Genomic DNA, 55771 nt, shown 5'->3' on the forward strand with positions numbered 1-55771 from the left:
AGGCTTGATCCACCCGACTTCGGCCGTTTGCGCGACGACAGACACCGCTCGGGGCGAAAAACGCTTGCCCAGCGAGCAAAATCAGGCGATCTTGAAGTCAAGCGGCAGGCCACTTGGGGAATGTCGGTTTAAACGCGGGCATCCATGCTCTCCCGATGACTGGAGATGCATCAATCCACCGGGGCTTTCGTTGGTTGCACCATCGCGCGCCTCGGGGCATCAGTGCGCCCGACCAAGGAGACAGGAACCCCATGAAGACCCGCGCCGCCGTCGCCTTCGAAGCGAAGAAGCCGCTCGAAATCGTCGAACTCGACCTGGAGGGCCCCCGGCCCGGCGAGGTGCTGGTCGAGATCATGGCGACCGGCATCTGCCACACCGACGCCTACACGCTCGACGGGCTGGACAGCGAGGGGCTGTTCCCCAGCGTCCTGGGCCATGAGGGTGCCGGCATCGTGCGCGAGGTCGGGGCGGGCGTGACGAGCGTGAAGCCCGGCGACCATGTCATCCCGCTCTACACCCCCGAATGCCGCCAGTGTAAGTCGTGCCTGTCGGGCAAGACCAACCTGTGCACGGCGATCCGCGCGACCCAGGGCAAGGGGTTGATGCCCGACGGCACGACCCGGTTCAGCTACAAGGGGCAGCCGATCTTCCATTATATGGGCTGCTCGACCTTCTCGAACTTCACCGTCCTCCCCGAGATCGCGGTCGCCAGGATCCGCGAGGACGCGCCCTTCCAGTCGAGCTGCTATATCGGCTGCGGCGTGACGACGGGCGTGGGCGCGGTGGTGAAGACCGCGAAGGTGACGCCGGGCTCCAACGTCATCGTCTTCGGCCTGGGCGGCATCGGCCTGAACGTCATCCAGGGCGCGCGGATGGTCGGCGCGGACATGATCGTCGGCGTCGACCTGAACGACGCCAAGGAGGAATGGGGTCGCCGTTTCGGCATGACCCATTTCGTCAACCCGTCCAAGGTCGAGGGCGACCTCGTCCAGCATCTGGTCGCGCTGACCGATGGCGGCGCGGATTATACGTTCGACTGCACCGGCAATACGCAGGTGATGCGCACCGCGTTGGAGGCCTGCCATCGCGGCTGGGGCGAATCGATCATCATCGGCGTGGCCGAGGCGGGCAAGGAAATCAGCACCCGTCCGTTCCAGCTCGTGACGGGCCGGGTCTGGAAGGGTTCGGCGTTCGGCGGCGCGAAGGGACGGACCGACGTGCCGAAGATCGTCGACTGGTATATGACCAACAAGATCGAGATCGATCCGATGATCACCCATGTCCTCGACCTGGAGGACATCAACAAGGGGTTCGACCTGATGCATGCCGGTGAAAGCATTCGCAGCGTGGTGGTGTTCTGATGTTCAGCCATGTGATGCTGGGGGCCGACGACCTCGACGCGGCCAAGCGCTTCTATGACGCCACGCTGGGCGTGCTGGGCGTTCCCGAGGGGGTGATCGATACGCTGGGCCGGCTGGTCTACAGCCATAATGGCGCGCGCTTCCTGATCTCCAGGCCGATCAATGGCGAGCCGGCGACCCATGCCAATGGCGGCACGCTGGGCTTTGCGATGGACTCGCCCGAACAGGCCGATGCCTGGCATGCGGCGGGCCTGGCGCATGGCGGCACCGCGATCGAGGCTCCGCCGGGCATCCGCAACGCGCCGGTGGGCAAGCTGTATCTGGCATATCTGCGCGACCCGGCCGGCAACAAATTGTGCGCACGACATCTGGTAGAGGCAGTGTAATGTATACCCATATCATGGTTGGATCGAACGACATCGCCCGGTCCAAGGTCTTTTACGACGCATTGTTCGCGGCACTTGGCGGCAAGCCCGGGATGCAGAAGGACGACCGCGTCCTGTATCTGCACAATCAGGCGGTGTTCATCGTCACCCGCCCGATCGACGGGCAGCCCGCCACCCATGCCAATGGCGGCACCATCGGCCTGGGCGCGGCCGATCCGGCGCAGGTTGCGGCCGCCCATGCGGCGGGCGTCGCGCATGGCGGCACGGCGATCGAAGCGCCGGTGGGCGAACGGGACACCGGGCTGGGACAGGCCTATCTCGGTTATCTGCGCGATCCCGACGGCAACAAGCTGTGCCTGGGCTGTCGCCTTCCGGCCGCATGAACGGTCCCGATTATATCCTGACGCTGGCGTGCCAGGACCGGGTCGGCATCGTCGCCGCCGTGTCTGGCGCGCTGGCGGGGATCGACGGGTTCATCCTGGACAGCCAGCAATATGCCGATCTGGAGACGGGGCGCTTCTTCCTGCGCATCGTCTTCACCGGCCAGGGCGAGGGCTTCCCGGCCTCGGTCGAGGGGGTCAGGGCGGCGCTGGCGGAACCGGCGGCGCGGTTCGGCTTCGACTGGCATGTCGCCCCCGCCGCCGAACGGCCCCGGATGCTGATCGCGGTGTCGAAGGGCTCGCACTGCCTCAACGACCTGCTTCATCGCTGGCGCACCAACGCGCTGCCGATCGAGATCGTCGGGGTCGTATCGAACCATGACTCGCTGCGCCCGCTGGTCGAATGGCACGGCCTGCCCTGGCATCACCTGCCGGTCAGCAACGCCAATCGGTCGGAGCAGGAATCGGCGATGCTGGCCCTGATGGAGCGCGGCCGCGCGGACTATCTGGTGCTGGCCCGCTACATGCAGGTCCTGGGAGAACGGCTCGTCGCCGCGCTGCCTGGGCGCTGCATCAACATCCATCACAGCTTCCTGCCCGGCTTCAAGGGCGCACAGCCCTATCACCGGGCGCACGCGCGCGGGGTGAAGCTGATCGGCGCGACCGCGCATTTCGTGACCGCCGACCTCGACGAAGGGCCGATCATCGAACAGGCGGTCGAGCGGGTGGATCATCGCGCCAGCGCCGACGACCTGATCCGCATCGGCCGCGACATCGAGGCGCAGGTGCTGGCCCGCGCGGTCGCCTGGGTGGGCGAGCGGCGCGTCTTCCTCAATGACAACCGGACGGTGGTGTTCCGATGACGATCGAGACGGTTTCGACATCCAGGGCGCATGGCGGCGTACAGGGCGTGTACGCGCATGACAGTGTCGCGACGGGCACGCGGATGACCTTCTCGGTCTTCGTGCCGGCGCATGACGAGGTGGAGGCACTGCCCGTCCTCTGGTATCTGTCCGGCCTGACCTGCACCCATGCCAATGTCACCGACAAGGGCGAGTTCCGCGGCCCGTGCGCCGAGCATCGCGTGATCTTCATCGCCCCCGACACCTCGCCGCGGGGCGAGGGCGTCGCGGATGACGATGCCTATGACATGGGCCAGGGCGCGGGCTTCTACGTCGATGCGACGCGGGCGCCCTGGGCCGCGCATTTCCAAATGCGCCGCTATATCGAGCAGGAATTGCCCGCGCTGATCGCCGAGCATTTCCCGGCGGCCGACATGGGCAAGCAGGCGATTACCGGCCATTCGATGGGCGGGCACGGCGCGCTCACCATCGGCCTGCGCAACCCGGAACGGTTCCGCAGCGTCTCGGCCTTCGCACCGATCGTCGCCCCGTCCCAGGTGCCATGGGGCGAAAAGGCGCTTGGCGGCTATCTGGGACCGGACCGTGCCGCATGGCGACAGGCGGACGCGGTCGCGCTGATCGAGGATGGCGCGCGGATACCCGATCTGCTGGTCGATCAGGGCGATGCGGATTCGTTCCTGGCCGAACAGCTCCGCCCCGAACTGCTGGCCGCCGCCTGCGCGCAGGCGGGCATCCCGCTGACGCTGCGGATGCAGCCGGGCTATGACCATAGCTATCATTTCATCTCGACCTTCATGGCCGATCATGTCGCCTGGGCGGCCGAGCGGCTCCGTCGCTGATCCACCGCACGAACCCGAGTACGAATCCCCTCCTTTGCCGGGGCGCAGGCAAAGAGCGGACCTGCCCCCGGAGCCATCACAAGGAAAGCGTCTGGCGGGCTGACGGCACCGTGTTCCATGCGGTTTCGCATGGCCCCGTGCAGGGGCGAACAAACGAAAGCGACATGACGGTGTCGAAGCGCGACTTCCACGGCCGACCGGAATCACCCGAGTCCCGAACCGACTCGATCCCCCGAATCTCAGCCGCCTGAAAGCAAAGCACCTTTCGGCCAGGACGGCATCCCAGACCAGACCCACCCTCTGTTCCTCGCGGAAACAGAGATATGCATCGTCTCATCTAAACGTCATTTGCGACATATTCATGCAGCAATCATGACATTCTCGTTTCGGTGTTGCGAAATTCTCGCATGAAGCGTCACATTTGTCGTCAAATTGTCACCCCGAACTGCGAACAGGGATCGCATCGTCGTTCAACGGGATGCCCCTTCGATGGCAACGCAGATGAGTACCGCCAGCGTCACCAAGGCTTATGATCGCTGGTCTCCTGTCTATGATCTGGTTTTCGGCCCTGTCTTCAAAAAGGGCCGCTCCGCCGCGATCGTCGCCGCCGAACGTGTCGGTGGCCGGATCATCGAGGTGGGCGTCGGCACCGGCATTTCGCTGCCCCAATATTCGCGCGACAGCCGCATCGTCGGCGTCGACCTGTCCGAGCCGATGCTGGACAAGGCGCGCGAGCGGGTGAAACGCTGCAACCTGACCCATGTCGAACAGATCGCCTATGGCGATGCCGAGGCGCTGCAATTCGCCGACAACAGCTTCGACGTGGTGGTCGCGCAATATGTCATCACCGCCGTGCCCAACCCGGAGCGCGCGCTGGACGAATTCGCCCGCATCTGCCGCCCCGGCGGCGAGATCGTCATCACCACGCGCGTCGGCGCGGGCGACGGTCTGCGCGGCACGATCGAAAAGACGCTGATGCCGATCACCAGCCGCCTGGGCTTCCGCACCGACTTTCCGTTCAGCCGCTATACCGACTGGGCCGCGACGCGCGGCGATGTGGAGCTGGTCGAAAGCCGCCCCCTGCCCCCGCTCGGTCATTTCTCGCTGGTCCGCTTCGCCAAGCGCCAGCCCCAGCCTGAATTTCAGCCCCAAGGACACGCCTGATGACTGGTTTTCGCGCGCAGCTCGCCGAACAGCGGTGGGACGATCATCGCTTCTATCACCACAGCCTGGTCAATCAGAGCCTGCACTTCGTCAGCGCCTGCACCTTCATGACCGCCTATGTGCTGTTGTTCATCGATCCCGCCGTGGCGAGCCTGCTCGCCTGGGGCGTGGCGATGACCAGCCGCCAGGCCGGGCACTTCTTCTTCGAGCCCAAGGGCTATGACCATGTGAACCAGGCGACACATGAGCATAAGGAAGAGATCAAGGTCGGCTATAATCTGGCCCGCAAATATGTGCTGATGGGTATCTGGGCCGCGATCCCGGTCGTCCTGCTGCTCCAGCCGACGCTGTTCGGCACGCTGGAAAATCCCGAAGGCTTCATGGGCTATCTGCGCCATGTCGGCATCGGCTGGCTGGGCCTGGGCATCTGTGCGATCTTCGTGCGGGTGATGCAGCTCTGGGTCCAGCGCGATCTGGAAACCGGGCTGGTCTGGGCGACCAAGATCGTCACCGACCCCTTTAACGACTTCAAGATGTACAAGAGCGCGCCCCGCCGCCTGATGCGTGGCGAGCGGATGGATGATCATGACGGCGACGATATGGATATCGAGGATCTGAAAGCGGCCTGATCGCCCGCTTGCCGGAGAAGGATGGAGCGGCGGTTCGACACGAACCGCCGCTTTTTTCATGCCCGCCGGTGATGGGGCAACCATAGGCCGGTTATGGCCGATGCGGCGATCGGCCTCTTCAAGGGGATCGGGAATCGGGCGCGTGGCGCCGGATGACAGCGCCACGCTCGCCATGACGTCGAGAGCGCTTACGCCCCCCGCCCGAGCCGGTGCGCCAGCGACTCCTTCAATATCCGCCGCCGGATCAGCTTGTTCGCCATCTTCAGGTCGCCCGGCGCGTCCGGCGAGGTCCACCACCAGCCATCGTCACGCATCTGTTGTCCCGCTGCAACGAAGCGGTCGCAAATCTCAGCGAACAGGGTGTCATCGATATCGAGGCTGAAGATCAGCCGCCCGGTCCCGACCCAGCTCAACGCCAAGCCTTCCGCCCGGAGATAATATTGCAGCATCCAGTTATAGGGCGAGGCGACCGAATAGAGGATGGTCCAGATCGTCTGGACATGTGCGACCGACAGGGGCAGCCCGGCCGCCGCCATCGCTGCGTTGAACATCGCGGCCCGCGCATTCCAGCGCTCGTCCAGCCCGTCATAAAGCGCGGCGATCTCCGGCGTGTCCAGCCGCTGGAGGAAGGCGTTCATCGCCCCCATCACCATCGGGTGCGAATTGAACGTGCCGCGCGCAAAGCAGATGTCGACCGGCCGATCCTCGCGCCAGCGCTTCATCAGATGCGCCGGCCCGCACAGTACGCCGACCGGCAATCCGCCACCCAGCGTCTTGCCATAGGTGATGAGGTCGGGCTTCACCCCGAAATATTCCGGCATTCCGCCCTTCGCGAGGCGGAAGCCCATGAACACCTCGTCAAAGATCAGGACGATGCCGTTCGCGCGGCACGTCTCGGCCAGCCGGTGCAGCCAGGCACGATAGGCCGGCATGTCGGCCCCCGCCTTGCGCCCACCATCGATCAACTGCCCGTCCGACGGCGCCGAGCCATTGGGGTGCATCGCCTGGAGCGGATTGACCAGGACGCAGGCGATGTCCTTGCGCGTCGCCAGCACCTTCAACGTCTTCTCCGACATGTCCGCCAGCGTCAGCGTGCGGTCGGCCGATACGGGGTTGCCGATGCCGGGCTGCACATCGCCCCACCAGCCATGATAGGCACCGGCGAACCGCACCAGACGCGGACGGCGGGTATGATAGCGCGCCAGCCGCACCGCCTGCATCACCGCTTCGGTGCCCGACATATGGAACGACACTTCGTCCATGCCCGACAATGCGGTGAGGCGGCGGACATTGTCGGCGACGACGGGATGGAACGAACCCAGCACCCCGCCCAGTTCGGCGACCGTCGCCGCACCCTCGGCCATGGTCTGCTTGTAGAATTCATTGCCGAACAGGTTGACGCCATAGGAGCCGGTCAGGTCGATCAGGCGATTGCCGTCCAGATCGACCAGGATCGGCCCTTCCGACCGCTGATAGAAAGCACCGGTGGCCAGCGTGGTGCGCACCTTCTCGCGGAACTGGAACGGCACGCGATACGCGCCGGTGAATTGCAGGTCGGACAGACCGGTGCGGGTTTCGCGGGTGAGCGCCAGCGTCTGCGCGAATCGCTCGGCGAACAGGCCGCCCAGCCGCTCGAACCCCGCGCGCCGCTGCGCCGCCACCGCGTCGGGCGCATCGTCGACCCGAAAGAAGCGATCCTCGCCATAGCTGTAGAACGGGATCTGCCCGGCGATGCGCTTGGCCAGGCGGACATGACCGCCCAGCCCGGGATGCTTGGCGCGCGACAGGGTCAGGCGGCGATGCCCTTTCTTCAGGGCGACGGCACCAGCGGAAACGGCCAGCAGGCCAGTGAGAATCGGGTTCATGCCGTCTTTGACCGCGTACCCATGACGGAGGCATGACAATGCGAGGGGCCATCCTGCGGTTCTTCCTCAATGAGGACATCAACTTTCTCGTCACCAACCGCCTGCCCCGGCGGTTCGCGACGCGGCTGGTCGGCCGGATCGCCCGGATCGAGCATCCGCTGATCGCGCGCCCCTGTATCGCGCTGTGGACGTTCTTTGCCGGCGTCGATCTGTCGGACGCCCGCACCACCCGGTTCAGGTCACTACGCGAGGGCTTTGTCCGGCCGTTGCGCGACGGCGCGCGGCCCTTTGACGCCGATCCCGAGGTACTGGCTTCCCCATGCGACGCGCTGGTCGGGGCGCATGGCCGGATCGAGGATGATCTGGTCTATCAGATCAAGGGGTTTCCCTATCGGCTGGGCGACCTGGTTCCCGATCCCGCGCTGGTCGAGCGGTTTCGCGACGGATCCTTCGTCACGCTGCGGCTGACGGCGGGCATGTATCACCGCTTCCACGCGCCGACCGACCTGGCGGTGGTGGGCGTGACCTATCTGTCCGGCGACTGCTGGAACGTGAACCCGATCGCGCTGAAGCGCGTCGAGCGGCTCTTCTGTCGCAACGAACGCGCGGTGATCGAGGCGCGGACCCTGGTGTCGGGCCTGCCTTTGTTGATCGTTCCGGTCGCGGCGATCCTGGTGGCGAGTATCCGGCTCCATTGCCTGGACACCGAACGGACGCTGCGCGAACGCGGGCCGGGTCGCACCGCCTGCTCCGCCCGCGTGGCGAAGGGCGAGGAAATGGGCTGGTTCGAGCATGGCTCGACCATCATCCTGTTCCTGCCCAAGGGTATGCGCCTGTCCGAAATGCTGACCGAGGGACAGGCGATCCGCGCGGGACAGGCGATCGGGCGATTGCGGTAGCGGGCCATCCCCGGCGCCCCGTGGCTGGGGAGACGGCCCGTGGGACACCCGGCCAAGCCGCCGCGCCCGGCCGTGATGTGCGTGGTGACCCCGACTGGATTCGAACCAGTGGCCCCCAGATTAGGAATCTGATGCTCTATCCTGCTGAGCTACGGGGCCACACGCGGTCCGGGTGATACAGGCACCGTTCGTTTCGGTCCAGAGTGGTTTCTGCCCGCCCCGCTCCTCAATTGGCGAGCTTGGGCGGCACCACCGGAAAGGGCAAGGGGGCGACCGGCACGCCCTCTTCGACCAGCGCCTTCGCCTCCGCCAGACTGGCCTGCCCGTGGATCTGCGCCACCGGCGCATCGCCCTCATGCATCGCCCGCGCCTTTTCCGCGAAGGCGGTGCCGACCCAGGTCGATGTCTGAAGCATCTGCGCCTGTGCGCTCGCCAAATGCTGGAGCGCGGCCTTGATCGCCTGTGGCGACGGCGCATCCGGCCTGCTGTTGGTCTTGGCCGCGATCTGCGGCGCCATCACCGCCTTTTCGATCGTGCGGTCGCCGCACAGCGGACATTCGACCTGCCCGGCGTCGCGCTGTTCACTATAGGCGGCGGAGGACGCGAACCACGCCTCGAACACATGGTCCTGCGCGCATCGCAGATCGAACACGATCATGCCCGCACCACCGCTGGCATCGCCCGGCGATGACGAATCGCGGGCAGGCGCGCGCGGACCGCCTCCACCTCGGCGGGATCGATGGTCGCCAGACCCAGCCCCGCGACCTCGCCCATGTCGAGCAGCACGTCGCCCCAGGGGCCGACGACCAGCGAATGGCCATAGGTGGCGCGCCCATCGGAATGCTCGCCGGTCTGCGCCGCGGCGACCAGATGCACCCCGGCCTCGATCGCGCGGGCCCGCAACAGGATATGCCAATGCGCCGCGCCGGTCGGCCGGGTAAAGGCGGCGGGGACCGCCAGGATCGTCGCTCCCGCCTGGGTCAGCGCGGCGAACAGCGCGGGGAAACGCAGGTCATAGCAGATGGCCAGCCCCAGCCGCCCGACCGGCGTATCGACGACCACCGGCGCCTCGCCCGGCGCATAGGATGCCGATTCGCGCCAGCTTTCGCCGCTCGGCAGGTCGACGTCGAACAGGTGCATCTTGTCATAGGTCGCGCGCACCCGCCCCGCATCGTCGATGACATAGGCGCGATTGGCCAGCCGTCCATCCGCGCGCCGGATCGCCAGCGAGCCGATATGGACCCAAAGCCGCTTGTCCGCCGCCGCCGCGCACACGCGCGCCAGCACGGGATCGTCCGCCTCGGCATGAAGATTCGCCGCCGCGCGCTGTCGATCACGGTCGATCAGCCCGGACATTTCGGGCGTGAACAGCATCGCGGCCCCCTGCGCGGCCGCATCGGCGATCGCCGTCTCCAGGGTCACGGCATTGACGGCGGGATCGACCCCCGCCGTCATCTGCAGGACCGCGATCCGGCTCATGCCGCCAGAAGCGGGTCGAGCCCTCCGCGCCTGTCCAGCGCCGCCAGATCGTCCGAACCGCCGATATGCTGTCCGTCGATAAAGACCTGCGGCACGGTGGTGCGGCCCTGCGCCCGCTCGATCATCTCGGCGCGCCGGGGACCGCCCATGGTGATGTCAAACTCCTCGGGCTCGACGCCCTTCGAGGCGAGCAGCGCCTTGGCCCGGGTGCAATAGGGGCAGAACGCCTTGGTGTAGATTTCGACCTTTGCCATGGTTGTCAGGTGTGGCGCGCGGCGGCGCTTGTCAATCATCGACCGTGTCGCCGATCACCCGCGCCCAACACAGAATGGCGACGGACGCCGCTCCGGCGGCCAGCAACGCGGCGACACAGGCCCCCGCCGTCGCCCCGGTCGTATAGACGTCGTCGACCAGCACGACGCGTCGCCCCGCCACCGCGTGCGCGTCCGCCACACGAAAGACCGACCGGACCGCCGCGCGCCGCTGCTGCGGCGACAGGCCACGCAACAGCGGCGTGGCGCGCGTCCGCTCCACCGCGTCGCGCGCCATCGGCACCCCCGTGCGTCGCGAGAGTGCCGCCGCGATCAGCACCGACTGGTTGAAGCCGCGCCGCCACAGCCGCCAGCGGTGCAGCGGCACCGGCACCAGCAGTTCCGCATCGGGGGGCATCCGCCGTGCCATGAGGCCCGCCATGGTGTCCGCCACACCGATTCGGCCGCCATGTTTCAGCCGGATCGGCAGTTCGCGCGCGATCGGCCCATAGGCGACCACCGCATGGATACCCGCATGGCACGGCGGCTGCGCGAGACACGCGCCGCACACCAGCCCGGCCCGAGGCTGTGGCACGCCGCAAGCGGAACAGCCGCTCGCATCATCCAGGAAGCGCAGGCTGTTCCAGCAGGCGGCGCAGAAGCGATGATCCGCCTCCACCGGCACGCCGCATCCCGGACATCGCGGCGGCAGCGCCCAGGCGACCGCGCCGTGCAGAACGGCACGCGCCATAGCCCATGATCTCGCCCCCGTCCGTCGGTCCATGCGCACCGCCCCCTCACCCGGCTTGTCCCCGATCGCCGCAGGGCGCACAAGCGCCGGCATGACCATGCCCGCCATCTTCGACCGCGAGGCGCGCCGCCGCCGCCGTGACCGTGCCCAGCCCGATTATGCCGAGCATGACTTTCTGCGCGCGGCGATGCTCGACGGCCTGAACGAACGGCTGGCGGCCGTCACCCGGCCGTTTCGCCATGTGCTGGACCTTGGCTGTTTCGACGGCAGCTTCCCCGCACCGCCGGGCGCGAAAATCGCCCGGCTCGATCCCGGATTCGCCTTTGCCCGGGCGGCGGGCAGCGTCCAGGGGGACGAGGACCGCCTGCCCTTTGCCGATCGCAGCTTCGACCTGGTGGTCAGCGCCGGCGTGCTGGACCAGATTGACGACCTGCCGGGGGCGCTGGCGCTGATCCGCCGGGTGCTGCGGCCCGACGGCATGTTCCTGGGCGCGTTCGTCGGCGGCGGATCGCTGCCCCGGCTACGCGCCAGCCTGCGACAGGCGGAGGCCGAGCGGCCGGCGGCGCGGCTGCACCCCCAGGTCGATGTGCGGTCGGCGGGCGATCTGCTGATGCGCGCAGGCTTCACGCTGCCGGTGGCGGACACCGAGACGCTGGACGTGCGCTATCGCGACTTCGGCCGCCTGGTCGGCGATCTGCGCGGCATGGCGGCCAGCAACATGCTCGCCGAGCGACGGCCGATCGGGCGCACGACATTGGGCGCCGCGGCGGCGGCCTTTGCCGGGATGGCCGATCCTGACGGGCGCACGACGGAGCAGTTCAATCTGGTCTTCCTGACCGGATGGGCCCCCGATCCGTCGCAGCCCGCCCCCGCCAGGCGGGGCAGCGCCACCGCCTCGCTGGCCGATGCGCTGCGTCCCAGGCCCACCGACTGACGCCCGTGGCGTAGCGCGGCGTGGATCGATCAGGTGAGGAGCGAGCCGCCACGATCGCCCGCCAGGATACGGCCCATCGTCTCGAACAACTGATCCATCGCGACCGGCTTGAGGATCACGTCATCGGCCCCCGCCGACAGGCAACGGTCGCGCAGATCGCCCCCGCTATCGGCGGTGACGACGATGATGGGCAATTGCGCCTTGGCATCCGGCCGCGCGCGGATGTGGCGGATCGCGGTGATCCCGTCCATGCCGGGCATCCGCAGATCGATCAGGATCATGTGATAGTCGTCGCGATCGATCATCTCCAGACCGGCTTCCGCGCTTTCGGCCTCGGCCATCTGCGCCCCTGCCACATCGAGCATATCGCGCACGACCCGACGGTTCATGCGGTCATCCTCGATGAAAAGGACGTTCATGACGGCCTTGCCCAGACGATGCGGGCCCAAACAGGTCGGCGCGGGATCATGACGACGGCTGTAGCGATCATGCCGCCTGCGTTACAAGCGGCGCGGCGGCGTTTTGCGGCATGGTGTCGAACATAGTTTCAACTACTTCGGCTGCCGCAACGGGCTTGGCAATAACCTGGATCGCATCCATCGCCGAAACATCGCTTTCGCCCAGCGGTTCCGCCTTCGGCCAAAGGAGTGAAACGGGCTCCGATCCGGGCCGCGCGGCGAGGATCGCGGTCAGCGACGGGCCGATCCCATCCTCGCGGATCGCACTGTCGTCGATCAGCACATGCGCGATCCCGCCCGCCTTCAGCATCGCGACCGTCTCGGCCACCGATCCCGCGAAGAGCGGCGCGGCACGGTTCGCGCACAGGCTGGTCCACATCGCGCGGCGGATCGGATTGCGGTCGACGATCAGCAATCGGGGCAAGGGCGGGGCCGGTACCGCGACGATCTCCTCCAGCGGCAGCGTCAGGGTGAAGCGGGTGCCATGCCCCACCTCGCTCTCCACCGTGACATCGCCGCCCATCGCGCGGGCCAGCTTGCGACAAATGGCCAGGCCCAGCCCGGTCCCCCCGAACTGGCGCGTGGTGCCGGCATCCGCCTGGCGAAACGCCTCGAAAATCTCGTCCCGCTTTTCGGGCGGGATGCCGATCCCGGTATCGCTGACGGTGATCCGCACGCCATCCTCCTGCCGCACCGCCACCAGCGTGACGCCCCCCAATTCGGTGAATTTGAGCGCGTTGGACAACAGGTTGAAGAGGATCTGGCGGATGCGTCCGGCATCGCCCGTCACCATGGCGGGGCAATTGGCCAGATCGACGGCAAAGCCCACGCCCTTGGCCACCGCCTGATCCTGCCACAGGCGCGATCCCTCGCGGATCGTCGCGGCCAGATCGAACGGCACCTGTTCCAGGGTCAACCCACCATGCTCGATCTTGGCCATGTCGAGCAGATCGTCGACCAGCGCGCGCATGGTCAGACCGGCCGCGTTCATCACCTCCACCCGCTCGCGCTGCGGCGCGGACAGCGCGGTGTCGGTCAGCATCACCTGGGTCATCCCCAATATACCGTTCAGGGGGGTGCGGATCTCATGGCTGGTGGTCGCCAGAAACTCGGTCCGGGCCTCGAGCGCCTTTTGCAGCTGCCGGTTGCTGATCGCCAGGTCGCCATGCGCCGCACGAATGCGGTTGCGGCTGCGGCCCAGCGTCACCAGCCAGATGGTCAGCAAAGCCAGCACGACGATGATGGCGAAGACCGATCCGATCAGGATCAGTCGCTGCATGCGCAGTTGCCGCCGCTCAAACGCGATGCCGCGTTGCAGTTCCGCCGCCTGCATCCGGGCGATGCGCAGTTCCTGATTGGCGAAATCGAACCGCGCGCCCATCAGCGCCAGGCCGGTGGTGGTCGCCAGCCGGGTGGTTTCGTCATCGATCCGCTTCAACGCCTGCAAATGCCGCAGCGCGTCCGCCGTCCGGCCGACGGCGCGATAGATGTCATAGGCCGTTTGATGCTCGTCGCGCTGCCCCACGATGGTCTGCGACAGGTCGCGACCGCGAAACGTCTGGTCGATCAGCCGCGTCGCATCGGCCATCCGCCCGCGTTGAAGGGCCGCCTGCGCCGCGATGCTGTGCAGCGCGCGCCGATCGTCATCGTCGGCGGCCGGATTCGCGGTCTGCGCCGCCTCGATCGCGGCCTCGGCGGCGCCGATCCGGTTCAGGCGCAGGTCCGCGCGCGCGATGTTGCGCCAGACCAGCGCCTGAAGCCCCGCGCTGCGCATCTTCTCGGCCAGCTTGCGCGCATCGTGCAACTGCGCCAGCGCATCGCCGGTGCGCGACAACTCGCCCAGCGTCAACGACCGGTTGTTCAGGATGGCGAGGCGCAGCGCGTCGTCGCCGCGATAAGTGGTGCGCGCCTGTTCGAGATAGCGCAGCGCCGAACCATAATCCTTGGCATTGTTGTAGAGGTCGGCGATCTGGACCAGCGCACGCGCCTGCCCGCGCGGATCGTTCAACGCTTGGAACACGCGATAGGCGGATTGATAGGATCGTAGCGCGGCAGCGATATCCCCCCGCCCGGCGTCCAGCCCCCCCTTCGACAGCAGGACATTGCCATAAAGCGCCGACCGGGGCTCCAGCCGGGCCGCCGTGTTCAGGGCGCTGGAAATCGCGGCATAGGCATCCGCCTGCCGCCCCATGCGGATCCCCGCCTCGCCGGTCAGCCAGTCGGCGGTGGCAAGGGCGATGGCCCGTTGTTTCGCCGGGGCGATGTGTGCCGCCGCGCGACGGGCATGGTCGGCATGGCCGATCGCCCCTGCCGGATCGCGCAGCATGTCCGCCTTTGCCGCCACCTCCCGATCGAAGGGCGTGTCCGTCTCTGCTCGCGCGCCTCGCGCCGCGATCAGCAGCGCGACCGCGACCAGTGCGATCCTAACCGCGCGCATGGACCGACAAATGGCCGAACGGCATCGTCCGGGCCTGCGCCACCACCGGGCGATGCGCCTGTTCGTCCAGGAAGCGGCGCAACGCCTCCCACCCGATCGGGCGGCTGATGAGATAGCCCTGCACCATGTCGCATCCCATCACGCTGAGCAGCGCCAGCGTCGCGGGGCTCTCCACCCCCTCGGCGACCACCTCCATCTCCAGCGCATGGGCCAGATCGATGGTCGAGCGCACGATCAGGGGATCGCGGTGCGAACTGGTCAACTGGGTGATGAACAGCTTGTCGATCTTCAATTCACAGGCTGGCAGTTGCTTGAGGTACGAAAGCGAGGACAGGCCCGCGCCATAATCGTCGATCGAGACGGCGATACCGATATCGACGAAGGTCTGAAGATTGGTGATCGCGGTATCGGGATCGCGGATGACCGAGGTTTCGGTGATCTCGAACCCGATCTGCGCACCGCTCTCGGTCACCAGCGCGCATGCCTCGCGCACGAAATCGCGGTCGGCCAGCAACATGCCCGAGATGTTGATGAAGATGCGCAGCGCATGGCCCGCCTCGACCAGACGCCGCTGGTCGGCGATCACCCGCCGCAGAATCCATAAGGTGAGCGGCGCGATGATCCGCGAATCCTCCGCCACCGCGATGAACTCGACCGGCGAGATCAGGCCATGAATCGGATGACGCCAGCGCAGCAGCGCCTCGATGCTCGCCACGCGTTGCTGGCGCACATGCACCTTGGGCTGATACTCGACGAACAGACCATCCTGTTCGACCGCCAGCGTCAGGTCGCGCGCGAGCACGCGCTTGTCGAACCGCTCGATCCGGTCGGCCATGTCACGCACGACCGCGCGGCCTTCGCGCTGCGCATCGGCCAGCGCGTGCTCGGCCTCTTCGAGCAGGCGCACCTCATCGTCATGCGACAGCGCCGCGCTGGCCGCGCCCAGGACCGGCTCGATCCGGCACGAATGGTCCTCCACCGCATAGGGCCCGGCCAGCACCGCGCCCAGTTCGGCCAATAACGGCTCCAGCGCCTCACGCACCGGCGCATGCAGCAGGATTTCGATCTCGGCCGCGCCGGTCGGCCGGACGACCGCGTCGCTCAACCGCGCCGCCGCGCGCTCGGCGAACAGGTCGACCAGCCGCGCCGCCGCATCACGCCCCAACCGCCGCCGCAGCAGCGTGAAATTGCCGATCGCCGCCAATATCAGAAATTGCCAGCGCACCGTCCCCGCCCCGTCAAGATCGGTTTCGGATGCGTCCCCGGCCTTGGGGTCGGTGGCGATTCTGGAGATGCGGTCGTTCACGGGCGTCAGCATAAAGCCATGCCCTTGAAGAAGGCGTTAACCGCGTTCGCGCCGTTGCGACCGACCGGGCGCGACCGGCTCCCGGGCCCCGTTGCGAAATGGTTAATTTCGGATTAACCAAAAAATTGCGTCCAAAAGGGCGCATTCGAGGGAGAATACCCATGCTGAAGTTCGTTCTTGCGCTGATCTACGGTGAGTCGATCCGCCCCTGGTAAATCCAGGTTAAGCTCGGGGGTCGGTCGAAGGGCGTTGCCGGCCGGTCGGCCCACGGGTTTCTTCCTATCCTGCGTTAGGTTTACGCCGTTTCGGGTCCGCTATCGGACCAGGTCTTCCGCCAGTCGGACCATGAACGCCGCACCGCGTTCCATCTGGGCGACCTCGATATATTCATCGGGCTGATGCGCCTGCGCGATCGAGCCCGGACCGCAGATGATGGTCGAGAAGCCCGCGCCCTGAAACTGACCCGCTTCGGCGGCATAGGGCACCGCGCGCGCCGGCCCGTTATCCCCTGCCCAGCCACGCGCCAGTCTTTCCGCCACGCCGTCCGCCTCGGGCGCGAAGCTCGGCGTGCGCGACCGGCGCTCGACCCGCACGCCGGCATCCGGGAAGCGCGCGCGGATCGCGGCATCCGCTTCCGCGCAGGTGGCGAAGAAGGGCGCGAGCAAGGCCTCGGGCTCCTGTCCCGGCAGCGTCCGCACATCGAAGACGAAGCGGCATTCGCGTGCCAGGATGTTGACCGCCGTGCCGCCATGGACCTGCCCGATGGTCAGCGTGGCATGATCGGGGCAGAAGGGGCCGTGCGGATCACCTTCCCCCGCCAGCCGGTCGGCCAGGTCGGCGAGCGCCTGCATCAGCCGTATCGCGACCATATTGGCGGACAGGCCCTTATGCGTCAGGCTGCTATGCGCCTCATGCCCCGTGACGGTGACGGTCCAGGTGGCGATGCCCTTATGCCCGCCGACCACCGTCATGTCGGTCGGCTCGCCCACCACGACGGCCAGCGGCGGGGGAACGTGCCGTGCGATCTCGGCGATCATCGACGGGGCGCCCAGGCATCCGACCTCCTCGTCATAGGAAAAGGCCAGATGGATCGGCCGCCCCGCGCCCCGCTCGGCGATCGGCGGGACCATGGCCAGCGACAGCGCCAGAAAGCCTTTCATGTCACAGCTGCCGCGCCCGTACAGCCGGTCGCCGCGCCGCGTCAGCCGCCACGGATCGCTGGTCCAGGGCTGGCCATCGACGGGGACGACATCGCTATGCCCCGACAGCACCACGCCCCCCGCCACGGCGGGCCCGATCGTGGCATAGAGATTGGCCTTCGTCCCATCGGCATTGGCGACCCGTCGCCCGGTCACGCCGACCGCCGCCAGCCGCTGCTCGACATAGCCGATCAACGCCAGGTTGGAATCGCGCGAGGTGGTGTCGAAGGCGACCAGATCCGCCAGGATCGCGGTCGCATCGGCGGCAAGGCGTTCGGGGGTCATGCCGTATCCTGCCTCATATGACAGTTCGGCGAAACCCCGGTCGGCGGGTGGGAGCCCCGTCCGCTCCCGCCCGCGCCCGCATCAGAAATCGCGCGAATAGCGCAGGCTGCCCGCCGATCCGCCGAACGATCCCGTCTCCGTCAACAGGCTGAGCGTGCGGGTCAGCGCGATCTGCAACTGGGTGGCGGTGAAGCCCCGCGCATCGGTGACGATCTCGATATAGACATTGTCGGTCAGATATTTGCCCGCCGCCAGGCTGGTTCCCCGGCCGGTCGTGTCATCGGCCCCCAGCACCCGCAGGCGATCGAACCCGGTCGCCGAGCGCAACTTGCCCAGCGGATTGAGCCCACCGCCCGAGCCGCGCAGCGAATTGAGCGCGGCGGCCAGCTGGATCGCCTCGGTCGCCGACAGGTTTTCCGGGTTGGTGCCGAACAGCAACCGGCTCAGCACTTCGTCCTGCGGCAGGGTCGGGGTCGAGGTGAAGGCGATCTGCGGCCGCTGGCCGGTGCCCGTCACGTTGATGACCGCGGTGATGCCGTCGGTGGTCGTCGTCGCCTGGATATCGATGTCCGGATCGGTCAGCGCGCCACCACGGAAGCGCACCGTGCCACGGTTCACGTCGAACCGCTTGCCCGCGAAGCTATAGGTGCCACGCACCATATCGAGCCCGCCATTGATCGTCGGCGCCGTGCTGGTGCCCCCGACCCGCAGGTCCATCTTCCATTCGGACTCCAGTCCCATGCCCGAGACGAACAACTGATTGTTCGCGCGCACCCGCAGGTCGAGGCGGAACAGCCCCGCCGGCTTGGGCGGCGCGGGCCGATCGGTGGGCCGCGCGGGACGGAGTTCGCTGCGACGGCGCACGCCGGTCAGCTCGGGCACCTCGGCCTGTCCCTGGCGGATGATCTGGTAACGCGCATTGGGCACCGTCAGGTCCCCCTGGATCAACCCGCCATCGCGGCCCTTGGTCAGGCGGATCGTGCCGCTCGTCGTCGCGGCCATCGCATCGCTGTCGGCCAGTCGCGCATTGTCGAGCTGCGCCCGGATATCGATCGGATAGCCCGCATCCGCCGCCAGGCCGATCGTGCCCTGCGCCTGGACGCTGCCCTCGCCCGCCTTCGCCTGAAGCCGCGTGATCTCGAGCCGATCGTTCGAGAAGCGCCCAGCGAGCTGCATGTTGGTCAACCGCGTGCCATAGGCTTCGTTGTCATAGGTCAGATTGTCGGCGCGGATCAGGCCGTTGAGCTGCGGCGCGGTGACCCGGCCCGAGAAATCGGCGGCGACCGCGATCGGCCCGTTCAACTGCTGGTTGGGCAGCGCGGCGAAGGAGAACAACACCGAGGACGGGCCGTTATAGCGAATGCCGCCCGACAGCGGGGCCTGCATCAGGCGGTTGACCCAGCCGCCATTGCCGGGTGCCAGCGGGCGCAGCGTCGCCACCATCCGCCCGACCACCGTCTGCCCGCGCCGGATCAGCGCCCGCGCCTCACCACCATCGGGCACCAGCCGCCCTGCAAAGACGACATCCACCGCCTCGGACACCGCCGCCAGTCCCGAACGGCGGAAATTGCTGATCGTCAGACGCGCCTCGGCCGACGGGAAGCTTGCGTCCCCGGCCTGCGCAAAGTCGAGCGCGCCGCTGGCCTGTCCCGAAATGCCGAGATTGGGCATGAACGCGTCGAGGATCGACATCTCCAGCTTGTCGAGCCGGGCCTGTCCGTTCAACCCCTTGCCATAGGAACCGGCCAACTGCACCGATCCGCGCCCAAGGTCGATGCGGGTCGGGGTGAGGTGCCAGGTTCCGGCCTCGTTGCGCACCCGCGCCGGGTTGGTGGTGCGGAAGTCGATGCCATTGGCCTGTCCCTTCGCCGCGATCAGATAATCATCCGGCGCCAGCCGCGCGTTGAGCGCGACCCGGAACGGAATACTGGACGATCCGGTCAGCAGGGCCTGCGCGGTGCCATGGCCACCGCCATAATTCAGCTTGGCGCGCCCCGCCTGGATCACGACCGCGCCATAACGGGTATCGGCCAGTTGCGCGTCGGCGACGATCTGCGGCGCGTTGGGCAGCATGACGAGGCTGGCATTCACGATCGCCCGGCCAATGGTGAAATCGACCGCACCGGGAATGCGCGCATTATAGGCCCGCGCGGCGATATCGGCGCGCTGGTTGCCGCCCTGCTCGGCCAGTTGCGCGCGGCCGCTGATCCCCTGCCCGGCGAATTGCAGCGCCCCCGCGAAAGGCCCGGCGGGCGACTGGACCAGCCGTCCGCTGGCCGCGATTCCGGCAAAGACGACGCGGCGGACATCGATCGCCAATTGCCGTCCGGTCGCGACCAGCAGGTCGGCCGTGAACGGCCCGTAATCCGTGCCCCCGCTGGCATTGACCGCATAAGCGCCGTTGCGCCCCACGATCCGCGCCTGAAGATTGTTCAGGCCCACGCCGACGCCCGGCCTGGCAGCGTGCAGCACGACGACCGGGTTGGTCTGCGATCCCGTCACCCGCGCGGTCAGCGGACCATATTGGGTGGAATAGGCATCGGCCGACACCGCCAGCGCGCCCGTGGCGGGGTCATAGCGCCCCTGCCCCCGCGTGACGCGGAACTGCGGTGCGTTCATCCGCAGGCCGCTGAACGTCACGATGCCTTGCGGGCTATAATCCACATCGGCGCGCACCACGGCATTGCCGCCCAGAAAATTGCGCGCGCCTTCGTTGAAGATTCGCGAGGTGCGCGCGACCACGCGCCCCTTCATCCCGAAACCGCCCGGCGTCGCGACCAGTTTGGCATCGGTGGTCAGGTCGATGATGCCGATGCTCTCGACCCGGTAATTGTTCACCCGGCCCTTCAGCGCGCCGGTATAGCGGCCGGTCTTCAGGTTCGCGACGACCATAGCGGTCGCATCGATCGAGTCCGAACGGATGCGCAGATTGTCCGACAGGATATTGGGCATGGCGATTGCGAAATCGCCCTGGATCGCGACATTGGTGGTCAGCCCGCCGACCGCCGCGTTCAACCCGGCGATCCGCTTCGCCTTCGCCTTGACCGGCACCAGGATGCGGTCGGCATTCACCTTCGCCAGCCCCTCGGCATAGAGATTCTCGACCGAGGTCTCGCCAAAGCCCAACGCGCCCGCGCGGATCTTGTAATCGACGGTCGGGGTCGCAAACGCGCCGTCCAGCACCACGCGCGCCAGCACGTCGCGGCCGGTCAGGCCCGGCGCGATCGCGCCGGGGGTCAGCAGCTTGGCATCGACCGCGAAATTGCCGAACCGGCTGTTGGCGAGGTCGAGGATACCGCCGGCATCGACCATCAGCGCGGACGACCGCAGCGTCATCCGCGTGTCGGCGCGCCGCTCATTCAGCGTGGTGTCGATCGCCACCTGAAGCGCGGGCGCGGTCAGCCGTGCGACCGGCCCTTCCAGATACAGGCCCGGCCGGGTCAGCCCGCGGATCGTGATATGCCCGTCGCGCGCGGTGGCGTTCAGATCGGCGAGTTGCCCGCCGCCCAGCGTCGCCACCGCCTTGCCCCGCCACGCCTTCCAGCCCCCACGGCCATCGACCGACACGGCCAGCGGCGCCTTCAACCCCGCCATGGCGGCGACCACGCCGCCGGTCGGCGCGGTCAGCTTCACGTCCACCGCCAGCCGGTCGGCGTCGGGCACCGCGTCGAGGACCAGGCGAAGACGATCGCCGCCCGCCACGCCCGGGCCGCGCAACGCATCGGCGCTGGCGGTCACCTGTGCCCGGCGATCGGCGATATGCACCTTGCCATCGATCGCCAGGATATGCCGCTGCCCGGTCACGGGTGCGCCGATCACGAAGCGCTTGAGCGTCAGCCGGTTCACATCGATGTCGAGATCGGGGAGCAGCGGCGCGTTGGGATCACTGGGCGTCGGCTTCAACACCGGCCTGCGCGCCAGCGTCACCAGATCGGCGCTGAGCGAGCGCACGTCGACATGGTTGCGGGCATAGGCGAAGGGCCGCCAGTCAACCGCCAGGCGCGGGCTGGACAGGAACACGCCCTTGGTATCGCTGACCCGCAGGTCGACCAGGGCCATGCGGCCATAGAGCGATCCCTCGATCCGCCCGACCCTGATATTCAGGCCCGACGCGGTGGTATAGCCGCCCAGCTGGTTCGCGACGAACCGCCGCCCCGGATCGGTATTGATGCCCAGCAGCACGGCCGCGACCAGCAGCACCAGCCCGAGCAGCACGATGCCGATCCATTTCAGGATGCGCAGCGCGAACGGGTGCCACCCGCGGCCGACCGCGCTCTCGCTCTGAACCGCGTCGGTGTCGGGCAGGATATTCTGTTCGTCCGCCATCAGAAGGCCTGCCCGATCGAGATATAGAGCGCGATCCGGCCGTCACCCGGACGGCGGTTCAACGGCGTGGCGACGTCCACGCGCAACGGCCCAAAATTGGTATAGAATCGCCCACCTATGCCCGCGCCGAAGCGCAGATCCTTGCCCGATGGCAGGGCGCTGGCATAGCTGTTGCCCGCATCGATGAAGGGCACGATGCCGAAATTGCCGAAGCGATAGCGCGCCTCCAGCGCGAATTCGTTCAGGCTGCGTCCGCCGATCGGATTGCCCTCGGGATCGACCGGGCCAAGCCGCTGGAAGCCATAGCCGCGCACCGATCCGCCGCCGCCGCCATAATAGCGCCGCGACGGGGCCAGATCATCGCGCTCGACGCCGAAGATCGCCCCCGCGCGGGCCCGGCCGGCAATGACCAGATTGTCCATCGCGGGGTAATAGAAAGTCCCTTCGATCATGGTGCGGACATAGGGATGCACCGCGCCACGCACCGAGGTTTCGGGGCTGAGGTTCAGTTTCAGGCGATAGCCGCGCGTCGGGTTGAGCAGGCTGTCCGACTGGTCGAAGACCGCCAGGCCGGGCAGCGCCGCGATGCCATAGGTCGCGCGCCGCCGGGCGCCGCGCCCGAAATCATAGACGCTTTCGTTGGTGCCGGTCAGTTCGCCGCCATAGGCATAGGTGAATTTCTTCTGCCAGATGGGTGTCGAATCATAGCTCCAGCGGACAGCGACCGTGCCGATCAGGGCGTCGAATGCATCGTAATTCTGATGGCTGGCCGAGGCGATGAACTGGAACGTCCGGTCGCGCCGTCCGGCATTGGACCGGCGGAAGGTGCCGCTGACCCCCTGTTCCTGCGTCCCCGCGACGACGGCGGCGATCAGCGCGCCCTCCGGCTGGAACAGGTTGCGATGGGTGAAGCTGGCCTGTGCGCGCACGCCCTGCCCGGTCGAATAGCCCGCCGTACCCGCCAGCGTTCGTGCCGGGCCCGCGGTCTGGCGCACCTGCAGATCGATCGCCTCGGTACCGTCGGGGTTGATCCGGCCGGTCCGCTGCGGCTCGACCGCGATGCCGTTGAACAGCCCGGTCGCGACCAGCGCGTTGCGCAGGTCGTCGGTCAGCCGCGAGTCATAGAGCTGCCCCTCGTCGAAGCGCGGGAAGACGTTGAGATGCGCGAGGTCGAACACCGGTGCGCCGGTGGTCGTCAGCTTGCCGAAGGTCGATCGCGGCCCGGTGTCGACCGGCAGCGTATAGGCCCCGACCGCCTCGGGCCCCTGATCCTCGAGCAGGATATCGCGGTCGCCGACCTTGACGAACGGATAGCCCCGCTGCGGCAGGACCAGGCTGATATTGGCCTCCGCCCCCTGGATCCGCGCGGCCTCGATCGGCTCGCCGACCTTGAGCGGCAGGTTCCTGCGCAGCAGATCGGGGGGCAGGGTCGGCTGGGCCTGTATGGTGATCGAGGACAGGCGATATAGCCGCCCCGGCGTCGCGGTCAGCACGACGCGCATCGGACCCGGCTGGCCGTTCGCCGCCGTCGGCCGCTCCAGCGTCGAAACCGCGGTCGCGTCATAATAGCCGAGCGACTTCATCAGCCGCACCGCCAGCGCCTCGTCCTCACGCGCGCGTGCCGCCACCTGGGTCGCGTTGTCGGCCTTGCCCTTGCCTTCGCGCAGCGAGGACAGCGACCGGAATTCACCGTCCAGATTCAGGTCGGCCAGCCCGCGCACGTCCATGTCATAGTGAATCTCGGAATTCCGCCCTTCCGCCTTGTCCGCCGCCGTTTGCAGCGGGACGGAATCGAAACTGGCCAGCGGGGTCAGCGGCTGGGCCAGGACCGGGTCTTCGGGCGCGATCGGACCGATCGCGTCGCCGGTCGCCAGCGGCTGCGCGCTCTGCGCCGCGGGCAGCGGCGTCGCCGCAATGGGCGGGGCGGGGCTGGCGACCGGCGGCGAAGGCTGGGCCGCCGGCTGGCTGGCGCGCATCGACTCCATCGATTCCAGCGGCGCGTTGATGTCGCCACTCAACGGCGGCAGCGCCGCGTTGAATTCGGCATCGGGGACGATCGGCGCATCGCCCTGCGGATCGGTCTGGGCCGTTCCCTCCCGGACCTCGCGCGGCAGGCTGGGCCCCTGGGCGGGCGCCTTGCCCGGTTCACCCAGCTGCGCAGCGGCGGGAAATGCCGTGAGAAACGAGGGGGTGACGAGCGCGACTGCGAGCCAAAATTGCCTACCGATCCGTCGCGTCACGCCGTTACTAGCCCCCTTAGCAGAGGGCCCGTCCACTATTCGGATCGATCCCCCATCCTCGCCAACGCAGAAACGACAGCGGGAGTTCCCTCATAGGCTCGCGCGGCTGTGATCAGGGGTTTTGCGGCGCGCAACCGATCAGGCCGCCGACCGGCACCGCGATTTCGTCGCCGCCATTCCTCGCGACCCGCAACGACGCATCGCCGACGATCGCACCGTCCTTGAGCGTGTCGCGCTGCACGACCGTCATCGACAGGGTCACCGCCGCCCCGCTGCCCGCATAGCTCGTCACCCCGGCGAAGCCGAACGCGCCCGCGCCCTCCGCCCGGGTCACGGGCAGGTCGACCGGCTTGTCGTCGAGCATGATGCGCAGCCGTCCGTGCTCGGCCATGGCGACCAGCCTCTGGTCCTCGACCGTCCACAAAAAGGCGGCACATCCCCGCTGCGGCAATGCCTGACGCGGCAGGGTGCCCAGGATTGACGGCGCGGCGACCGTGGCGGGCGGAACGGAAGTCTGCGCGGAAGCCTGGGCGAGACTCTGGGCGGCCGGGCCGATGGCCGATACCAGCATCACGGCGTGGAGAAGCGACGGCATCATGCCGCCCACCATAGCATCAATGCCCAGGCGGGATAGGCCGCCAGCGCCAGCAGGAATCCCAGCGGCACCCTGTCGTCCGCCGCCGCCCGCCGCCCGGCCAGCGCGCGCCATCCGACGAACCCCAGCCCGATCAGACAGGCGACCAGCAGCACGGCGGGCAGCATCCGCCAGCCCAGCCACAGCCCGATCGCGCCCATCAGCTTGGGATCGCCGCCGCCCATTCCCTCTCGCCCGCGCGCAAGGCGATAGGCCGTGGCGATGGCCCATAGCCCGCCAAAGCCGACCAGCCCGCCGACGATGCGATCGGCCAGCGACGGCGCGAAGCCCAACGCCCCCGTCACGAGCCCCGCCACGGCCAGCAGGATGGTCAGCCGGTCGGGCAGCCACAGGGCCAGCAGATCGAGCGCCGCCAATGCCAGCAACAGCCAGCCGAACAGCGCCCCCGTCCATCCCGCCGGTCCGGCGACCCAGCCCGCGCCGGCCCCGATCAACGCCGCCAGCGCCTCGATGCGACCATGCACCGGATCGATCGCATGGCCACAGCGCGCGCAGCGACCGCGCAGCGCGAGCGCACTGACCAGCGGCACCAGTTCCCACGCGCGCAGCGTCGCGCCGCACGCATCGCAGGCCGATCGCCCCGCCATCACCGAGCGCCCATCGAGCCAGCGCAGCACCAGCGCGGCCAGGAACGACCCCGCGATCGCGCCGCCCCCGCCATAGATCAACGCCCAGATCAGCGATGTCGCCATGCGCGGCTCCCTATCGCCACCGCGCTTTGCGCACCATCGCCAAAAGGCGTAGAGCGCTCGCAAAATGATAATCACCGGAGAGAATGAAGCCATGACGGACCCCATCGTCATCCTGTCCTATGCCCGGACCCCCATCGGATCCTTCCAGGGCGGCCTGTCGGACTTGACCGCGACGCAATTGGGCGCTGCCGCCGTCAAGGGCGCGGTCGAGCGCGCCGGCGTCGCGGCATCCGCGATCGAGCGTATCCATATGGGCTGCGTGCTGCCCGCCGGGCTGGGCCAGGCTCCGGCGCGCCAGGCGGCGATCCATGCCGGGCTGGGCGAGCAGGTGGAGGCCACCACCGTCAACAAGATGTGCGGATCCGGGATGCAGGCCGCGATGATGGCCGCCGAAGCGCTGGCGGCGGGATCGGCCGAGCTGATCGTCGCGGGTGGCATGGAGAGCATGACGGGCGCGCCCTATCTCAGCCACAAGCATCGCGGCGGCGCGCGGATCGGCCATGACACGCTGTACGACCACATGTTCCTCGACGGGCTGGAAGACGCCTATGAGCGCGGACGGCTGATGGGCCATTTCGCCGAGGAGGCCGCGCAGGAATTCCAGTTCACCCGCGCCGCGCAGGATGATTTCGCGATCGCCTCGCTCGAACGCGCCAAGGCGGCGCAGGACTCGGGCCAGTTCGATCGCGAGATCGTGCCGGTCACGATCACGACCCGCAAGGGCGAGGCCGTGATCCGGCAGGACGAACAGCCCGCGCGCGGCGACGCGGCGAAGATCCCGACGCTCAAGCCCGCCTTCGCCAGGGACGGGACGATCACCGCGGCCAACGCCTCGTCAATCTCGGACGGGGCCGCCGCGCTGGTCATGACCCGGCTGAGCGTCGCCGAGCGGCTGGGAATCAGGCCGGTCGCCCGGGTGGTCGCGCAGGCGGCCCACGCGCACGCCCCCGCCCGCTTCACCACCGCGCCGGTCTTCGCGATGCGCAAGACGCTGGAGCGCGCGGGCTGGTCGGCGGACGACGTCGATCTGTATGAGGTCAACGAGGCGTTCGCCTGTGTCGCGATGATCGCGATGCGCGAACTGGACCTGTCGCACGACCGGCTGAACGTCCATGGCGGCGCCTGTGCGCTGGGCCATCCGATCGGGGCGAGCGGCGCGCGCATCCTGGCGACCCTGTTGTCCGCGCTCGAGAGCCGGGGCGCACGGCGCGGCGTCGCCTCCCTGTGCATCGGTGGCGGCGAAGCGACCGCCATGGCGGTGGAGTTGCTGTAGGCGACCGATCAAGGGGCCGGCATCGCCCCGGCACAAGCCGGAGTGACGACCGGCCTCCGCGCCTCGCTATGCGCCGATCCCGGGAACGGTGCGTGGCCCGGCGATCAGGGCAGCGCCTCGCCCGGCTCGACGCCCCACAGCCCCTCGACGGGGACGAAGCCGCCCTGCCCCTTCACATCGAGCCTGCACCAGCCGCTGCCGCACTGGCTGATCCGGCCGACCACGCCGGGGGCGGCGCGCCACAATGTCCTGGCGTTCTGGTCGGGGGACGCGTGCATCGGCAAGGGTTCGGTGCCGCGCACGATCGCGGTCCGGGTGTTGCGCAACAGCGCCGCCAGCATCCAGCCTTCGGTGCCGTCGGGGTCCTGCACCTTGCGCCATTCCTTGAACACCGCGACGACCTTCACGGGCAGGTCCGGCCGGCGATAGGTCCAACTGGCGGGATAGCTGCGCGCCGGGCCCGTGCGCATCCGCGCCAGCGATGCCCCGATCGATCCATAATAGGGCAGCGCCCTCTTCTCGGTCGCCGCGTCCGCCGCCGTCGCGGTGGCCATCGCCGCGAATACCGCCCAGCCGATCATGGCCCTGTGCATCTCATATCCCTTTTTTGCCCGCCGGACCCTACGCCGATGCGGGGGGCCGCTTCAACCGGCTTCGCGGCCGTCCCACGACTCTGCCCCCGCGACTCGATGGTTGACGCCACGCCGGGCTTGCCCCAATCCGGGGCCATGGTCGATCCACGCCGCTGCCTGAACCCCAGGGTGGTCGTCACCCGCGAACTGCCCGATCCGATCATGGAGCGGATGGCCGCGCTGTTCGACAGCGAGCTGAACCGGACCGACGTGCGGATGAGCCGCGAGGCGCTGGCCAGCGCGATGGCGGATTGCGACGTGCTGGTGCCCACCGTCACCGACCCGATCGACGCGGAACTGATCGCCGGCGCGGGCCCCCGGCTGAAGCTGATCGCCAATTTCGGCGCGGGCGTGAACCATATCGACCTGAAGGCGGCACGCGCGCGCGGCATCATCGTCACCAACACGCCCGGCGTCCTGACCGAGGACACCGCCGACATGACCATGGCGCTGATCCTGTCGGTCCCCCGCCGCCTGGCCGAGGGCGAGAAGCTGGTCCGGTCGGGCGCGTGGAAGGGGTGGAGCCCCGGCGGGATGCTGGGCCACCGCATCGGCGGCAAGGCGCTGGGCATCGTCGGCATGGGGCGGATCGGGCAGGCGGTCGCGCGGCGCGCGCGCGCCTTCGGCCTGTCGATCCATTATCATAATCGCCGCCGCCTCCCCGCCAGTGTCGAGGCGGATCTGGGCGCGACCTGGCATCCCGATCTCGACGCGATGCTGGGGGTGGTCGACATCGTGTCGATCCACACCCCGCTCAACGCCGACAGCCGCGACCTGATCGACCGCCGCCGGATCGGCCTGATGCGCCCGCATGTCTATGTCATCAACGCCAGCCGGGGCGGGATCGTGGACGAGGCCGCGCTGGTCGACGCGCTGGAGGCCGGACGGCTGGCGGGCGCCGGGCTGGACGTGTGGCGGCACGAGCCGGAGATCGATCCGCGCCTGCTCGCGCTGCCCAATGTGGTGCTGACCCCGCATATGGGATCGGCGACGCTGGAGGGCCGGGTCGCTTCGGGCGAGAAGGTCATCGCCAATATCCGGAGCTGGGCCGATGGCCACCGCCCGCCCGACCAGGTGCTGGAGGGGTGGCTTTAGGAGTTTCGCACCGAAGCGGTGCGAGCCGCGATCCTGCCCGCACTGCAATGCAGATGCCTGCCCGCGCCCCATGGCCTCCGTGCCCGAGAACCAGTATTTGGCCGTCATGAGAATCCTGCTCAGCCTTCCAGCCTTCTGTTTGTGCCTGACCGCCTGTGCTCAGAAATCCGAGCGGAAATGGACGTCTCATCCTAGTTCACCGTCACCCTACAGCGCGACCTTGATCGAGACGGATTATAATGACGGCGAAAGCAATGCACTGCGCATTCGCGTCGATGCCGCCCCTCGGCAGGATGACGGCTGGTTTCTCATCGAGGACCTGAACACCGGCCTTGTCCTATCCCCCAAGCCGGACATGCGATGGACATCGCCGAACGATCTGATCGTCACGGTTCATAGCGCGGAGATCAAGGGTCAGACGCGGCGGCACTTTACCGGCCATGGGAGGCCTTCGGGCTCCCTTACGATCCGCTATGTCGTAGATCAGCCCCGGGAATATTGAACGGAGGACACATCCATGACGGCATCGATGGGCACAGTTCGCCCCGTCACACAACAGACGCATGAGCGACGCTTTCCATAGTCCATGTCAAAACATTGCCGCGCGGAACCCCCTCTGTCTCCCCGGCATTCCCCTTCTGTCATTACGAACAGGAGCTACACCGATGAAAAATCTGGCAATTGCCTTCACCCTTTCCGCCGCTGCGCTGGCGATGTCCGCCTGTTCGACGCTGAAGGGGGCCGCGATCGGTGGCGCTGGCGGCGCGGGTGTCGCGGCGGCGACGGGGAAGAACGTCCAAAAGGGCGCGGCGGTCGGTGGCACGGCGGGCGCGGTCGTCGGCACCGTCGCGGACTGATCTATCGGGTGGGAGCCGCAGGCGGCGGCGGCGCTCCCGCCCGTTCCAACGCCGCGATCCGCGGCCCATCCTTGGCGCGTCCGAACAGGCCGAACAGCGACAGCAGATCCGAACGATCCGGCACGAACGACGCGCCACCCTCGATCTCAATGCGCTCGCGGGATCGCAGTGCGACCGTTCGCCACTGATCGCCGACGCGGACCTGGAAACCGGCCATCACCTCCACCGGCACGGGCGGTGCGATCCAGCGCGCGAAGACCGCCGACCGGAACAATGGATCGGGCGCGGGTTTCAATGGCGCGATCCCCATCCGCGCGAGCACGGCTGCGACAAGCGATTCATCGACCAGCAGGTCGATATCTTGGACAGTCCCCGCCCTTATGCCATGCAGCGCCAGCGCGGCGCTGCCGATGATCCACCAATGACGGGGGAATGGCGCCATCACCCGCGCGACATCCTGCAACGCCACGCGAAGGTCTGGCGCCATGTCCGCGATCAATCGCCGGTCAGGATGCGATCGACCAGTTGCTTGACCGTTGGCACGAACCCGTTGGAATAGAAGGGGTCGCGCTTGAAGTTATAGGCCGCGTGGCCCGCGAACATCAGATTCTGCTCGACATCGCCGCCATGGGCGATCTCCTGCAACGTCTTCTGGATGCAGAAGCTGCGCGGGTCGGCCAGACGGCCGGTCGAATTGGTCTCGCTGTCGGCCCAGCTCGAGAACAGGCACTGCGACAGGCAGCCCATGCAATCGGCCTGGTCCTTGCGGATGACCTTGGTCTCCTCGGGCGTGACGAAGACCAGCGTGTTGTCCGGCGTCTTCAGCGCCATGGTGAAGCCATGGCCGAACCAGTCGCGCGCGCGCAGCAGGTCGTTGCGCGTAACCCAGTAATTCTTGCCCTTCACCCCGACATCGAGCTGGAAGACATGGTCGCCCGCTTCCTGGGTCGAGAAGGCGATCTGGCGCTCCGAGCGCGATTCCAGGTTGCGCAGGAAGGGATTGCGCACCGCGCTGGAATAGAAACCCGTGGGCGAGAAGCGGTGGAGCAGGACATCGCCCTGCTCGATCGTCATCAGCCGCTGCTTCCACTCTTCGGGGATCGGGCTTTCCTGCGTCAGCAGCGGCCGCGTGCCGAACTGGAAGGCGATCTTGCCCAGTTCGGGATTGTCGATCCAGTCGTTCCAGTCACGCAAGTACCAGACGCCGCCCGCCATCACGATCGGCACCTCGTCGGAAATCCCGCCCTCGCGCATCGTATCGCGCAGCGCCTTCACGCGCGGATAGGGATCCTGCGGCTGCAACGGGTCCTCGGCGTTGGACAGGCCGTTATGGCCACCGGCCAGCCAGGGGTCTTCATAGACCACCGCCGCCAGCCACTCCGCCGCCTTGGAATAGGCGCGCTTCCACAGCGCGCGGAAGGCGCGGCCGGAGGAGACGATCGGCAGATAGCTGACCTCATGGTGCGCCGCGATCTCGGACAGCTTGTAGGGCATACCAGCACCGCAGGTGACACCCGCGACCAGCCCCTTGGTGCGCGCGAGGACGCCTTCCAGCACCCGCTGCGCGCCGCCCATTTCCCACAGCACGTTGATGTTGATCGCGCCCTTGCCACCGGCAATGTCCCAGGCGCGCTTCACCTGCTGGACCGCGCCCTCGATGGCGTATTCGATCAGTTCCTCATGCCGTTCGCGCCGGGTCAGCGCGCGGTAGATCTGCGGAATGATCCTGCCCTCGGCGTCATAGCTGTCCGCATTGACCGCCGACACGGTGCCGACGCCGCCAGCCGCCGCCCAGGCCCCCGCCGAGGCGTGATTGGTGGCGGCGACGCCCTTCCCGCCTTCGATCAGCGGCCATACCTCGCGGCCGTTGTACAGGATGGGGCTCAAGCCTTTGAACACGTCTTTACCTTACTGGTCCTAAAGGGCCTCATATAGCGTGTTGGTAACGCTAAGCGAGAAGGAATTGAACAAGAGCGGCGCGTCGCGCGTTGTGGGCCGCTTGCGGCCCGTATCGCAGCCTGACGCACCTCAGCCGAGCACGCCCGGCCGACCGGCAACCCGTTCATAGAGCGCCTTGTAGCGCGCCACCATCTGGCTTTCGTCGAACTCCGCCCGCGCCCGCGCCTGGTTGGCTGCCCCCGCCGCCGCACGGTGGTCGGGGTTCTGGATCAGCGCCTGGATCACATCGCGCAGCCGGACTTCGTTGGGATGGTCGGTGATGAACGGCCGATTGGCCTCCGACACCATGGTCGCGACATCGCCGACCGGAAGCGAGGCGATGGGCAAGCCCGCCGCCATCCCCTCCAGCACCGAGATCGGCGCCTGTTCGGACAACGAGGACAGGGCGACGATGTCGAAATGCCGGATGAAGCGGTATGGCCGGTCGAGAAAGCCGGGCATCACCAGCCGGTCGGCGATGCCCATCGCGGCAGCCGCCTGCTGGATCGTCGCGCGCTCCGGCCCCTCGCCGACGATCACCAGCCGGAAGCGTCCGGCGATCCCGCCCATGGCGCGTACCAGCATCGGCAGGTTCTTGACGACGCGCAGGCCCGCGAGCGCCCCGACGACGGTCTCCCCCGGCTGGCGGACGAAACCGGGGATCGCCTTTGGATCGGGGTCGCGGGCGTAGAGCGCGGTGGCGATGCCGTTGGGAATGCGATGGACACGCTCGGCGGGCTGTTTCCAGCTGGTGCGCGCGATGCCCTCCAGCACATGGCTGGGCACCGCCAGCGCGTCCGCCGCCGACAGCGCGATGCGGCGATAGATGTTGCGCTCCAGCTTCAGCCCGCGCGCCTCGTCGGCGTTGAAGCCGTCCTCGTGATGAACCAGCGGCGGCGCGCCCTTGGCGAAGACGCGGCGCGCCATCACCCCGTCGATTGCTCCCCAATTATAGGTCAGCACCAGGTCGAACCGGCGCATGAAGGCGGCGATCGCCTCATAGCGCTTCACCGAGGGCTTGCCCGCCAGCGGCGGCGCGTCCTGCGCAATCTCGTAGCGGACGCCCTTGGCGATGGCGTCGCGCGCGCCCAGTTCCTCGGGCATGGCGGAGACGATGGTGTGCCTGGCCGCGTCGCCGAACGCGTTCATCAGCGCGACCGCGCGCGCCTCCTTGCCGCCCAGCGAGAAGGAGGAATGAAGGTGCAGGATGTGAAGCGGACGGGCCATGACGCGGGATTAGCGTTCGGCGCGGGGCTTGGAAACCGCTATCCGGCCATCCGGTCGAGCAGCCGCCCGATCCCTGCCAGCGCCTCCGGCTCGGTCAGAAGGGGCGTGTGGCCGACGCCCGGCACCGTCACCAACTCGGACGGGGACAGCCGCTCGACCATCCGCTCGGCCACGCCGACGCTCAGAATGTCCGAACGCTCGCCGCGCACCACGAGCGTCGGCACCCCGTTCAGCGCGTCGAGCGCGGCCCACATGTCCGGCCCCGCCTCGCTGCCCGGCACCCGGAACGGCTCGGCGATCTTCAGGTCGTAATCGAGGACGATCCGCCCCGCGCTGGTCAGGCGATGGGTGCGCTTGGCCATGGCCAGCCAGTCGTCGATCCCCCAGCCGGGATAGACGTCCGCATTGGCATCCTCAACCGAGCGCGCGGCGTGCAGCCAGGTCGGGAAACTCTGCCCCCGCCCGACATAGCCGCGAATACGCGCCAGCCCGGCGGCCTCGATCTCCGGCCCGATATCGTTCAGCACCGCGCCCACGAGCCGTCCGCGCGCGGTCGCCGCCAACACCATCGCCACGATCCCGCCCAGCGAGGTGCCGACCGCCGCGAAGCGCCCGATGCCGAATTCGTCCAGCATCGCCTCCACATCCTGGACATAGGTGAGCGGGACATAGCTCATCGGGTCCTTGGCATAGGCGCTCTCGCCCCGCCCGCGAAAGCTGACCGCGATCAGCCGGGCGCGGCCGTCCAGCGCATCGGCGAGTCCCTCGAAATCGCGGGCGTTGCGGGTCAGGCCGGGCAGGCAGATGATCGGCGGCAACGCATCGGCCCCGGACGCCGTGCCGGGATAGTCGCGGGCGTGCAGCCGAAGCCCGTCCTTCGACCACCAATACCGATTCTCATACGCCGTCATGCTTGAACCTCCTCGGGGCCCGCCTCCATATCGCGGTATGCCCGTGTCCCCGCAAGCCTATCGCCCGGCCCAGCCGCTGACCGCCATCGCCGACTTCCTCGCCGATCCGGTCGCGCCCGCCGATTTCCCGCAGACGATCCTCCGCTTCCGCAATGATCGCGCCGCCGCCGAGATCGGGCTGGAGACGCTGACCGACGACGAATGGATCGCGCATCTGGGCCGGTTCGCCCCCCTGCCCGACACGCTGCCGGGACCGCTCGCGCTGCGCTATCACGGGCATCAGTTCCGCCAGTATAATTCCGACCTGGGGGACGGCCGCGGTTTCACCTTCGCGCAGATGCACGCGGTCGATGGCCGCCTGCTCGAACTGGGCACCAAGGGGTCGGGCCAGACGCCCTATAGTCGCTTCGGCGACGGGCGCCTGACGCTGAAGGGCGGGGTGCGCGAGATCCTGGCGACCGAGATGCTGGAGGCGCTGAACGTTCCCACCTCGCGCACGCTTTCGCTGATCGAGACGGGCGAGGCACTGCACCGGGGCGACGAGCCCTCCCCCACCCGCTCGGCGGTGATGGTGCGGATGAGCCATGGCCATATCCGCATCGGCAGCTTTCAGCGGCTGGCCTTCGAGCGGGACGAGGCGGGAATGGCGCGGCTGGTCGCCTATGTCCTGCGCCATTTCTATGACGACGCGTCGGACGATCCCGTCCGGCTGCTGTCCTTCGTGGCGGAGCGGACCGCGACGCTGGCCGCGCGCTACATGGCCGCTGGCTTCGTCCATGGCGTACTCAATTCGGACAATATCAATGTGACCGGCGAAAGCTTCGACTATGGCCCCTGGCGGTTCGCGCCCCGATGGGACCCCGAATTCACCGCCGCCTATTTCGACCAGTCGGGCCTCTATGCGCTAAGCCGCCAGCCCGAGGCGGTCCTGTGGGACGTCATGCAACTCGCCTCCAGCCTGCGCCTGATCGCGGAGAGCGAACCGCTGATCGCCGCGCTGGACGGCTTCGCGGCGCGCTATCAGGTGGCGATCGTCGAGGCGGTCCTGTGGCGGCTGGGGATCGTCCCACGCGAGGCAACCGAGGACCGCGCGCTGGTCCAGACGTTCGAACGCACGCTGCGCGACAGCCAGGCCCCGCTCGACCAGGTCTATTTCGATCTGTTCGGCGGACGGGTGCCGGAGCATTATGACGAGACGTGGCACGCGCTGCGCGACCTGATCGAGCCCTATGCACCGCGCCGCGCCCGTAACCATGCCTATTGGCAGGGCGCGCCCGAATCGATGTTGATCGAGGAGGTCGAGGCGATCTGGGCACCGATCGCCGAGCGCGACGACTGGACGATGCTGCACGACAAGGTCGCACGGATCCGCGCCATGAGAGAGGCGCTTGCCGATGCGCCACCCGCGGCCTAGCCTCCCGTGCCATGACCCTGTCGACCCATGAGCCCGCCACCGGCACGCTGATCGCCGCGCTTCCCGTTGGCGACGCCGCGCAAGAGGTCGCGATCGCGCGCGATGCGTGGCACGGCTGGGCCACGATGCCGCTGGCCGGACGGATCGCGCATCTGCGTCGCTTCGCCGAGATCGTGCGCGAACGGGCCGACGCCTTTGCCACGCTGATCGCGCGCGAAACGGGCAAGCCGCTCTGGGAAGCCAGGACCGAGGTCGACACGGTGGTCGCCAAGGTCGCCATCTCGATCACCGCGCAAGGAGAACGCGCGGGCGAGCGGTCGACCGAGCAGCCGGCCGGCGGGCGCATGGCGCTGCGCCATCGGCCGCATGGCGTGCTGGCGGTGCTGGGACCATATAATTTCCCCGCGCACCTGCCCAACGGCCATATCGTGCCCGCGCTGCTGGCGGGCAATGCGGTGGTGTTCAAGCCATCGGAAAAGACGCCCGCCACGGGGGCGTTTCTGGTCGACTGCTATCACGCGGCGGGCGTGCCCGAAGGGGTTGTCCGCCTGCTGATCGGCGGCCCCGATCAGGGGCGCGCGCTGGCCGGGCATGACGATATCGACGGGCTGCTCTTCACCGGATCGGCACGCACCGGTCTGGCGCTCAACCGCCAGTTCGCCGAGCGCCCGGAAAAGATCCTCGCGCTGGAGATGGGCGGCAACAATCCGATCATCGTCTGGGACGCGCCCGACATGGACGCCGCCGCCGCGCTGATCGTCCAGTCGGCCTATACCACCGCCGGGCAACGTTGCACCGCCGGGCGACGCGTGATCGTCGAGGATCGGCTATATGATCCGTTGATGACGGCGCTGACCCGCCTGACCGACCGGCTGATCGTCGGCGGGCCATTCGACGCGCCCGCGCCGTTCATGGGGCCGGTGATCGATAATGCGGCGGCCGATTCGCTTTTGACGGCGTTCGACACACGGGTCGCCATGGGGGCCGGGATCCTTCGCCCGCTCGAACGCCTTCGGCCCGATCTCCCGCTGCTCAGCCCCGCGATCCTCGACGTCACGGACATGGCCGAACGCCCCGATGACGAACTGTTCGGCCCGGTCCTGCAAGTCGCGCAAAGCGCCGATTTCGCCGATGCGCTCCGACAGGCCAACGCCACCCGCTACGGCCTCTCCGCCTCGCTCATCAGTCCGTCACGCGCGCGGTACGACCAATTCTGGACCGGCATCCGCGCCGGGATCGTCAACTGGAACCGCCCGACCAACGGCGCGGCGTCGAGCGCACCGTTCGGCGGCATCGGCTGGTCCGGCAACCACCGCCCCAGCGCCTATTACGCCGCCGATTATTGCGCCTACCCGGTCGCCAGCGCGGAAGCGGAGAGCGTCGCGGCGACCATCCCGGTGGGGCTGGTGCCACAAAGCTGATCTACCCCCGGCCCAAGCATCGCTCGGTTGTGCAACGGTGCGCGCGCGATCATCTGTCGCACCATGGCTAGTCTCCTCGACCCCGGCGCGCGTGGCCGCGTGATCCTTGTCGGTGCCGGGCCCGGCGATCCGGGCCTGCTGACCGTTCGCGCGGTCGCGGCGCTGAAACAGGCCGATGTCGTCGTGCATGACGGGTTGATCGATCCGCGCGTTCTGGCCATCGCCCCCGCCTCGGCACAGCGCATCTCGGTCGCCAAGCGGCGCGCGCGCCACACCCTGCCACAGGAGGCGATCAACGCGCTCATCATCGCGCATGTGAAGACCGGCGCGATCGTCGTCCGCCTGAAGGGCGGCGATCCGTTCATCTTCGGCCGGGGCGGCGAAGAAGTGGAGGCGGTGCGCGCCGCCGGGCTCCCGGTCGAGGTGATTCCCGGCGTCTCGGCCGCGCTCGGCTGCGCGGCGGAGGCGATGCTGCCGCTGACCCATCGCGACCATGCTTCGGCGGTGTCCTTCGTCGCGGGCCAGTGCAAGGGGCTGACCGACCAGAACTGGCAGGGGCTCGCCGGCCAGGGCCGGACGCTCGTCATCTATATGGGCGTCGCGACCGCGAACGGCATCGCCGACAAGTTGATGGCCGATGGCGTCGCCCCCGACATGCCGGTCGCGGTGCTGGAGCGCGGCACGCTGGAGGGGCACCGCGCGGTGCGCACGCTGCTCGCCGATCTCGGCCCCATGGTCGAGCGGGAGAAGGTGCAAAGCCCGGCGATCATCGTGGTCGGCGAGGTCGTGCTGTTGTCGGATGCCGAGGACAAGCTGGCGCGCTGGGCCCGTGTGGCGGAAGGGATGAACGCATGAAGCTGCTGACCGGCAACGACCTGGCGACGGGCGACGTGGTCTGGTGGACGGGCCGCGACTGGTCGCGCCATGTCGAGGACGCGGTCGATGTCGGCGCGCAGGGCGAGGCAATCCTGCAGGCCGAGGAGGGCGCGCGACGGGTCAACGTCCCCTATCTGATCGATGCCGCGGCGACGCCCGACGGCCCCCGCCCCGCGCATATCAAGGACCGTATCCGCGCGCTCGGCCCCACGGTGCGTCCCGACCTGACGCTCAAGCCCGCCGATCCCGACGCGGGCGCCTGGGTCATCTGAAGAAGAGTATCCGATGTATCGCTATGACGAATATGACCAGAGCATCGTCGATGCCCGCGTCGAGGAATTCCGCGATCAGGTGAGCCGCCGCCTGTCGGGCGCAATGACCGAGGACCAGTTCAAGCCGCTGCGGCTGATGAACGGCCTGTATCTTCAGCTCCACGCCTATATGCTGCGGGTGGCGGTACCCTATGGCACGCTGGATTCGCGACAGATGCGGATGCTGGGCCATATCGCGCGCAAATATGATCGCGGCTATGGCCATTTCACCACGCGGCAGAACATCCAGTATAACTGGATCAAGCTGGCCGATGCGCCCGACATCCTCGCCGAGCTGGCGACGGTGCAGATGCATGCCATCCAGACCTCGGGCAATTGCATCCGCAACATCTCGTCGGACCAGTTCGCCGGTGCCGCTGCGGACGAAGTCGCCGATCCGCGCCCCTGGGCCGAGCTGCTCCGGCAATGGTCGACCTTCCACCCGGAATTCACCTATCTGCCGCGCAAGTTCAAGATCGCGGTGATCGCCGCGGACGAGGACCGCGCGGCGATGCGGCTGCACGATATCGGCATCCAGTTGCTGGAGCGGGACGGCGTGCTGGGCGCGAAGATCTTCGCCGGCGGCGGCATGGGCCGCACCCCGATGATCGCGCATGAGGTGAAGGACTTCATCACCGCCGACCATCTGATGAGCTATCTGGAGGCGTGCCTGCGCGTCTATAACCGCTATGGCCGTCGCGACAATATCTACAAGGCGCGGATCAAGATCCTGCTGCACGAGATCGGTGTCGATGCCTATCGCGAGCAGGTGGAGGCGGAGTTCGCCGCGATCCGCGACCTCGGCATCGACCCGCCGGTCGCCGAGCTGGAACGGATCACCGCGATGTTCGGCGGCCCCGATTTCGCCGCCGACGCGCCCGAGACGGTGGACCGCTCCGACCCCGATTTCGCGGGCTGGCTCGACCGGAATGTGGCCGCGCACAAGCAGACCGGCCATGCCATCGTCACCATCAGTCTGAAGCCGATCGGCGGCATCCCCGGCGACGCCTCGGCCGACCAGATCGACCTGATGGCCGATCTCGCCGAACGCTATGGCCATGACGAGTTGCGCGTTACCCATGCGCAAAACATCGTCCTGCCGCATGTCCGCAAGGCCGATCTGCACGCGATCTGGACCGCGCTGCGCGGGGCGGGGCTGGCCGAGGCCAATCTCGACCTGATCTCGGACATCATCGCCTGTCCGGGGCTGGATTATTGCAGCCTGGCCAATGCCCGCTCGATCCCGGTGGCGCAGAAGATCAGCGCGCGTTTTGCCGGGCGGCAGCGCGAGCTGGGCGAGTTGAAGCTGAAGATCTCGGGCTGCATCAACGCCTGCGGCCATCATCATGCCGGGCATATCGGCATATTGGGCGTCGATAAGAAGGGCACCGAGAATTACCAGCTGCTGCTCGGCGGATCGGGGGCGGAGGACGTGTCGCTCGGCAAGATCACCGGCCCCGGCTTCGACGAAGACGGGGTCGTCGACGCGATCGAGCGCGTCACCGACCGCTATGTGGCGCTACGCGAGACGGACGAGCGGTTCCTCGACACTTATCGCCGCGTGGGGATGCAGCCGTTCAAGGAGGCGATCTATGGGTGATCCGATCACCGCGAACGCAGGTCCCGGCGCGGCGTTGCTGCGCTTCCGCGACGATATGGTGCAGGACGAACCGGCGGTGACGCTGGACGCGTTCATGGGCCAGAGCAACGCCACCGCCGTCCGGCTGGAGGCGGGCGACGATGCGCGCGAACTGCTGCCGCATCTGGAGCAGATCGCGCTGGTCGAGATCAGCTTTCCCACCTTTCGCGACGGACGCGGCTATTCGTCCGCGCGCATCCTGCGCGAGGCGGGGTTCACGGGCGAACTGCGCGCGGCGGGCGACGTGCTGGTCGACCAGATCCCGCATATGCGCCGCTGCGGCTTCGACAGTTTCGCGCCGCAAGCGCCGATCGACCGGGCGACGCTCGACACGCTGCTGGGCCTCTATCCGCTGCCCTATCAGAAGGCCGCCGACGCCCGCGTGCCGGTGTGGAAACGGCGGCATGGCTGATCCGCGCCGGCTCGACCGGATCGATGTCCGCCCCGCTTATGGAGCGGAGGATGCCGCCGCCTATCAGGCGCGGTTCGCGGGCATCCCGGCGCCGGAGATGCTGCGCACGCTGCTGACCGGCGAACTGCATGGCCAGATCGCGGCGGTGTCGTCCTTCGGCACCGAATCGGCGGTGCTGCTGCATATGGTGGCGCAGGCCGATCCGGCGACGCCGGTGGTGTTCACCGACACGCTCAAGATGTTTGCCGAGACGCTCGCCTATCGCGACATGCTGGTGGCACGGCTGGGGCTGACCGACGTGCGGGTGATCCGGCCCGCCCCCGCGCTGCTGGCGAAAAAAGACCCCGATGGCATCCGCCACGGCTATGACCCCGATGGCTGTTGCGACCTGCGCAAGGTCGAGCCGCTGGCGCGGGGACTCGCGCCGTTCGAGGCGTGGATTTCCGGGCGCAAGGGGTTCCAGGCGGGCACCCGCCGCGCGCTCCCCCGCTTCGAGGTCGAGGATGGGCGGTTGAAGCTCAATCCCCTGGCGGATTGGGACAAGGTGGCGCTCGACGCCTATTTTGCCGACCATGACCTGCCACGCCATCCGCTGGAGGCCGAAGGCTATCTGTCGATCGGCTGCGCGCCCTGCACCAGCAAGGTGAAGCCCGGCGAGGATCCGCGCGCCGGCCGTTGGCGCGGGTTCGACAAGGTGGAATGCGGGATTCACCGGCCGGTGGCATAGCCGCTTCGCCCGGCCCGACTCGCCGGGCCCGATCCGCCGCATCACGGATCGATCGTGGATCCGTCAACGCGGCCCCCTTGGCCCCCTTGGCCCGCCGGGAGGTCCGCGAAAGCCCGGCCCGCGATCGCCGCCACGCCAGCGCTCCGCACCGGGCGCGGGCGGCGGTGGCCGGAAACCGCGATCCCCGCGCCAGCCTTGGCGTCCCCATCCGTGCCACTGATCCCGGATCGGCCCGCCTCGCCACGCATCGCGCCGCCCCTGCCAATAGGCGCGCTGGCCATCGTCCCAACGATAGGGCCGGCGATACCGATCATAGACGTAGACGCCCGTGCCCGGATAATAAAAGTCGTTATACCAGCCATAATAGGACGGCGCATAATCATAGCCGCCATAGGGTCCGCCACCATAATAGCCCGGTCCATAGCCGCCGCTCCCCGCACCGACCGACACCCCGCTATAGCCATAGCCATCGGTGCATCCGCCCAGCGCCAGCACGCCCGCCAGCAACGCCGCCGTCCACCCCGTCCTGTTCAGGGTCATCGTTCCTCTCCTTCTGCCAGCCCGGCCGCGCAACACCGGCTCCGTCGCGTGCGATCCGCGTCCATCGTTCCGAAACCCCGCACGGGCGGCCATGGTTCCTGGGCGAAGGCCGGGGACGTGCTGCAAAGGGGATTGGCAAAGCCGGTCGAGCAGGGCTAACTTGGCGGACCGTTCTTCGCGGACGGACTTGGAGGGGCGGCGAAGGACCGGGGACAATCCGGCACGACCGTCACGGTGTACCGGCGTGTACGCAATCAAGGTGGAGGGACAGGACGAATGGCGATGACGGAGAGCACCGTACCCCCGGGCGAAGCCCCGGAGCCATTCGAGGAAACGGTCGACGACCCCCGCCGCCGGGATTTCATCAACATCGCCGCCGCGTCCTTCGCGGGCGTGGGCGCAGTGGCGATCGTCCTGCCGCTCGTCAACCAGATGAATCCGTCGGCCGACGTCCTCGCCCAGTCCACCACCGAGATCGACCTGTCGAAGATCGCGCCGGGCCAGGCGATCAAGGCCAGCTTCCGCAAGCAGCCGCTGTTCGTGCGCAACCTGACGCCCAAGGAAATCGCCGAGGCGGATGCCGTGCCGCTGTCCGATCTGCGCGATCCCCAGACGCTGGCGGAGCGGACCAAGCCGGGCAAGAAGAACTGGCTGATCACGCTGGGCGTCTGCACCCATCTGGGCTGCGTGCCGCTGGGCGCGGGCGAGGGCGAGAACAAGGGCCCCTATGGCGGCTATTTCTGTCCGTGCCATGGCTCGGCCTATGACACGGCGGCGCGCATCCGAAAGGGTCCGGCGCCCAAGAACCTGTTCGTGCCCGATTACAAATTCGACACCGACACGACCGTCACGGTCGGCACGGCAGCGTAAGGGGAGACCGGACCATGAGCTTTCCCTGGGCCAAGCATTATGAACCCAAGCAGCCGGTCATGCGCTGGCTGGACGAGAAGCTGCCGCTGCCGCGCCTCGTCTATAACGCGGTGGGGGCCGGCTATCCGGTGCCGCGCAACCTGAATTATTTCTGGAATTTCGGTGTGCTGGCGGGCGCGGCGCTCGCCATCCAGATCATCACCGGCGTCGTGCTGGCGATGCATTATGCCGCCAATGCCGGAGTTGCCTTCGACTCGGTCGAAAGCATCATGCGCGACGTGAACGCCGGCTGGTTCCTGCGCTATGCTCACGCCAACGGCGCGTCGATGTTCTTCATCGTCGTCTATACGCATATCTTCCGCGGCCTCTATTACGGATCGTACAAGGCGCCGCGCGAGATGGTGTGGCTGCTCGGCGTCGTCATCTTCCTGCTGATGATGGCGACCGCCTTCATGGGTTATGTGCTCCCCTGGGGACAGATGAGCTTCTGGGGCGCGCAGGTCATCACCGGCTTCTTCTCGGCGATCCCGCTGGTCGGCGACACCATCCGCGTCTGGCTGCTGGGTGGGTTCGCGCCCGACAATGCCGCGCTCAACCGCTTCTTCTCGCTTCACTATCTGCTGCCCTTCGTGATCGCGGGCGTCATCATCCTGCATATCTGGGCGCTGCACATTCCGGGTTCGAACAACCCGACCGGCGTGGACGTGAAGGGCGAGCAGGATACGGTGCCCTTCCATCCCTATTACACCGCCAAGGATGCCGTCGGGCTGGGCGTGTTCCTGCTGGTCTTTTCGGTGATGCTGTTCTTCTTCCCCAATTATCTGGGGCACCCGGACAATTATATCCCGGCCAACCCGCTCTCGACGCCTGCGCATATCGTGCCCGAATGGTATTTCTGGCCCTTCTATGCGATCCTGCGCGCCTTCACCGCCGACTTCATCCTGCCCGCCAAGCTGTGGGGCGTGCTGGCGATGTTCGGGTCGATCCTGTTGCTGTTCTTCCTCCCCTGGCTGGACAGTTCGCCGGTGCGGTCGAACAATTTCCGGCCCAAAGCCCGGGTCGCCTTCTGGGTGCTGGTGGTCGACGTGCTGCTGCTCGGCTGGTGCGGCGGCTCGCCCGCGACGCCGTTCTTCATCATCCTCAGCCAGATCACGGCGGCCTATTATTTCCTCCACTTCCTGGTGATCCTGCCCTGGATCGCGCGGACGGAGCGGCCCGCGCCGCTGCCCCATTCGATCACCGAGGCGGTGCTCGCCAGACATGGCGGCACGGCTCCCACCCAGTCGGCCCCCACCCCATCGGCTCTGGCCTGACGCGAACCGAGAGAGGATCTAGAACATGGTTCGTGGCATCGCATTCCTGGTCGGGGCGGCCTTCACCCTCGTCCTCGCCATCGCGCTGTGGGGCAGCGTGTCAGGGCTCGTCTCCGACCCGCCCGCTCCCACCGCCGAGGAGGAGTTCCACCTCCACCCCAAACAGGCGCATCTGGCGTCGGACGGCATTTTCGGCCGGTTCGACCGCCGCCAGCTCCAGCGCGGCTTTCAGGTGTACAAGGAGGTCTGCGCGGCCTGCCATTCGCTGCGGCTGGTGGCGTTCCGCGACCTGAAGGACCTGGGCTATAATGACCCCGAGGTGAAGGCGATCGCCACCCAGTGGGTGAGCGAACAGCCGAGCATCAACCCGGAAACGGGCGAGGCGACGACGCGCAAGAACGTGCCCTCGGACCATTTCCCCTCGCCCTTCGCCAACGAGGTCGCGGCGCGCGCGGCGAACAACAACGCGCTGCCGCCCGACCTGTCGCTGATGGCCAAGGCGCGGCATGACGGCACCAACTACATCTATTCGCTGGTCGGCCCCGATGCCTATCGCAACCAGCCCGGTGCATTGCTGCGCAAATTCCCGGACATCAAGACGCCGACGGGGCTGCACTACAATCCCTATTTCGCGAACCTCAACATCGCGATGCCACCACCGCTGACCTCGGACGGGCAGGTGCAATATACCGACGGCACGCTGGCGACCCGCGACCAGATGGCCAAGGACGTCGCCGCCTTCCTGACCTGGACCGCCGAGCCCAAGCTGGAATCGCGCCATGCGGCCGGAATCGGCGCGTTCGTGTTCATCCTGATCTTCTGCTTCCTGGCCTGGGGCGCGTATCAGAATGTCTGGCGCGACGTGAAGCATTGAGGCCCGGCTTACCCGTATGAGCGCCGAGGGGCGGTTCCCTCGCCGGCAACCGCCCGCGTTTCGGGCCGCCGCGCGCCACCCGTCACGCAGCCGGAGCGCACAGCGCGGTTTCCGGGCGAACTCGGGAATGGGCGGCGTCCCCTTCCCCCTTTACCCCCGCGCCCGCCTAGCCCATGACAGCCGCCATGAGCGCCAATGACGATCTGAAGGCCCTGATCCGGACCATCCCGAACTTCCCCAGGCCCGGCATCCAGTTCCGCGATATCACCACCCTGCTGCTCGACCCCAGCGGCATGGCCCGCACGGTGGAGCGGATGGCGTCCGCCACGCAGGGGCCGATCGATCTGATCGCGGGGATCGAGGCGCGCGGCTTCCTGTTCGCCGCCGCGCTCGCCGTGCCGCTGAACGCCGGCGTGCTGCTGATCCGCAAGGACGGCAAGCTGCCGGGCGCCACCATCGCGGAGGATTATGCGCTGGAATATGGGCAGGACCGGATCGCGATTCATGAGGATGCGCTGGTCCCCGGCGCGCGGGTCATGCTGGTCGACGATCTGATCGCCACCGGCGGCACCGCGCGCGCCGCCATCCGGTTGATCCGCAAGGCCGGCGGCGTGGTGAACCAGGCGCAATTCCTGGTCGACCTGCCCGACCTGGGCGGCGCGGACAAGCTGCGCTCCGACGGCGTCACGGTCGATGCGCTGGTGGCCTTCCCCGGCCATTGATGCGCCTTGCCCTGCACGCGCCCGATATCGCGGGCAATGTCGGCACGCTGATCCGCACCGCCACCTGTTTCGGCATCGCGGTCGACCTGATCGAACCGATGGGCTTTCCCTATTCGGACCGGGCGCTGGCGCGGTCCGCGATGGACTATGCCGCGCTGGCGGAGGTCGTGCGGCATGCCGACTGGGACGTGTTTCGCGCCGCCACGCCGGGCCGGATCGTGCTGGCGACCACGGCGGGCGCGATCCCGCTGCCCGACATGGCGTTCCGCCCCGACGATGTGATCCTGCTGGGCTCCGAAGGCGCGGGCGTGCCGCCGATGGTGCATGACGCCGCCGATATCCGGGTGCGCGTGCCGATGCGCCCCGGCGTCCGTTCGCTCAACGTCGCGATCACGGGCGGCATCCTGATGGCCGAGGCCCGCCGCCAGACCGGCTGGGGCCGAATCGCCGATTGACCTCTTCTCTCTGCGCATGGACAAGCTCGCCGTCATGACCAGCCGTACACCCGATATCGCGCTCGACGCCGAGCAAGACGCCGCCCGCCTGTGGTTCGAGAGCCTGCGCGATCGCATATGCGCCGAGTTCGAGGCGATCGAGCGCGAGGCCGGATCGGATGCCTCCTTCGCCTACACCGCCTGGGACCGCACCGACCCGAGCGGCGAACCCGGCGGCGGCGGCGTGCGCAGCGTGATGAAGGGCAAGGTGTTCGAAAAGGTCGGGGTGAATGTCTCGACCGTCGGCGGCACCTTCGAGGGGCCGTTCGCCAAGACCATCCATGGTGCGGGCGACGATCCGCGTTTCGTGGCGACGGGGATCAGCCTGGTCGCGCACATGGCCAATCCGCATGTGCCCGCGGTCCATATGAACACCCGCTTCCTGACCACGACGAAGCGCTGGTTCGGCGGCGGCGCGGACCTCAATCCCCCGCTGCCCGTCGCCGAGGACACCGCCGATTTCCATGCGGCGATGCAGGCCGCCTGCGACGCGCATGACCCGGGCCATTATCCCCGGTTCAAGGCCTGGGCCGACGACTATTTCTACATCCCGCATCGCCAGGTCCATCGCGGCGTCGGCGGCATCTTCTACGATCATCTGGAAGGCGATTTCGCCGCCAATTTCGCGTTCACCCGCGATGTGGGCCAGGCGTTCCTCGACATCTTTCCCCGGATCGTCCGGCGGCGGATGGACAGCGGCTTTACCGAGGCGGATCGGGCGGCGATGCTGGCATGGCGCGGGCGCTATGCCGAGTTCAACCTGGTCTATGATCGCGGGACGCTGTTTGGGCTGAAGACCGGCGGCAATATCGATGCCATCCTGATGAGCCTGCCGCCCCTCGCCACCTGGGAGTGAGGGGCCCATGGCGCTGATCCCCGTCGATCCGGGCGAGATCGCGACGGTCGTCACGACGCTGGAGATGCGCGAACGGCCCCGCGCCCGGCCCATGCCCGCGTCGCCGCTGGCGCTCGTCGCATGGCGCGAACCCGATCCGGCCAAATATCGCACGCTGTTCCGGCGTGTCGGTGCGCCCTGGCTCTGGTTCTCGCGGCTGGTGATGGACGACGCGATGCTGACCGCGATCATCCATCACCCCGCCGTCTCGGTCTTTGCCGTCGTCGATCGCGCGGGGATCGAGGTCGGCTTGCTCGAACTCGACCATCGCCAGCCCGGCGAATGCGAGGTCAGCTATTTCGGGCTGGTCCCCGAACTGGCGGGTCGCGGCCATGGCCGATGGCTGATGGCGCAGGCGCTGATGCGCGCCTGGACGCAGCATGTGACGCGGGTGTGGGTGCACACCTGCACGCTCGACCACCCCTCCGCGCTGGGCTTTTACCGCGCGCAGGGATTCACCCCGATCGCGCGGGCGCTGGAGACCTTCCCCGATCCGCGCGACCTCGGCCTGTTGCCGGACGACGCCGCGCCTCAGATCCCCCGGCTCGCCAGCCGGCGATAGGCGGCCACCGCGATCAGCGCCTGCGCCACACCCGCGGCCATCGTGACCGCCGCCGCCCCGATCTGGAGCAGGGCGACCACGACCAGCTTGCCCGGCCCCCCGCCCTGCACCAGATCGAGCAGCGCGAGAAAGGGCTGCGTGGCGACGATGCCGCCCAGATAGGTGCAGGCCGCCAGCCCGGCCATGGCCAGCCCGGTGCCGCGCGTCAGTATTACCGACCGCCCGATGGCGGCCAGCGCGGGCATCCGCCGTTCGGCGAACAGCACCGGCCCGACGACCAGCAGCCGTCCCGCGATATACACGCCCGGCAGGATATAGAGCAGCATGCCCGCCCCGACCGGCAGAGCGACCAGTATCATCGCCAGCAGGAAGCGCGGGGCCATGGCCAGCGCACGCCGCAATGCCTGTCCGACCGTCGGCGCGCCGCCGCCCAGTTCGAACGACAGCATCGTGGCGGTGCCGATCATGCCGACGACGTAACTGGCAAAATACCAGGCACCATAATGGCCCGCCCATGCGCCGACCGCGTCGATCCACATCATGGCGCGCGCGGTCGCCTCCGCCGCCGCCTCGTCGGGCATGGGCGGCGGCGGAACGAGCAGGCCCAGGGCGAGCGCCGGCCAGAACAGGAACGGCCCGGCGATCCGGATCAGCAGGTCGCGATCCCGGCGAAACATCGCCCAGGCATCGGCCAGCGTGGCGGCAATATCGATCTGCATCACAAAGATGGCGCGCCATCCTCCATTACGGCCATGGCCGGGGGCGATGCCGCCCGATCGGCCGTCGCCACATAAAGCCGGGCAACGAACACATAGGCCAGGGTCATGAAACCCGCGGTGACGATCGATCCGGCCAGCGCCGCGATCCCCTGCGCCCAGGCGATCCGCTCGGCCCCCAGGATCAGACGGAAGGCGATGCCCGTCACCCCCTGCGCCGCCAGCGTCGCGACGGTCAGGACGATACCGAACAAGAGCGTGACGCCAAGCAGCCGCCAGGTCATGCGCCGCGTCAGCGCGATCGAACGGCGAAACGCCCCCAGCCCGCGCCGCTCATTGAGCACCACCGCATAGACCGGGATCAACCGCATCCCAAGCCAGATGGCCACCACCCCCGTCACCAGCATATAGGCAAGGACGAACAGCGCAGCCCCCGCCGGCACGGCCGGCATCCGCGCGGGATTGCCCGCCGCCGCCATCGCCGCCTCGAAATCATAACCCGACATCCCCAGCACCACGACCGGCACGACCATCACCGCGGCGGCGACCAGCACCATGATTGCCACGATCCCCAGCGTCGCGGGCAGGCGCGCCATCGCGGCGTGCGCCGCCGCCCCCTGCGTCGTCGCGGGATGGGTGGCCAGCGCCATGATCGCCATCTGCCCCCACAGGCTGAGCCCGATCGATACCAGCATCACCACGATGGCGACGATCCCCATCGCCGCGCCCGGGGTCTGGGTCGTGCCGGGCAGCAGCAGAAGCTGCATCACGCTGGGCAGGACGAAGCCGATCGCGGCAAAGGGGGCGAGCATCCCGGCCCGTCCCGCCAGCACCTGCTGCGTGCTGTCCCATAACGATCCGATCCTGACGGTCATCCTGCCTCCCTGTTCCGGCCCCGCGCCGCCGACATGCCCTGCGGGCCATCGTGCCTAGCCGATCGCTAGCGCCAATGCCATCGCCCGGCCATGTCCCGACCCGGCCATGTCCCCGAACTGGACCGGTACTGGACTTGGGCGGACCCCGTCCCGCGCCAGGCGAGCCGCCGCGCCTTTTCCCCGCCGCTGCGCGACTTGCATCCCCGCCGGTCGAGGCGCAGATACCCGCCATCGTGACCCATGACCCCGACATCACCGCTATCGAATGGCGCGTCAGCCCCGGCCTGACCCCTTATGACCAGGCGCTGGCCGAAATGGAGGCGCGCGCCGCCGCCGTCGCCGCCGGAGAGGCCCGCGAACTGGTCTGGCTGCTCGAACATCCGCCGGTCTATACGGCCGGAACCAGCGCCGATCCGGTCGATCTGGTCGATCCGCGCTTTCCCGTGTTCCAGACCGGTCGCGGCGGCAAATATACCTATCATGGCCCCGGTCAGCGCACCGGCTATCTGGTGTTGGACCTGAACCGGCGGGGGCGCGACGTGCGCCATTTCGTCCACACGCTGGAGGATTGGCTGATCGCCGCGCTCGCCCGGCTGGGCGTGAACAGCTTTCGCGCCGAGGGGCGGGTCGGCATCTGGACGCGTGACGGCGGCAGCGAGGCGAAGATCGGCGCGATCGGCGTCCGCGTGCGCCGCTGGGTCACGCTGCACGGCTTTGCGATCAACATCGCCCCCGACCTGTCCCATTTCGGCGGCATCGTGCCATGCGGCCTTCCCGAATTTCCGGTGACCAGCCTTTTTTCGATCAATGGAGGCCGTTCGCTGGAAACCTTTGACGAGGCGCTGGCGTTGAGCTTTTCGGCGTTTCTCGCGACCCTGACGTCCCCGTCCGACAAATCGAGACTTGAGGACCAGGCGGTATCCGATTAATGTCCACTTCGATTTGGGTAAATAGGGCCAGCAAGCCGTTCCAAATCCTTAATATCAAGGAGCTTCCAATGCGTGCAATCATCTCCAAGGTCCTGACGGGCTCGATCATCGCCGGCGCGGCGCTCGCGGTTTCGGCTTGCGGCTCGAAGACCGAGAACACCACCGACGCCAACATGGTCACCGACATGAACGCCACCGAGAGCATGGACACGGCGACCGACAACATGACCGCCGTCGACGGCGCCATGAACGGTGGCGTGATGGCCAACGACACCATGGGCAACGACATGGTGATGTCGAACGACACCGTGGCGACCAACGCGTCGAACGCGATGTAATCATCGTCCGGGGCAACCCAGACGAAAAGGGGCCGTCCGGGCGACCGGGCGGCCTTTTTATTGGGCGGGACGATCTTTTGCCGCGCGGGTAATGGCGCGAACCGAGCCACCGCATCGCTACAGTTGCGTAACGACAAAAGCGCCTTAACCGATCGTGAAGCGGCGATTTCCAGTTGGGGAAAACACGGAAAAGCGTTATGTTTCGCGACGCTTGAAAGCCCTGCGGGGGAAGGATCGGAACGAAATGAAATTGGTGCGGACCGCGCTGGTCGCTGGCGCGGCGTTTTGGGGGATGGGTGCCGCGGCACCCGCATCGGCGCAGTTCTTCCTGAAGTCCTATGATTTCCAGGGCAAGCCGGTCCAGGGCGACGAACCCGGCATCGCCCAGCCCCTGCCCGGCGCGACCCCGGCGGAGCTGCGTGCTGGCCTGTTGTGGAACATGCGCGCGGCGTTGAACGTCGCGGCCCTGCAATGCCAGTTCGAGCCGATGCTTTCGACCGTCGTCAACTATAACGCCATCCTGAAAGACCACGAGGGCGAATTGAAGGGCGCGTTCGACAAGTTGGCGGCCTATTTCAAGCGCACCAGCAAGACCGTGAAGGAGGGGCAGAACGCGCTCGACCAATATGGCACGCGCACCTATGCCAGCTTCTCCTCGGTGTCGGGGCAGCTCGGCTTCTGCCAGACGGCGGGTTCGATCGCGCATCAGGCAGTCTTCACCCCGCGCGGGCATCTGGGCGAACTGGCGGTCACGCGGATGCGCGAATTGCGCAACAGCCTGGTGCCCTATGGCGAGCAGCGCTTCCCCCGCTATGTCGGGCGCGAACAGCATTTCACCATCGCCATGCCGCGCCTCGACGCGATGTGCTGGAACAAACGCGCCGAATGGATGCACCGGAAGTGCGGGGCGCAGAACTGGCCGCCCGCCACGCCGACCAGCATCGCCGCGCGCTGATCCGCATCACGATCCGATGACGACGAAGGGCCGGGATTCCCGGCCCTTCGCATGTCCGGGGCGATCGTTCGATCCACGGGACGCGCCCCCTCCCCTTGGCGCACGGAATTTGCTAGGCGCGCCGCCATGCTCAATCTGAATGGCATCACCGTGCGCCTGGGCGGCCGCACGATCCTCGACGGTGCATCCGCGGCCCTTCCCCCCGGCAGCCGGGTCGGCCTGATCGGCCGCAACGGCGCGGGCAAGTCGACGCTCGTCCGCGTGATCGCGGGCCAGTTGGAGGCCGATGACGGTGCCGCCGAAATGCCCAAGGGTGCCCGACTCGGCTATATCGCGCAGGAAGCCCCGGACGGCACCGCCACCCCGTTCGACACGGTGCTGGCCGCCGATGTCGAGCGCGCCACGCTGATTGAGCGGAGCGAGACCGAGAGCGATCCCGAAAAGCTGGGCGACATCTACGAACGGCTGATCGCCATCGACGCCTATACCGCGCCCGCGCGCGCCTCCAGCATCCTGCAGGGGCTGGGCTTTGACGAAGCGATGCAGGCGCGTCCGCTGTCCAGCTATTCGGGCGGGTGGAAGATGCGCGTGGCGCTGGCGGCCTTGCTCTTCTCGGCGCCCGACGTGCTGCTGCTCGACGAACCGTCGAACCACCTCGACCTCGAAGCGGTGATGTGGCTGGAGGATTTCCTCAAATCCTATCGCGCGACGATCCTGCTGGTCAGCCATGAGCGCGACTTCCTGAACAATGTCGTCGACCACATCCTGCATCTGCAGAACGGCAAGGTGACGCTCTATCCGGGCGGCTACGACTCGTTCGAGCGGCAGCGGGCCGAACGGATGGCGCAACTCGCCGCCGCCAAGGCGAATCAGGACGCGCAGCGCGCCAAGCTGCAGGATTATATCGCGCGCAACTCGGCCCGCGCCTCGACCGCCAAGCAGGCGCAGAGCCGCGCCAAGATGCTGTCGCGGATGCAGCCGATCGCCGAAATGGCGAACGATCCGTCGCTGTCCTTCGACTTCCCCGATCCCGATCAGCTGCGCCCGCCGCTCATCACGCTGGACCTCGCCAGCGTCGGCTATGCCGAGACGCCGATTCTCAAGCGGCTGAACCTGCGCATCGACCCGGACGATCGCATCGCCCTGCTGGGCCGCAACGGCAACGGCAAGACGACGCTCGCCCGCCTGCTCGCCGCGCAGCTGACGCCGATGGAGGGCGACATGACCGCCAGCGGCAAGATGCGGGTCGGTTACTTCACCCAATATCAGGTGGAGGAACTGGACACCGACGACACCGCGCTGGAGCATATGACCCGGATCATGCGCGGCGCGACCCCGGCGGCGGTGCGTGCGCAATTGGGGCGGTTCGGCTTTTCGGGCGACAAGGCGACGACCAAGGTCGGCAAGCTGTCGGGCGGTGAGCGCGCGCGCCTCGCGCTCGCGCTCATCACCCGCGACGCGCCGCACATGCTGATCCTCGACGAACCGACCAACCACCTGGACGTCGATGCGCGCGAGGCGCTGGTGCAGGCGCTCAACACCTATAAGGGCACGGTCGTGCTGGTCAGCCATGACCGGCACATGCTGGAAATGACCGCCGACCGGCTGGTGCTGGTCGACAATGGCACCGCACGCGAGTTCGACGGAACGCTGGACGATTACATCGCCTTCGTCCTGAAGGGCGATGCGGGCCAGGGCGACGCCGCCTCCAAGGCCGACCGGGCGGCGAACAAAAAGGCGTCGGCCGAGCAGCGCGAACGGTTCAACGCGATGAAGAAGACGCTGCGCGGGATCGAGGACGAGATCGCCAAGCTGACCCGCGAGCGCGAGGCGCTGGACAAGGCCATGGCCGATCCGGCGGCGGCCGAACCGCGCCATGCGAAACTGTCAATGGGCGAGTTGAACAAGCGCCATGCCGAGGTGGTCGACAAACTGGCCGACGCGGAGAGGCGCTGGATGGAAGCGGGCGAGGCGATGGAGGCGGCGTAACGGCCGCGCCGCGTTTGTGGGGGAAGCCGGGGTTCCGTGGGCTTCGACTTCGCTCAGCCTGAGCGGAGGTTGGGGATTTCCCTCCCCCCACTCTCTTCGACCCCGGCGAAGGCCGGGGCCCAGATGCCATCACGCCGATGACGCGCTGACGGTCGCATGGGAGGCAAAAGCACCTCGCCTTCGACCGCGCACTACAACTGGACCCCGGCCTTCGCCGGGGTGGTCCGGCGTTAGGCTTCGTCCGAACCCTCGGCGTCGTCCTGCGCCGGATTCTCGATCCACGCCTCGACCTCGCCGGTGAGCTTGAGGGTCAGGGGACGACCATGGCGGTCGACCTTCTTGCCCAGCGCGACGCGAATCCAGCCTTCGGAGATGCAATATTCCTCGACGTCACGGCGCTCGGCACCCTTGAAGCGGATGCCAATGCCACGCTGCAGGAGGTCCTGGTCGAAATAGGGGCTGTCCGGGTTGGTGGACAGGCGATCGGGGACAATATCGGTCATGCTCCGGGCCTTAACGCCGACTCGCGCGCGCTGCCAAGAAAAAGCGGCGCCGGGATGGCTCCCGACGCCGCTCCTGTGTCAGTTGCAGACCCGCACCGGCACGCTGCGCCCCCAATAGGGGTCCCAGCGCCAGTCGTTCCAGCACCGCGGGGTGTAGCTGCGATATTCATACACCACCGGTGGCGGAGGAGGCGGAGGAGCCGGCGGCGCGTAATAAGGCGTGTAGCCATTGTCGTAATAATAATCGCGCTGCACATAGCGCGGCCGGTTGCTGCTCGCGATTGCCGCGCCTAGGCCGAGCCCGACGATGCCGCCCAGCAGAGCGCCCGCCACCGCATCCCCGCCACGATCGCGATGATAATAGCCGCCGCCACCCCAGCCACCGCCTCCCCAGCCGGGGCCCCAACGCTGCGCCTCGGCCGGAGCCGCAACGGTCATGGCCGTCGCGCCCAGCGCCAGGCCCAGACCCAATTTCTTGAAAAACCCGTTCATTTCGAACCTCCGATACAGCCAGCCCGGTCCGCCGATCCCAAAATACGCAGCTTTGCGTCCGTATTGCCTTGATTGGCACAAACGGGCTGAATGACGTTGGAATGTGGTGTTTAGTCACGGTTCAGGAGGGACGCGGGAAATGGCCCATTGGCTGCTGAAATCGGAAGCGGACAGCTATGGCTGGGACGACCTCGTGCGCGACGGCGCGACCGAATGGGACGGCGTACGCAACGCCGCCGCCGCCGGGCATCTGCGCGCGATGCGGCCGGGCGACGCGGCGCTCTTCTATCATAGCGGCAAGGACAAGGCCGCCGTCGGTGTCGCCACCATCAGCCGCGCCGCGCAACCGGATGGCACGGATGGCCGATGGGTGTCGGTGGCGATCGCCCCCGATAGGGCACTGCCCCGCCCTGTCACGCTGGCCGCGATGAAGGCCGAAGCCAGTCTGGCCGCACTGCCGATGCTGCGTCAGTCCCGACTTTCGGTGTCTCCGGTGGGCGATGCCGAATGGGCGGTGCTGATGGCCATGGCGGGCCTTTAAGCCGACCGATGATAGTGGATCAGCCCAGGCTACGGGCATAAGCCGCCGCATCGGCGACCTGTTCGGCATCGGGGCGGACCCCGGTATAGAGGACGAACTGCTCCAAGGCTTGAATCGTCGCCACCTCCGTCCCGGTGATGATCCGTTTGCCGAGCGTCCGGGCGGTGGCCAGGAAACGGGTCTCGGGCGGATATTGCACCACGTCGAACACGATTGCCGCGTCGGCGATCGTGGCTTCGGGGAACGCGATGTCATCCTCATTGCCGCCGGTCATGCCGATCGGGGTGACGTTGATGAGCAGGCCCCCGCGCGTCTCCGAGGCGCCCTTCGCCAGTTCGCCCGCCCAGTCAAAGCCATAAAGGTCGGCCAGCCCCCGCCCGGCCGCCTCGTTGCGCGCGACGATCAGCCCATGCGCGAAGCCCGAATCGCGCAGCGCCGCGACCACCGCCTTGGCCATGCCGCCCGACCCGCGCAGCACGAACGGCATGGCGCGGTCGATCCCGGCGATCAGCGCGACCACCGCCGCATAGTCGGTGTTGTACCCGGTCAGCCGTCCGTCATCATTGACGACGGTGTTCACGCTGTCGATCGCCGCCGCCGATCCCGCCAGCCCGTCGAGCATCGGGATCACCGCTTCCTTGAACGGCATCGAAATCGCACAGCCGCGAATATTCAGCGCGCGAATCCCCCCGATCGCCGCCGCCAGATCGGTGGTGCTGAACGCCTTATAGACATAATCGAGCCCGGTCCGTTCATAGAGCCGGTTGTGGAAGCTCGAACCGAAATTGCCGGGCCGCGCCGACAGGGACATGCACAGCCGCGTATCGCGACCAATGGGGGGCTTGATGGTCATCGCGACGGTTTAATCGAACGCCCCTGCTCCCGCATCCCCCAGATTTCCGCAAGCTCCCCGCGCGAGAGGAATGCACTCGCCTCTTATCGCAACAGGCGCGGATCGATCACCACATGGCGGATATGCTGGCGATTCCATGTATAGGTGACATGGACCAGCCCGTCGCGCGTCTGGATCACCGCCGGATAGGCATAGCCGTCGGGCATCGGCTTGCTCTCCAGCGTCAGCACCTCGCGCCAGCGCACGCCATCGTCCGACAGCGCGATGTTCAACGGCCAGCGCGGCCCGTCGCCCGGCGTCGCAGGCGCATGGGCGCTGTGGTTATAGACGATCAGCTGCCGCCCATCGGCCAGTGTCACCGCATCGGTGCCCGCATTGGGATTGGGCAGGTCGATCGCCGCGATCGGCGACCAGGTGACGCCCTTGTCCCGCGACCAGCTCTGCGCCAGCGCGCCCTGCCGCGTGCGCGCGACCAGTTGCAGCGATCCGTCGCGGTGGAACAGGATGCTCGGCTGGATCGCCTCGATATGCATCGGGCTGGCAATGGCCGGGCCGACCGTCCAGTGTCGGCCCCTGTCGGTGCTGCGTTCGATCCGCAGCGACCAGATATTGGCCTCGGCCGTCCCCTCCTCGCGGCTGGAGGGGGAAAGCCACGCGCCATCGGGGGCGACGACCGGCTTGTTCTTGATCGGGCCGAGCACGCCGTCGGGCAGGCGTTCGGGCGCCGTCCAGTGGCGGCCGCCATCGGTCGAGCGGATCACCATGCCCCACCAGCCACGCGGATTGGGACCGACCTTGTAAAAGAGCTGGAGCGGCTCCGCCGCCGGCTGGAACAGCACGGGGTTCCAGGTGGGATAGCGTTGCCCGTCCGGGCTGACGCCATCGGCGACCGGCACCGGCGCATCCCACCCCCTAGGCCCGCGCCGCGCGAACCAGATGCGGACGTCGGGACGGCTTTCCCCCGACCCAGCAAACCACGCGGCAGCGAGCGTGCCGTCAGGGAGTTGCACGATGGTCGAGGCATGCGCCTGCGGATAGGGGGCCGCGGCGTCGATGAACTCGGACCGCAGGATCGGCGATCGCGCCTGCACGATCGGGGGCTTCACGGTCAGGGGCTGTGCCACGGCGGACATCGCCGGGGCGGGAACCGGGACCGGGGCCATCGCCAGTGCGAGCAG

Annotated in this window: 57 protein-coding genes and 1 tRNA gene (1 of these 58 cut by a window edge); 32 read left to right on the forward strand and 26 right to left on the reverse strand. The window is 67.8% G+C overall.

From position 1 onward, the window contains the following. Positions 1-251 precede the first annotated feature (251 nt). The 7 genes from RN629_RS00005 to RN629_RS00035 all read left to right on the forward strand — a co-directional run bounded on the left by RN629_RS00005 (position 252) and on the right by RN629_RS00035 (position 5622). Positions 252-1361, forward strand: coding sequence for an S-(hydroxymethyl)glutathione dehydrogenase/class III alcohol dehydrogenase (locus RN629_RS00005; RefSeq protein ID WP_407033227.1), 1110 nt, complete (start codon positions 252-254; stop codon positions 1359-1361). After that, positions 1361-1747, forward strand: coding sequence for a VOC family protein (locus RN629_RS00010; protein WP_407033228.1), 387 nt, complete (start codon positions 1361-1363; stop codon positions 1745-1747). Before RN629_RS00005 ends, RN629_RS00010 begins: the two co-directional genes overlap by 1 nt. Beyond that, positions 1747-2130, forward strand: a complete 384-nt coding sequence (locus RN629_RS00015) for a VOC family protein (protein WP_407033229.1) — start codon at positions 1747-1749, stop codon at positions 2128-2130. Before RN629_RS00010 ends, RN629_RS00015 begins: the two co-directional genes overlap by 1 nt. Beyond that, positions 2127-2990, forward strand: a complete 864-nt coding sequence (purU, locus tag RN629_RS00020; protein WP_407033230.1) for a formyltetrahydrofolate deformylase — start codon at positions 2127-2129, stop codon at positions 2988-2990. The genes RN629_RS00015 and purU overlap by 4 nt, the downstream gene beginning before the upstream one ends. Further along, positions 2987-3829, forward strand: a complete 843-nt coding sequence (fghA, locus tag RN629_RS00025; protein ID WP_407033231.1) for an S-formylglutathione hydrolase — start codon at positions 2987-2989, stop codon at positions 3827-3829. The genes purU and fghA overlap by 4 nt, the downstream gene beginning before the upstream one ends. A 501-nt stretch (positions 3830-4330) precedes the next feature. Continuing rightward, positions 4331-4993, forward strand: coding sequence for a class I SAM-dependent methyltransferase (locus RN629_RS00030; protein ID WP_407033232.1), 663 nt, complete (start codon positions 4331-4333; stop codon positions 4991-4993). Beyond that, positions 4993-5622, forward strand: coding sequence for a hypothetical protein (locus RN629_RS00035; protein WP_407033233.1), 630 nt, complete (start codon positions 4993-4995; stop codon positions 5620-5622). Before RN629_RS00030 ends, RN629_RS00035 begins: the two co-directional genes overlap by 1 nt. 188 nt (positions 5623-5810) lie before the next feature. On the opposite strand, the gene RN629_RS00040 is transcribed toward RN629_RS00035, so the two are convergent. Then, complete coding sequence (locus RN629_RS00040; protein WP_407033234.1) at positions 5811-7487, reverse strand: aminotransferase class III-fold pyridoxal phosphate-dependent enzyme; 1677 nt, start codon at positions 7485-7487, stop codon at positions 5811-5813. A gap of 32 nt (positions 7488-7519) precedes the next feature. Here RN629_RS00040 and asd point away from each other — a divergent pair, with 32 nt between their 5' ends. Further along, positions 7520-8386, forward strand: a complete 867-nt coding sequence (gene asd / locus RN629_RS00045) for an archaetidylserine decarboxylase (protein WP_407033235.1) — start codon at positions 7520-7522, stop codon at positions 8384-8386. 82 nt (positions 8387-8468) lie between these two features. Here asd and RN629_RS00050 read toward each other — a convergent pair. The 5 genes from RN629_RS00050 to RN629_RS00070 all read right to left on the reverse strand — a co-directional run bounded on the left by RN629_RS00050 (position 8469) and on the right by RN629_RS00070 (position 10867). Continuing rightward, positions 8469-8545 (reverse strand) — tRNA-Arg (locus tag RN629_RS00050). Between the two features lie 67 nt (positions 8546-8612). Continuing rightward, complete coding sequence (locus RN629_RS00055) at positions 8613-9044, reverse strand: DUF1178 family protein (RefSeq protein ID WP_407033236.1); 432 nt, start codon at positions 9042-9044, stop codon at positions 8613-8615. Further along, the gene (locus RN629_RS00060; protein WP_407033237.1) at positions 9041-9865 is read right to left on the reverse strand and encodes a carbon-nitrogen hydrolase family protein; all 825 of its coding nucleotides are present in this window, start codon (positions 9863-9865) and stop codon (positions 9041-9043) included. Before RN629_RS00060 ends, RN629_RS00055 begins: the two co-directional genes overlap by 4 nt. Beyond that, complete coding sequence (grxC, locus tag RN629_RS00065; RefSeq protein WP_407033238.1) at positions 9862-10119, reverse strand: glutaredoxin 3; 258 nt, start codon at positions 10117-10119, stop codon at positions 9862-9864. The genes RN629_RS00060 and grxC overlap by 4 nt, the downstream gene beginning before the upstream one ends. Positions 10120-10150: 31 nt before the next feature. After that, positions 10151-10867, reverse strand: a complete 717-nt coding sequence (locus RN629_RS00070) for a ComF family protein (RefSeq protein ID WP_407033239.1) — start codon at positions 10865-10867, stop codon at positions 10151-10153. 91 nt (positions 10868-10958) lie between these two features. Between RN629_RS00070 and RN629_RS00075 the strand changes: the two genes are divergently transcribed. Then, a complete protein-coding gene (locus tag RN629_RS00075; RefSeq protein WP_407033240.1) occupies positions 10959-11801 on the forward strand; it encodes a class I SAM-dependent methyltransferase in 843 nt (280 codons plus the stop codon). A 29-nt stretch (positions 11802-11830) separates the two neighbouring features. On the opposite strand, the gene RN629_RS00080 is transcribed toward RN629_RS00075, so the two are convergent. From RN629_RS00080 to RN629_RS00115, 8 genes are all read right to left on the reverse strand, one after another. After that, entirely contained in the window at positions 11831-12220 is a 390-nt protein-coding gene (locus RN629_RS00080; RefSeq protein WP_407033241.1) for a response regulator, read from the reverse strand. Between the two features lie 67 nt (positions 12221-12287). Next, positions 12288-14696, reverse strand: coding sequence for an ATP-binding protein (locus RN629_RS00085; RefSeq protein WP_407033242.1), 2409 nt, complete (start codon positions 14694-14696; stop codon positions 12288-12290). Next, the gene (locus RN629_RS00090; protein ID WP_407033243.1) at positions 14683-16014 is read right to left on the reverse strand and encodes an EAL domain-containing protein; all 1332 of its coding nucleotides are present in this window, start codon (positions 16012-16014) and stop codon (positions 14683-14685) included. Before RN629_RS00090 ends, RN629_RS00085 begins: the two co-directional genes overlap by 14 nt. 302 nt (positions 16015-16316) lie before the next feature. Continuing rightward, positions 16317-17486, reverse strand: coding sequence for an acetylornithine deacetylase (gene argE / locus RN629_RS00095; protein ID WP_407033244.1), 1170 nt, complete (start codon positions 17484-17486; stop codon positions 16317-16319). 81 nt (positions 17487-17567) lie between these two features. Then, positions 17568-21812, reverse strand: a complete 4245-nt coding sequence (locus tag RN629_RS00100) for a translocation/assembly module TamB domain-containing protein (protein ID WP_407033245.1) — start codon at positions 21810-21812, stop codon at positions 17568-17570. Next, a complete protein-coding gene (locus RN629_RS00105) occupies positions 21812-24052 on the reverse strand; it encodes an autotransporter assembly complex protein TamA (protein ID WP_407033246.1) in 2241 nt (746 codons plus the stop codon). Before RN629_RS00105 ends, RN629_RS00100 begins: the two co-directional genes overlap by 1 nt. Positions 24053-24164: 112 nt before the next feature. Continuing rightward, positions 24165-24650, reverse strand: coding sequence for a hypothetical protein (locus tag RN629_RS00110; RefSeq protein ID WP_407033247.1), 486 nt, complete (start codon positions 24648-24650; stop codon positions 24165-24167). Beyond that, on the reverse strand, positions 24647-25399 hold the full coding sequence (locus tag RN629_RS00115; RefSeq protein WP_407033248.1) for a prepilin peptidase: 753 nt from the start codon (positions 25397-25399) through the stop codon (positions 24647-24649). Before RN629_RS00115 ends, RN629_RS00110 begins: the two co-directional genes overlap by 4 nt. Before the next feature lie 91 nt (positions 25400-25490). On the opposite strand from RN629_RS00115, the gene RN629_RS00120 reads away from it, so the two are divergent. Then, on the forward strand, positions 25491-26672 hold the full coding sequence (locus tag RN629_RS00120) for an acetyl-CoA C-acyltransferase (protein ID WP_407033249.1): 1182 nt from the start codon (positions 25491-25493) through the stop codon (positions 26670-26672). A gap of 104 nt (positions 26673-26776) precedes the next feature. Here the strand turns inward: RN629_RS00120 and RN629_RS00125 are convergent, their stop codons facing one another. Continuing rightward, complete coding sequence (locus RN629_RS00125; RefSeq protein WP_407033250.1) at positions 26777-27265, reverse strand: SH3 domain-containing protein; 489 nt, start codon at positions 27263-27265, stop codon at positions 26777-26779. Positions 27266-27400: 135 nt separating this feature from the next. Here RN629_RS00125 and RN629_RS00130 point away from each other — a divergent pair, with 135 nt between their 5' ends. The 3 genes from RN629_RS00130 (at position 27401) to RN629_RS00140 (ending at position 29256) form a co-directional block, all read left to right on the forward strand. Further along, the gene (locus RN629_RS00130) at positions 27401-28399 is read left to right on the forward strand and encodes a 2-hydroxyacid dehydrogenase (protein WP_407033251.1); all 999 of its coding nucleotides are present in this window, start codon (positions 27401-27403) and stop codon (positions 28397-28399) included. A 106-nt stretch (positions 28400-28505) separates the two neighbouring features. After that, a complete protein-coding gene (locus RN629_RS00135; RefSeq protein ID WP_407033252.1) occupies positions 28506-28901 on the forward strand; it encodes a hypothetical protein in 396 nt (131 codons plus the stop codon). Between the two features lie 163 nt (positions 28902-29064). Further along, a complete protein-coding gene (locus RN629_RS00140) occupies positions 29065-29256 on the forward strand; it encodes a hypothetical protein (RefSeq protein ID WP_407033253.1) in 192 nt (63 codons plus the stop codon). 1 nt (position 29257) lies between these two features. Here the strand turns inward: RN629_RS00140 and RN629_RS00145 are convergent, their stop codons facing one another. The 4 genes from RN629_RS00145 to RN629_RS00160 form a co-directional block, all read right to left on the reverse strand. Next, a complete protein-coding gene (locus tag RN629_RS00145; RefSeq protein WP_407033254.1) occupies positions 29258-29743 on the reverse strand; it encodes a hypothetical protein in 486 nt (161 codons plus the stop codon). Positions 29744-29751: 8 nt separating this feature from the next. Next, the gene (locus tag RN629_RS00150) at positions 29752-31155 is read right to left on the reverse strand and encodes an NAD(P)H-dependent flavin oxidoreductase (RefSeq protein WP_407033255.1); all 1404 of its coding nucleotides are present in this window, start codon (positions 31153-31155) and stop codon (positions 29752-29754) included. Positions 31156-31284: 129 nt separating this feature from the next. Continuing rightward, on the reverse strand, positions 31285-32421 hold the full coding sequence (locus tag RN629_RS00155) for a glycosyltransferase (protein ID WP_407033256.1): 1137 nt from the start codon (positions 32419-32421) through the stop codon (positions 31285-31287). A gap of 38 nt (positions 32422-32459) precedes the next feature. After that, positions 32460-33332, reverse strand: coding sequence for an alpha/beta fold hydrolase (locus RN629_RS00160; protein WP_407033257.1), 873 nt, complete (start codon positions 33330-33332; stop codon positions 32460-32462). Positions 33333-33369: 37 nt separating this feature from the next. On the opposite strand from RN629_RS00160, the gene RN629_RS00165 reads away from it, so the two are divergent. From RN629_RS00165 to RN629_RS00195, 7 genes are all read left to right on the forward strand, one after another. Beyond that, positions 33370-34746, forward strand: coding sequence for a protein adenylyltransferase SelO family protein (locus RN629_RS00165; protein WP_407033258.1), 1377 nt, complete (start codon positions 33370-33372; stop codon positions 34744-34746). 11 nt (positions 34747-34757) lie between these two features. Beyond that, positions 34758-36167 (forward strand): succinylglutamate-semialdehyde dehydrogenase, encoded by a 1410-nt coding sequence (gene astD, locus RN629_RS00170; RefSeq protein WP_407033259.1) that lies wholly within the window; start codon positions 34758-34760, stop codon positions 36165-36167. 63 nt (positions 36168-36230) lie between these two features. After that, entirely contained in the window at positions 36231-37022 is a 792-nt protein-coding gene (gene cobA, locus RN629_RS00175; protein ID WP_407033260.1) for a uroporphyrinogen-III C-methyltransferase, read from the forward strand. Beyond that, entirely contained in the window at positions 37019-37315 is a 297-nt protein-coding gene (locus RN629_RS00180; protein ID WP_407033261.1) for a DUF2849 domain-containing protein, read from the forward strand. Before cobA ends, RN629_RS00180 begins: the two co-directional genes overlap by 4 nt. 13 nt (positions 37316-37328) lie before the next feature. Further along, positions 37329-38954 (forward strand): nitrite/sulfite reductase, encoded by a 1626-nt coding sequence (locus tag RN629_RS00185; RefSeq protein ID WP_407033262.1) that lies wholly within the window; start codon positions 37329-37331, stop codon positions 38952-38954. Beyond that, positions 38947-39405 carry a DUF934 domain-containing protein gene (locus RN629_RS00190; protein WP_407033263.1) on the forward strand — a complete coding sequence of 153 codons (459 nt, stop codon included), beginning with the start codon at positions 38947-38949 and terminating at the stop codon, positions 39403-39405. The genes RN629_RS00185 and RN629_RS00190 overlap by 8 nt, the downstream gene beginning before the upstream one ends. Next, on the forward strand, positions 39398-40132 hold the full coding sequence (locus tag RN629_RS00195) for a phosphoadenylyl-sulfate reductase (protein ID WP_407033264.1): 735 nt from the start codon (positions 39398-39400) through the stop codon (positions 40130-40132). The genes RN629_RS00190 and RN629_RS00195 overlap by 8 nt, the downstream gene beginning before the upstream one ends. A gap of 63 nt (positions 40133-40195) precedes the next feature. Here RN629_RS00195 and RN629_RS00200 read toward each other — a convergent pair whose 3' ends face one another. After that, on the reverse strand, positions 40196-40672 hold the full coding sequence (locus RN629_RS00200) for a hypothetical protein (protein ID WP_407033265.1): 477 nt from the start codon (positions 40670-40672) through the stop codon (positions 40196-40198). Positions 40673-40948: 276 nt separating this feature from the next. Between RN629_RS00200 and petA the strand changes: the two genes are divergently transcribed. The 7 genes from petA to RN629_RS00235 all read left to right on the forward strand — a co-directional run bounded on the left by petA (position 40949) and on the right by RN629_RS00235 (position 46402). Beyond that, positions 40949-41542, forward strand: a complete 594-nt coding sequence (petA, locus tag RN629_RS00205; protein ID WP_407033266.1) for a ubiquinol-cytochrome c reductase iron-sulfur subunit — start codon at positions 40949-40951, stop codon at positions 41540-41542. A 14-nt stretch (positions 41543-41556) separates the two neighbouring features. After that, complete coding sequence (locus RN629_RS00210) at positions 41557-42855, forward strand: cytochrome b (protein WP_407033267.1); 1299 nt, start codon at positions 41557-41559, stop codon at positions 42853-42855. A 25-nt stretch (positions 42856-42880) separates the two neighbouring features. Next, positions 42881-43729, forward strand: coding sequence for a cytochrome c1 (locus RN629_RS00215; RefSeq protein WP_407033268.1), 849 nt, complete (start codon positions 42881-42883; stop codon positions 43727-43729). A gap of 185 nt (positions 43730-43914) precedes the next feature. After that, on the forward strand, positions 43915-44451 hold the full coding sequence (locus tag RN629_RS00220; RefSeq protein ID WP_407033269.1) for an adenine phosphoribosyltransferase: 537 nt from the start codon (positions 43915-43917) through the stop codon (positions 44449-44451). Beyond that, positions 44451-44906, forward strand: coding sequence for a tRNA (cytidine(34)-2'-O)-methyltransferase (locus tag RN629_RS00225; RefSeq protein ID WP_407033270.1), 456 nt, complete (start codon positions 44451-44453; stop codon positions 44904-44906). Before RN629_RS00220 ends, RN629_RS00225 begins: the two co-directional genes overlap by 1 nt. A 34-nt stretch (positions 44907-44940) precedes the next feature. After that, positions 44941-45801: an oxygen-dependent coproporphyrinogen oxidase gene (gene hemF, locus RN629_RS00230; protein WP_407033271.1), complete on the forward strand. Its 861-nt coding sequence runs from the start codon at positions 44941-44943 to the stop codon at positions 45799-45801. A gap of 7 nt (positions 45802-45808) precedes the next feature. Beyond that, positions 45809-46402, forward strand: a complete 594-nt coding sequence (locus RN629_RS00235) for a GNAT family N-acetyltransferase (RefSeq protein ID WP_407033272.1) — start codon at positions 45809-45811, stop codon at positions 46400-46402. On the opposite strand, the gene RN629_RS00240 is transcribed toward RN629_RS00235, so the two are convergent. After that, positions 46372-47121, reverse strand: coding sequence for a hypothetical protein (locus tag RN629_RS00240; RefSeq protein ID WP_407033273.1), 750 nt, complete (start codon positions 47119-47121; stop codon positions 46372-46374). The genes RN629_RS00235 and RN629_RS00240 overlap by 31 nt on opposite strands. After that, the gene (locus RN629_RS00245; protein WP_407033274.1) at positions 47121-47993 is read right to left on the reverse strand and encodes a hypothetical protein; all 873 of its coding nucleotides are present in this window, start codon (positions 47991-47993) and stop codon (positions 47121-47123) included. The genes RN629_RS00240 and RN629_RS00245 overlap by 1 nt, the downstream gene beginning before the upstream one ends. Before the next feature lie 233 nt (positions 47994-48226). Between RN629_RS00245 and lipB the strand changes: the two genes are divergently transcribed. From lipB to RN629_RS00265, 4 genes are all read left to right on the forward strand, one after another. Beyond that, positions 48227-48922, forward strand: a complete 696-nt coding sequence (gene lipB / locus RN629_RS00250) for a lipoyl(octanoyl) transferase LipB (protein WP_407033275.1) — start codon at positions 48227-48229, stop codon at positions 48920-48922. 68 nt (positions 48923-48990) lie between these two features. Continuing rightward, complete coding sequence (locus tag RN629_RS00255; protein ID WP_407033276.1) at positions 48991-49260, forward strand: hypothetical protein; 270 nt, start codon at positions 48991-48993, stop codon at positions 49258-49260. Positions 49261-49504: 244 nt separating this feature from the next. Continuing rightward, on the forward strand, positions 49505-50215 hold the full coding sequence (locus tag RN629_RS00260) for a hypothetical protein (RefSeq protein ID WP_407033277.1): 711 nt from the start codon (positions 49505-49507) through the stop codon (positions 50213-50215). 126 nt (positions 50216-50341) lie between these two features. Beyond that, entirely contained in the window at positions 50342-52204 is a 1863-nt protein-coding gene (locus tag RN629_RS00265) for an ABC-F family ATP-binding cassette domain-containing protein (protein WP_407033278.1), read from the forward strand. Positions 52205-52434: 230 nt separating this feature from the next. Here RN629_RS00265 and RN629_RS00270 read toward each other — a convergent pair whose 3' ends face one another. Both RN629_RS00270 and RN629_RS00275 read right to left on the reverse strand, forming a co-directional pair. Continuing rightward, positions 52435-52707, reverse strand: a complete 273-nt coding sequence (locus tag RN629_RS00270) for a DUF3297 family protein (protein WP_407033279.1) — start codon at positions 52705-52707, stop codon at positions 52435-52437. Positions 52708-52785: 78 nt separating this feature from the next. Further along, positions 52786-53199, reverse strand: a complete 414-nt coding sequence (locus tag RN629_RS00275) for a hypothetical protein (RefSeq protein WP_407033280.1) — start codon at positions 53197-53199, stop codon at positions 52786-52788. A 139-nt stretch (positions 53200-53338) separates the two neighbouring features. Between RN629_RS00275 and RN629_RS00280 the strand changes: the two genes are divergently transcribed. Continuing rightward, positions 53339-53740, forward strand: coding sequence for an EVE domain-containing protein (locus tag RN629_RS00280; protein WP_407033281.1), 402 nt, complete (start codon positions 53339-53341; stop codon positions 53738-53740). Positions 53741-53759: 19 nt separating this feature from the next. Here the strand turns inward: RN629_RS00280 and RN629_RS00285 are convergent, their stop codons facing one another. Then, entirely contained in the window at positions 53760-54593 is an 834-nt protein-coding gene (locus RN629_RS00285) for a shikimate 5-dehydrogenase (protein ID WP_407033282.1), read from the reverse strand. Between the two features lie 83 nt (positions 54594-54676). Then, positions 54677-55771: the 3' portion of a sialidase family protein gene (locus tag RN629_RS00290; RefSeq protein WP_407033283.1), read on the reverse strand. Its footprint extends 15 nt past the window's final position; the window shows 1095 of its 1110 coding nt (coding positions 16-1110); the start codon falls outside the window, past its right edge; its stop codon occupies positions 54677-54679.

This window comes from Facivitalis istanbulensis (genome assembly GCF_040560405.1).
GTDB lineage: Bacteria > Pseudomonadota > Alphaproteobacteria > Sphingomonadales > Sphingomonadaceae > Sphingomonas > Sphingomonas istanbulensis.

Bases quoted from the DNA above. Each gene is read 5' to 3' on its own strand.
- RN629_RS00160 (WP_407033257.1), bottom strand. From the start codon at position 33,332: ATGACGGCGTATGAGAATCGGTATTGGTGGTCGAAGGACGGGCTTCGG.
- RN629_RS00145 (WP_407033254.1), bottom strand. From the start codon at position 29,743: ATGGCGCCAGACCTTCGCGTGGCGTTGCAGGATGTCGCGCGGGTGATG.
- RN629_RS00010 (WP_407033228.1), top strand. From the start codon at position 1,361: ATGTTCAGCCATGTGATGCTGGGGGCCGACGACCTCGACGCGGCCAAG.
- RN629_RS00035 (WP_407033233.1), top strand. From the start codon at position 4,993: ATGACTGGTTTTCGCGCGCAGCTCGCCGAACAGCGGTGGGACGATCAT.
- RN629_RS00185 (WP_407033262.1), top strand. From the start codon at position 37,329: ATGTATCGCTATGACGAATATGACCAGAGCATCGTCGATGCCCGCGTC.
- RN629_RS00225 (WP_407033270.1), top strand. From the start codon at position 44,451: ATGCGCCTTGCCCTGCACGCGCCCGATATCGCGGGCAATGTCGGCACG.
- RN629_RS00190 (WP_407033263.1), top strand. From the start codon at position 38,947: ATGGGTGATCCGATCACCGCGAACGCAGGTCCCGGCGCGGCGTTGCTG.
- RN629_RS00215 (WP_407033268.1), top strand. From the start codon at position 42,881: ATGGTTCGTGGCATCGCATTCCTGGTCGGGGCGGCCTTCACCCTCGTC.
- RN629_RS00135 (WP_407033252.1), top strand. From the start codon at position 28,506: ATGAGAATCCTGCTCAGCCTTCCAGCCTTCTGTTTGTGCCTGACCGCC.
- RN629_RS00100 (WP_407033245.1), bottom strand. From the start codon at position 21,812: ATGGCGGACGAACAGAATATCCTGCCCGACACCGACGCGGTTCAGAGC.
- hemF (WP_407033271.1), top strand. From the start codon at position 44,941: ATGACCAGCCGTACACCCGATATCGCGCTCGACGCCGAGCAAGACGCC.
- RN629_RS00130 (WP_407033251.1), top strand. From the start codon at position 27,401: ATGGTCGATCCACGCCGCTGCCTGAACCCCAGGGTGGTCGTCACCCGC.
- RN629_RS00165 (WP_407033258.1), top strand. From the start codon at position 33,370: ATGCCCGTGTCCCCGCAAGCCTATCGCCCGGCCCAGCCGCTGACCGCC.
- RN629_RS00115 (WP_407033248.1), bottom strand. From the start codon at position 25,399: ATGGCGACATCGCTGATCTGGGCGTTGATCTATGGCGGGGGCGGCGCG.
- RN629_RS00155 (WP_407033256.1), bottom strand. From the start codon at position 32,421: ATGGCCCGTCCGCTTCACATCCTGCACCTTCATTCCTCCTTCTCGCTG.
- RN629_RS00200 (WP_407033265.1), bottom strand. From the start codon at position 40,672: ATGACCCTGAACAGGACGGGGTGGACGGCGGCGTTGCTGGCGGGCGTG.
- RN629_RS00220 (WP_407033269.1), top strand. From the start codon at position 43,915: ATGAGCGCCAATGACGATCTGAAGGCCCTGATCCGGACCATCCCGAAC.
- RN629_RS00260 (WP_407033277.1), top strand. From the start codon at position 49,505: ATGAAATTGGTGCGGACCGCGCTGGTCGCTGGCGCGGCGTTTTGGGGG.
- RN629_RS00195 (WP_407033264.1), top strand. From the start codon at position 39,398: ATGGCTGATCCGCGCCGGCTCGACCGGATCGATGTCCGCCCCGCTTAT.
- RN629_RS00245 (WP_407033274.1), bottom strand. From the start codon at position 47,993: ATGACCGTCAGGATCGGATCGTTATGGGACAGCACGCAGCAGGTGCTG.
- RN629_RS00055 (WP_407033236.1), bottom strand. From the start codon at position 9,044: ATGATCGTGTTCGATCTGCGATGCGCGCAGGACCATGTGTTCGAGGCG.
- RN629_RS00015 (WP_407033229.1), top strand. From the start codon at position 1,747: ATGTATACCCATATCATGGTTGGATCGAACGACATCGCCCGGTCCAAG.
- argE (WP_407033244.1), bottom strand. From the start codon at position 17,486: ATGACCCCCGAACGCCTTGCCGCCGATGCGACCGCGATCCTGGCGGAT.
- RN629_RS00275 (WP_407033280.1), bottom strand. From the start codon at position 53,199: ATGAACGGGTTTTTCAAGAAATTGGGTCTGGGCCTGGCGCTGGGCGCG.
- purU (WP_407033230.1), top strand. From the start codon at position 2,127: ATGAACGGTCCCGATTATATCCTGACGCTGGCGTGCCAGGACCGGGTC.
- RN629_RS00090 (WP_407033243.1), bottom strand. From the start codon at position 16,014: ATGCTGACGCCCGTGAACGACCGCATCTCCAGAATCGCCACCGACCCC.
- astD (WP_407033259.1), top strand. From the start codon at position 34,758: ATGACCCTGTCGACCCATGAGCCCGCCACCGGCACGCTGATCGCCGCG.
- RN629_RS00060 (WP_407033237.1), bottom strand. From the start codon at position 9,865: ATGAGCCGGATCGCGGTCCTGCAGATGACGGCGGGGGTCGATCCCGCC.
- RN629_RS00265 (WP_407033278.1), top strand. From the start codon at position 50,342: ATGCTCAATCTGAATGGCATCACCGTGCGCCTGGGCGGCCGCACGATC.
- RN629_RS00285 (WP_407033282.1), bottom strand. From the start codon at position 54,593: ATGACCATCAAGCCCCCCATTGGTCGCGATACGCGGCTGTGCATGTCC.
- RN629_RS00255 (WP_407033276.1), top strand. From the start codon at position 48,991: ATGCGTGCAATCATCTCCAAGGTCCTGACGGGCTCGATCATCGCCGGC.
- RN629_RS00125 (WP_407033250.1), bottom strand. From the start codon at position 27,265: ATGCACAGGGCCATGATCGGCTGGGCGGTATTCGCGGCGATGGCCACC.
- RN629_RS00270 (WP_407033279.1), bottom strand. From the start codon at position 52,707: ATGACCGATATTGTCCCCGATCGCCTGTCCACCAACCCGGACAGCCCC.
- RN629_RS00280 (WP_407033281.1), top strand. From the start codon at position 53,339: ATGGCCCATTGGCTGCTGAAATCGGAAGCGGACAGCTATGGCTGGGAC.
- fghA (WP_407033231.1), top strand. From the start codon at position 2,987: ATGACGATCGAGACGGTTTCGACATCCAGGGCGCATGGCGGCGTACAG.
- RN629_RS00210 (WP_407033267.1), top strand. From the start codon at position 41,557: ATGAGCTTTCCCTGGGCCAAGCATTATGAACCCAAGCAGCCGGTCATG.
- RN629_RS00080 (WP_407033241.1), bottom strand. From the start codon at position 12,220: ATGAACGTCCTTTTCATCGAGGATGACCGCATGAACCGTCGGGTCGTG.
- RN629_RS00180 (WP_407033261.1), top strand. From the start codon at position 37,019: ATGAAGCTGCTGACCGGCAACGACCTGGCGACGGGCGACGTGGTCTGG.
- RN629_RS00240 (WP_407033273.1), bottom strand. From the start codon at position 47,121: ATGCAGATCGATATTGCCGCCACGCTGGCCGATGCCTGGGCGATGTTT.
- RN629_RS00040 (WP_407033234.1), bottom strand. From the start codon at position 7,487: ATGAACCCGATTCTCACTGGCCTGCTGGCCGTTTCCGCTGGTGCCGTC.
- RN629_RS00140 (WP_407033253.1), top strand. From the start codon at position 29,065: ATGAAAAATCTGGCAATTGCCTTCACCCTTTCCGCCGCTGCGCTGGCG.
- RN629_RS00070 (WP_407033239.1), bottom strand. From the start codon at position 10,867: ATGGCGCGTGCCGTTCTGCACGGCGCGGTCGCCTGGGCGCTGCCGCCG.
- RN629_RS00075 (WP_407033240.1), top strand. From the start codon at position 10,959: ATGACCATGCCCGCCATCTTCGACCGCGAGGCGCGCCGCCGCCGCCGT.
- grxC (WP_407033238.1), bottom strand. From the start codon at position 10,119: ATGGCAAAGGTCGAAATCTACACCAAGGCGTTCTGCCCCTATTGCACC.
- RN629_RS00120 (WP_407033249.1), top strand. From the start codon at position 25,491: ATGACGGACCCCATCGTCATCCTGTCCTATGCCCGGACCCCCATCGGA.
- RN629_RS00005 (WP_407033227.1), top strand. From the start codon at position 252: ATGAAGACCCGCGCCGCCGTCGCCTTCGAAGCGAAGAAGCCGCTCGAA.
- RN629_RS00110 (WP_407033247.1), bottom strand. From the start codon at position 24,650: ATGATGCCGTCGCTTCTCCACGCCGTGATGCTGGTATCGGCCATCGGC.
- RN629_RS00235 (WP_407033272.1), top strand. From the start codon at position 45,809: ATGGCGCTGATCCCCGTCGATCCGGGCGAGATCGCGACGGTCGTCACG.
- asd (WP_407033235.1), top strand. From the start codon at position 7,520: ATGACAATGCGAGGGGCCATCCTGCGGTTCTTCCTCAATGAGGACATC.
- petA (WP_407033266.1), top strand. From the start codon at position 40,949: ATGGCGATGACGGAGAGCACCGTACCCCCGGGCGAAGCCCCGGAGCCA.
- RN629_RS00085 (WP_407033242.1), bottom strand. From the start codon at position 14,696: ATGCGCGCGGTTAGGATCGCACTGGTCGCGGTCGCGCTGCTGATCGCG.
- cobA (WP_407033260.1), top strand. From the start codon at position 36,231: ATGGCTAGTCTCCTCGACCCCGGCGCGCGTGGCCGCGTGATCCTTGTC.
- RN629_RS00030 (WP_407033232.1), top strand. From the start codon at position 4,331: ATGAGTACCGCCAGCGTCACCAAGGCTTATGATCGCTGGTCTCCTGTC.